Origin of the sequence: Paenibacillus plantiphilus (assembly GCF_927798095.1) — a bacterium.
Taxonomy (GTDB): domain Bacteria; phylum Bacillota; class Bacilli; order Paenibacillales; family Paenibacillaceae; genus Paenibacillus_Z; species Paenibacillus_Z plantiphilus.
In genome coordinates this window covers 1-57671 of sequence record NZ_CAKMMF010000007.1, presented here as the reverse complement: position 1 = coordinate 57671, position 57671 = coordinate 1, and the positions used below count along the sequence as shown (strand labels likewise).

Below are 57671 nucleotides of genomic sequence, written 5' to 3'. Positions count from 1 at the left end.
GAAAGCTAATATTCAATACATGTAGGATCTTTCCAAGCAGATAATCTTTGACCACTTCCATCAAGGAGTTAAGGCCATACGGACAGCCGGGTCAAATGCCGATTGGCAACTTTCGTTGCCTTATTGATTGAGTTAAAAGCTCAAATTTTATAAGTTGGTTACTTTACAACCAGTGCATCAGCACACAACTTGTGAAACGGTCAATAAGAGTGGTAAAAGTAATTATTTGCTATATAGACTCTGATCCTAACATGATAGATTTGAATATGAAGAGCCTTTCCATGAAGCGATTGCGTTTTATGGCTGACTGACGATGTTGTCTGGTCATGCTTATTGGGAATGTTTTAATATTTGATCATATCAAGCAAGTGTGATGCGCCATGATGCGTGTTTCGCTTGCTTTTTTTGTTGCTTTTTTACACTAAAAAAATAAATTTTGGTTAGGAGAACAAATAATGGGAAAAGCTCTTGTCATTGGCGCCGGCGGCGTAGCATCAGTAGCCATTCATAAATGTGTTCAAAACAGCGAAGTTTTCGAAGAAATCTGCATCGCGAGCCGTACAAAATCCAAATGCGACGAACTTAAAGCGAAATTGGACGGTGGCAAAACCAAAATTACGACAGCACAGGTCGATGCTGATAATGTCGATGAGCTAATCGCTCTTATTAACGAAGTCAAGCCGGATATCGTTATGAACCTGGCTTTGCCTTACCAGGATTTGACAATCATGGATGCTTGCCTGGCCACAAAAACGCACTATATGGATACAGCAAATTACGAGCCGGAAGATACGGCCAAATTCGAATATAGCTGGCAGTGGGAATACCGCGAGCGCTTTGAGAAAGCTGGGATCACGGCTCTTCTGGGCAGTGGATTCGATCCGGGCGTAACCGGCGTATTTTCCGCTTATGCGCTGAAGCATTATTTTGATGAAATTGAATATATCGACATTCTGGATTGCAACGGCGGCGATCACGGCTATCCTTTCGCAACCAACTTCAACCCTGAGATCAACATCCGTGAAGTGTCTGCCAACGGACGCTACTGGGAGAACGGGGAATGGATCGAAACGAAGCCGATGGAAATCAAGCGTGTGTATAACTTTGCTGAAGTTGGCGAAAAGGACATGTACCTGCTGTACCATGAGGAGCTGGAGTCCCTTGCGCAAAATATGCCTGGACTGAAGCGTATTCGCTTCTTCATGACCTTCGGCCCAAGCTATCTCATGCACCTGAAGGCTCTTGAGAATGTAGGAATGACTTCCATCGAACCGATCGAATATGAAGGAAAACAAATCATTCCGCTTCAATTTCTGAAGGCCATGCTCCCGGACCCGGCATCCCTTGGACCTCGCACGGTGGGCAAGACAAACATTGGCTGTATCTTCAAAGGAAAAAAAGACGGACAAGACAAGACTTACTATGTCTACAATATTTGTGACCACCAAGAGTGCTATAGGGAAGTGGGCTCCCAGGCTATCTCTTATACGACAGGCGTTCCTGCCATGATCGGCGCGGCCATGGTCTTGACCGGCAAATGGAATAAACCGGGCGTATTCAATATCGAGGAGTTCGATCCGGATCCATTCATGGAAGAGCTGAACAAATGGGGACTTCCATGGGTAGAGAACTTTAATCCGGTGCTTGTTGACGCTTTGCCAGAGGAAGCTAGGAAGCCGGAGCTCGTTCGCTAATATGCGGTTCGAGGAATTGCCGACGCCCTGCTTTGTAGTCGATGAAGCACTTATCGAGAAGAACCTGAACATCCTAAGCGGCATCATGCAGCGTACCGGAGCCAAGATCGTGCTGGCACAAAAAGCTTTTTCCATGACTGCCATGTATCCTCTTATTGGACAATACTTAAGCGGCACTACCGCGAGCGGTTTATTCGAAGCACGGTTGGGTTATGAGGAAATGGGCAAAGAAAACCACGTCTTTGCCCCTGCCTATCGTGAGGATGAAATCGACGATATTATATCTATTTGCGATCATATTATATTCAACTCCTTCTCCCAGCTGGAGAAGTATAAAGCTAAAGCTCTTGCAGCCGGTAGAAAAGTGGGGCTGCGCATCAATCCGGAATGCTCGACACAAGAGGGACATGAAATCTATGATCCATGTTCAACGGGATCACGATTCGGCGTGAGACGCGACGAGTTCCGTCCGGAACTGCTTGAAGGCGTCTCGGGACTGCACTTCCATACCCTGTGTCAGCAGAACTCGGACGATCTGGAGACAACGCTGAATGCGGTCGAAGACAAGTTCGGGCCATGGCTGGCTCAAATGGAATGGATCAACTTTGGCGGCGGTCACCATATTACAAGAGATGACTATGATATTCCGAGACTCGAAGCTTGCATTCAACGCATGCAGCATAACTATGGCTTGGAAGTCTATCTTGAACCCGGAGAAGCCATCGCGCTCAATGCGGGCTATATGGTCACCTCCGTACTGGATATCCATAGGAACGGCATCGAGATTGCTATCGTTGACACGTCGGCGACATGTCATATGCCGGATGTTCTGGAAATGCCGTATCGTCCGCCGCTCTTCGGTTCGGGCGAAGCCGGTGAGAAGCCATACACCTATCGGCTTGGCGGTCCAACCTGCCTTACGGGCGATGTAATCGGCGACTATTCCTTTGATCAGCCCTTGAAGAACGGCGACCGATTAGTGTTTGGGGATATGGCGATCTACTCCATGGTCAAGACCAACACCTTCAACGGCATGCCGCTGCCGGCCATCGCCGTGCAGGACAAAGACGGCAATTGCCGCGTCGTTCGCGAGTTCGGCTATCAGGATTTTAAGATGAGACTAGCTTAATGAATGAATAGAGCCTTAACCCTGCTTCACGAAGGGTTAAGGCTTTTTCAATTACCGTTGTCGCTTTCCCAATTCCCCGTAATTAACCGTCCTATCGGGACGGGCGAGACACTTCGAAAGCCGGCCTTTTTAATGATTTAGCTTGTTGAGTTAACCGGCACGTTATCATACTCCCGAAATCCCATCTCGTCAAGAGATAATGTGCGAATGAGCGGCAAAGCGGGGAAGCCCCCTAATTCTTTCGAAATCGGAATGAATGTCCGAGAATAAAGAGCGTTATCGCTTTTTCCAATTCATCCGGTTTCACGTAAAATTTTTACGAAAGACAGAAAAGGAGGGTCTGCATGCACAGAGTAATCAAAATCAGATTTACACTCTTTTACGGTGAAGCGATTGAAGCACAATGTTACGGGTACATGGAGTTGAATCAGGATGGCAATATGATCGCGCTCTTCAATAGACACGGCGAGGAAATAGACATGTATGGCGGACATGAATTTGTTAGAGTACGGACAGTTGGCAAATTCGATAACGAAGACCGTGATAATTTCTACTCCTTGTTAGAAAGCGATGGTGTAGGATAATCTGCACGCGAAAATTATTGTTTGTTGGAAATAACGCTATCAAGAAACTTATCAGCGTCGCGATTAAATTTCCAACCGACACCAAGTTTATCAACCAACATTCCGAAGCAGGAAGACCAAGGCATTTCCGATAAAGGCATGATAACATAACCGCCTACAGACAAATTAGAAAAGTAATTTTCCATTGTCTGTTTATCTTCAATAACGATACTAATCAGCATATTGTTGCCTTGAACCAACTCGCCTGTTACCTTCTTCATCGAAGGCAGAATATCCGACATCATTATTTTTCCACCGGCGAATTCTAACGATGACTCCATAATCATATTCAACTCATTTTCGGGCAAAGGGTAGTTTGGATCTTGTGGAAAATCCTTGAACTTGACTTGCTTTACTTTACTTGAATTCAGTGCTTCTGAATAAAACGCAATGACCTGCTCTGTATTCCCATCAAAGTTTAAATATGCAATAACGGACATGAAAAAACCTCCTTATTGTTATACATGAAGTATAAGCTATAATAGGTGACAGCTAGGCTGTCACCTATTATAGCTTTGTCGCCATTTATTTTTTATGCCTGAATCCGTTGGTTTGATCTTGCACCGAATCCTCCTCCCGTCAATCGCATCTCCGTGAGCTTTGCGCGCGGGATCGTCTCGTCTAGCCCCATCGCTCCAATATTTTTTCAATATACCGCATCACTTCCGAGGTCATCCCGTACACTCGGGGCGACTGTCCATCCTCTGGAACAATGTATTCCCAATACTTCTCAGCAAGTTGTTCATCGCCGTTAAATAACAATAAAGCATACTCGGTAATTCGCTTAGCCAGCTTTTGAGAGGCATTGGAATCCGGAGCTTCATGAATGTGATTGTGGATTTCTCTAAGGATGTCCGCCCACTCCATTTCGACAGGCCCCGTTTTGTTTATCGGCATAACCTCCAACTCTTCCGGTGAAAAAACTTCTCTTAGAAGGGCACCCCTGGAACGGTCCTTAGGTTGATCCAGTTCTTTAATAAAGTGCAGCATCTCTTCGAGATTAACCTGACCGGTAACCCGTATAGAATAGAGGGTAGAGAACAGCAGCTGTTCTACCTTTCTCAGATCTTCCTGTTGCTTTCTTACAATTGAGAGTTGTCCTTCCAACGATTGCGTCCATGCCGACACAGCATGATGAGAGGATTCATCAACCAAAGTTTCATTCTGATCAAGAATCACCGCGATCTCGCTCAGCTTAAATTTCATTTTTTTTAGAATTGCGATTTGTTGAAGTCTCAAAATATCCCGATCACCGTACAGCCTATATTGGTTATTCTCGTCCCGAATCGGATTAAGCAGCCCAAGCTTCTCATAATAATGCAATGTGCGAATTGATACTTTCGTCAGGTTCGATAACTGTCCGACGGTATACAACTTAACATCCATCCTTTTCACGGCTCGGCTATCTTCCGACCAGCCCTCTGCCAGAGGTAGAGGGCTCCTACGGTGAAGATTCCGCCCAATATCACCATCGTAAATAATATAAAAAGGTTACCCGTACCCTCATGCAGCTCAGAATACGTCAACAAACGCAGATCGTTCTGCGCAACCACAAATCTTGATATCTCCAAGTAACTAAGATGAAATCCTATAGATGCCCAAAGAGAACCTGTAAAGCGCAACAGCTGCAGTACCGTTCCGAAGGCCAGCAGCAGAACAACATAGTCTGCATTGATGTCAACTCCGGGCTCCATACCTACAAGCTGTTGCAGGAAATTTACCGTGACAGGCACCAGCACGAACAGAAGGATTTGCCCAACAAAAGCCAAGAAAGCAGAGAATTTCGCCCGCAAGCCACTATAGACCAAGCCGCGCATAGTCAATTCCTCAGGCAGCGCTTCGTATAAAAAAGCGAAACATATATTAAAAAGGATGCTGGAAAATAGCTCAAAGGATAGATGCCACTCCACAATGTCAATCCAGCCCAATTGACTGGCTATAATAAAACCGCAGACTACTAACAATAAAGGAAGCACCGCGCCACCCAACAAATGGAGCAGGCCGACTCTGGACAATGGCAGTATCTGCCTAAGTTGAATGCGGTAACGTCTTCGTATCCAGAATACCACAAGAACAACTATTGATGAGACAACTACGCCCCGGGTTATTGCTGAAGCCCAAATTGGGCCGCCTGCTTGCTCGACCTGTTGTCCTATCAAGGTCGCCGTAAAAAGGCCAATGACCATGGACACCCAGCCTAGAAATACGACGGTTAGCCCTTTACTAAATTGCACGTCCTTCATCTACAATCCCTCCTCCCCTCTGATTATAGACCCTCCAGTATACGTCAGGGTCAAGTCATGGACGAGAGATTCTTCGTGCATCTCGGGCGACAGATGTGCATACAGCATTTCTATCTCAACAAAAAAGCGAACTCGTCGCAATGCTCCCGAGTCCGCCTTTTTTTCAACTTAATTATGGATTATCTGATGACGACGTATTCCAAGTTAACCAGCTTGGCGTAGGTCACGATTTGGTCTGTCGTTAGGTTCAAGGAAACGACGGTATGATGGCCGCCGCCATTCTCGATCCAAGCCTTCACTCCATCCTGGAAGTTCGGCTTCACCGTCCACAGGACGCGAGCGACAGGAAGGTTAGGAGCCGGAACCGTCGGCTCGAATGCGGAAACCTCATTGATCAGCAATTTATAATGCGTGCCGAAGTCAGCCATGGATACGACGACGCCTTCACCGGCTTTGCCGTCGAACACCAGACGCGCCGGATCTTCGCGATCGCCGATTCCGAGCGGGGAAACAATGATTTTGGGCTTATTGCTTGCCAAGGACGGATCTACCTCTAGCATATGGGACTGCAGGATCGCTTCCTGACCGGCCGCCATCTCGTAGGTGTAATCCTCCATGAAGCCCGTGTTTTGATTGCGGCTCATCACTTTCAGCAAACGATCAAGCGCGGCCGTCTTCCAGTCGCCCTCGCCGGCAAAGCCGTAGCCCTGCGCCATCAGACGTTGGACGGCAAGACCAGGGAGCTGCTTCATTCCATGCAAATCCTCGAAGTTCGTCGTGAAAGCATTATAACCCCTCTCATCGAAGAAACGTTTGAGGGCGATCTCATAGCTTGCTTGAACTCTGACGCTGGCTTCCCAGGCTTCTTTGCTGTTCGTACCGTAATCGAATTCGTAGAGCTCCGCATACTGGCCCATCAGATCATCGATTTCTTGCTCTGCAACAGCATTCACGTATTGCACGAGGTCGCCGATGCCGTAATAGTCCACGGTCCATCCGAACTGAATTTGGGCCTCGACCTTGTCCCCTTCCGTTACGCCAACGTTGCGCATGTTGTCGCCGAAACGAGCCACTTTGATGTTGAAGCTTTCGTTATAGGCAACCGCTACGTCCATCCAATCCGCAATCTGCTGCTGCACGTCCGGACGTTCCCAGTAGCCTGCGACGATTTTATTTTGTTTCTTCAGACGGGCATTGATGAAGCCGTATTCGCGATCGCCGTGAGCAGCCTGATTCAGGTTCATGAAGTCCATGTCGATCGTTGCCCACGGAATGCTTTCATTGAACTGGGTCGCCAAGTGGAGCAGAGGCTTCTGCAGCAATTTCGTACCGCGAATCCACATTTTTGCAGGCGAGAACGTATGCATCCATGTGATGACACCCGCCACTTCGTCGCGATAGTTGACCTCTTTCATAATGCTTGTAATTTTATCCGCGCTGACAGCCAAGTCCTGCAAGACAAGCGGGTAAGGGAGCACGCCGCTAGTATTCAAGGCATCCGTCATCGTCTGCGCGTGAGCCTTTACCTCAGCCAGCGCTTCTTCCCCGTACAGATGCTGCGAACCTACGACGAACCAAAACTGTTTAGCTGCAGTTGTTGACATCTTGATCATCCTCTTTGCTGTATTTTTATAGGGCTGAGGCAATTACTTTTGCCCATAGTAGGCATCTTTTCCATGCTTTCGAAGATAGTGCTTATCCAGAATGCCCTGAGGCAGCTCTTTGGCAAAATGGTTCAATTGCCGCGCGTACAGATTCGTTTTGCACACTTCCTCTAGCACGACGCTGTTCTCGACCGCCGACTTCACGTCTTTCCCCCAAGTGAACGGCGCATGTCCCTGGAGCAGAATGGCCGGGATCGCCATGACATCCAATCCACGCTTCTCCAGCGTTTCGATAATAACGTGACCCGTCTCTGCTTCGTAACCGCGGTCAACCTCCTCTTGATTCAAGAACCGTGCGCAAGGCACGGAGCCATAGAAGGTGTCCGCATGCGTCGTTCCCATGACGGGTACATCCAGTCCCGCCTGCGCCCAGATGGTTGCCCAGGTCGAGTGAGTATGCACGATGCCGCCGATTTGCGGATAATGCTTGTACAACACAGCGTGAGTCGCGGTATCGGAGGAAGGTCTCATCTCTCCCTCGACCACCTTGCCGTCGAGATCGACAACGACCATGTCGCTCGGTTTCATCTTCTCATAGCTGACTCCGCTCGGCTTAATCACGAACAGGCCGCTTTCCCGATCGACGGCGCTCGCATTGCCCCAAGTGAATTTCACGAGTCCGTGCTTCGGCAAATCCAGATTCGCTTGGCACACCTCTTCTTTCAGTTGTTCTAACAATGTTAGTCCCTCCCGGTCTCTAGCAGATGGTCTACAGCGGCCTGTTCGATGGCAAGCCCTGCTTGGTATCGTTTGATGAATGCTTGGAACCCTTGGACATCCGCAGCATCTGGAGCAATCTCCTGTCCTTCGGCATCCTTGAATACTTTATGCTCTAGGAAGTCCTCCAGGCTCTCCCCTTGATCCTTGTTGGTCATGTATGAGGCCAGAAGCGCCATGCCCCATGCCCCGCCTTCGCCGGCCGTCGACATGACCGAGATCGGTACATTCAGCGCAGCGGCTAAAGCCCGTTGTCCGACGACAGGGGTTTTGAAGAGGCCGCCATGAGCCAAGATGCTGTCAATCGTCACCTGTTCATTTTCGGTCAAAATGTCCATGCCCAGCTTCAATGCTCCGAATGCAGTGAACAAGTGAGTACGCATGAAATTAGCCAGATTAAAGCTGCTTTCAGGCGAGCGAACGAACAACGGCCTGCCTTTGTCGATTCCCGTAATATTCTCGCCCGATAGATAGCCGTAGCTAAGCAAACCGCCGCCATCCGGGTCTGCCTCCAACGACTTATTCAACAGCACGCTGAACAATTTGCCGGAATCCACATGGAATCCCATCGCTTCAGAGAATTCCCGGAACAATCCTATCCAGGCGTTCAGATCACTGGAGCAGTTGTTGGCATGCACCATGCCGACCGGACTGCCGTCCGGCGTCGTGACCATATCGATCTCCGGATAAACGCTGGATAATTCTCTCTCCAATACAATCATTGCAAAAATTGAAGTGCCCACGGAGATGTTCCCCGTTCGCTTCCTAACGCTATTCGTCGCAACCATGCCTGTGCCGGCATCGCCTTCCGGAGGACATAGCGGAATGCCGCACTGCAGATTCCCGGCCGGGTCCAGAATGGCGGCTCCCGCCGCCGTTAGCTCGCCAGCCTGCTCGCCGGAGAGATACACTTCGGGAAGAAGCTCCTCCAGCTTCCACGGATAGCCTTTGGCCGCGATCAATGCATCGAATTGCTTGATCATCGTTGGATGATAATTATGGGTTGATTCATCTATAGGGAAGATGCCGGAAGCATCTCCGATGCCGATCACTTTATTGCCGGTCAGCAGCCAGTGGATATATCCAGCCAGCGTCGTTACGAAATCAATGCGAGGCACATGCTCCTCTTCGTTTAATATCGCTTGGTACAAATGGGCGATACTCCAGCGCTCGGGAATATTAAATTGGAATAGGTCTGTTAGTTCCCTTGCTGCCGCGCCGGTCGTTGCATTGCGCCATGTCCGAAACGGAACTAGCAGGTCGCCCGTACTGTCGAATGCCAGATAGCCGTGCATCATACCGGAGAATCCAATCGAACCGACAGTCCGGAGGGTGACTCCGTAATTCCGTTCCACCTCTTGCTTCATTTCACGATAAGCGGTTTGAAGACCTGTAATAATATCCTCCTGGTTGTACGTCCAACTTCCGTCCCTCAACAGATTCTCCCACTCAAAGCTTCCCGATGCGATGGTCTCGAAACGACGATCGATCAACACCGCTTTAATCCGCGTAGATCCGAATTCGATACCCAGCGAAGTTTCTCCCTTGGTTATCGCTTCTTTCAAGTCTACATGATCCATGATCACATATATCCCCTCTCCATTCGCGATCTCTTACTGACAGCCTTAGTATATTTTTTTGTACGTACATTTGTCAATATGTATTAATAGTTATACTTACATATTTAGCTATGCTGTCTTTGTTTGACTGTGCATTTTATTTTCCAGATAACAAGTGTGCAACTTGTATCTTTCAGATCACGAGCGATGTCATTATGTTTGCATTTCATGCAAATCATGCTAAAATGTGTACGTACAACTTTATCGAACAACGATGAAAGAAGTGGATTGCATGAAGCCAAAGTACCAGCTCATTATTGAAGATATCAAAAGCCATATCCTCTCTGGAACGTACAAAGCAGGCGAGAAAATCCCTTCGGAGTACGTTCTGCAGGAAAGCTATAACGTTAGCCGACAGACGGTTCGAAAGGCTATTCTGGAGTTATCAAATGAGGGGTTCCTGCGCAGCGAGCGGGGTTCCGGCACGTATGTCAGCAGCCACTATCGGTCCAAGTCGGGTGCAAAGACGATGAATAAAACGATCGGCGTCATCACAACCTATATCTCGGATTACATCTTTCCTTCCATCATCCGCGGCATTGAAAGCCGATTAAATGAAGATAACTATTCCTTGCTGTTAGCCAGTACAAATAATGATATCTCCCAGGAAAAAAAGGCGTTGGAAATGATGCTGTCCTACGGTGTGGATGGACTGATTATAGAGCCTACCAGAAGCAATGAATATAACCCCAATATCGCGTACTACCTGTCTTTTAAGGAGCAGGAGGTTCCGTTCGTGATGATCAATGCCTATTATGAAGAGTTGGAGGTTCCTTTCTTCTGTCTGGATGACGTGCAGTCCAGCTATATTGCCACCCGTGAGCTGATTGCCAAAGGACATACCCAGATCGGCATCATTGCGAAGATGGATGATTTGCAAGGGAAGTATAGAATGAAGGGGTTTATCAAGGCTCTGGGGGAAGCCAAATTACGGTTCCAGCAAGAGCATGTGCTTTCTTTCGATACATCGACCAAGCCGGACCTGTCCACTAACCTGGAAGTGTATCTGAACGACAATCGGGATGAATTGACTGCGCTTGTGTGCTACAACGACGAGGTAGGCTTGGAAATCGTACATGTGTGCAGAAAGCTGGGGATTTCCATTCCAGACGAGCTATCCATCATTGGTCAGGACAATTCACATATCGCCAAAAACGCGAATATCAGACTAACGACGCTAACGCACCCCCAAGAGCAAATGGGACGCGACGCAGCGGACTGGGTCATTAAAAATTTACAAGGCAAAAAAGACTTGCCCACCCACACCTACTATCAGCCCGTATTAATCGAGGGTGAAACAGTTAAAGCGCTCGAAGCGGAATAGTATAGGGTAAACTAAGCAGCGAAGGAGAGGCTATTGCAGCCTCTCCTCCAACTACTTTCTGGCGACTTTATAGCATTTGGTTTGCTGACTCTCCGTCATAAAGCCGCCACTTCTATTTAAGTTTGCTTAGCGTGGCTTACGTTCGCTTTGCGTGCTACATTGCAGAAGTACCTTATCAGCTTCCGGTGAACGGCAGGGAACAGGATAAAGAAAATATCCATTGTCCGCCGCAGCGGCATCGGACACACAATCGTTTGATTTCGCTCAAGCCCCTTTAACGCAATGCGCGCAAACTGCTCGGGGCTCATCATTTTCTTCTGCTGCAATTGTGCGGATATCATCTCTTTGTCCATGTTAATCCCTTCGCCGTTGGAGAAGATCGGCGTATTCACGAACGTAGGGCATAGCGCGCTTACCTTGACTCCGAACGCTTCCGCTTCGTAATGGAGAGAGGTCGTTAACCCGACAATGGCGTGTTTGGTTGTCGCGTAAGCTGCCGCCGTAGGCGATGGGCCCAGCCCTGCTACAGATGCCGTATTGGCAATAGAACCGAAACCTTGCTTTTTCATTAACGGATAAGCCGCCTGAGTGCCGTGGATGACACCCCAAAGATTGATGTTGACGATTCTCTCCCAATGCTCTATCGACATATCGTATAGCTCGCCATACATCGCGATCCCCGCATTGTTAAACATATAGTCCAATCGGCCATGTTCTTTATATACACTGTTGACCACAGCGTCTACCTGAGCGGCATGCGTAACATCCAATCTGACAAATTGCGCTCTGCCACCGTTTTCTTCAATATTGCTAACCGTCTGTTTACCGCCCGATTCATCGATATCAGCAACTACGACAAATACATGCTTGCCCGCCAACTGGCTGCAAATCGCTCTGCCAATCCCCGAAGCGCCGCCCGTTACTATCGCTACCTGGCACGAAGTTCCCATGATATACACGTCCCTATCGATTGTTATGTTGTACAATTAGAATAATTAGTACGATCGTTCTAATCTGATCAAATTAAAATTTGTGCTATTTAACAATTCCTCCAAGAAAGATCGTCACGCTTTGTTGAAACATACGGTGCAGCGTTTCGTAGTCCATTGTAAACAAATGTAAACATAACGCTCCCAACCAATTTCCGAAGAGAAATGTCGTAGCCTGCAAATCCTCAATCGCAAATTCACCGGTACTGATTCCATGTTGGAAAATGGCCATGTAGGCTTGCATAGGCGTTTCCACAAGGTTATACAATTGCTTAACAGTTACCGGATCGGTCGCCGGGTTCGTCACCAATTCTTGCATGACCTTGAGCAGCGGCGTTCTATAATTATCCATCACAAACGTCGCCACTGCATATAATTTTGCTGCTGCCGTCGCATAGTTCGGTGAAAGCGCGTCCCATTTCTCAGCCCATACCCGCATCGCATCCTGAGCTATACTTATGAATAGCTTTTCCTTGTTCTCAAAATGATAATAGACATGACCTTTACTGAAACCGGATTCCTTGGATATATTTGAAACCGACGTTCCTGCAAAGCCTTTTTGCGAAAAAAGTTGCGCCGCTTTCTCCGCGATGATCTTTCTCGTTTGATCGCTATCGTAGTGTCGCTTCATAGGGCTTCATCCTTCTTATTGAACGATCGTTCTATTCCCAGAATAAAGGATTGGAGGCTCATTTACAATGAAATATACCGCTGTTCACATATTATCCAAATTCTAAGAGTCGCCATCCTCAACGTACCTCGTCAATGACCTAAAGTTATTTTTTCAGGTTTGCTCGCATAAGAGAAGCGATCTTTGGTTCGTCCCCGTTCTGAATCCGTTCCAGTTGTTTAATGACAAGCTCTTGCCTTTGTATGGAATGGTTTTGACTTAGCTTCACTTTCCCCTCAATCTTATTTATTCTTATTTTGAATCCTTGAATCCCTTTATTCATTCCAGCAATAAAGTCAGCGTCTACATCTTGCAATCTATATGAACTGTCAGGGCTTTCATACTTCAATACCATTTCATGCAAGGAATCCACTAACTCCTTTCCATCATCAATAAGTTCGACTTCTCCGTATACATGAACAGTCACATAATTCCATGTTGGTACTGCTTTATTTGTTTCATACCATGAAGGAGAGATGTAGCAATGCGGACCATGAAAAATGGCTAAGACAACTTGATTGCTAATATCCTTCCACTGAGGATTCGGACGTGCAAAATGCCCATATAAATATTGGTTCTCCTTATCCAAAATTAAAGGTAAATGAGTGGCAACGGGCACTTCATCTTGTTGTGAAATCAGTGTTGCGAAGCTATGTTCTTTGATAATGTCGTACGCGACTTTTATTTCTTCAATATGAAAATGTGATGGGATATACATCTGTTTCTCCTCCTCGTTTGCTCTTACTGAGAAATGTTACATAAGTGTTTTGGTCATTATAAAGTCTATTTGTTCTTCATCACCCATATAAAAAGAGTGAACTCCTGTTTGAACAAATTCCTTTTTCTTATAAAAAGCAATCGCATTTTCGTTTTTTTCCCAAACGCCTAGCCAGATTTTCTTTTTATTGCGTTCCAAAGCTATTTCCATAGCTTGATTGAGCAGATATTTACCAAGTCCGTGCTTTTGAAATTGTTTCTTGATATAAATTCTCTCGATTTCAAGTGACTCCTCACCCATGTCCTCAGACTGAGCATCACTGGTGTTCACCTTTAAATATCCAGCAATTTCACTATTATAATAAACAAAAAAGAATTGCGAAGCAGTACTGAATAATTCTTCCTCTAATTGTTTTAAGCTAAATGCTCTTTCCAAGTAGGCTTTCATATTTTCAGGTGAATTATTATGCTTAAATGTCTCATTAAAGGTTTCAATACTAATTTCTTGGAGTAAGCCTAGATCTTCAAATGTGCACTTTTTTATATTTTTAGTCATTTTATTTGTCCTCCTTTTACAAATGAGTACCAAGGTAAATGAGTCTTGCCGGTTTCAACTTTAATACTGTTGCGTTAGCTAACTAGCTTCAAGCCCACTGCAGATCCGAGCACCATAGCAATAAACAAAATTCTCAACATATTTCTTGGTTCCCCATAAAAGATCATTCCAAGAATTGCTCCACCGGATGCACCTATACCTGTCCAAACTGCATATGCTGTTCCCATCGGGAGAGTTTTCATTGCCAGTGACAAGAATACAAAGCTTAATCCGAATCCTGCAAATAATAAGAGAAATGATGTAACGTTACGGTCTTTGTTCAACTTATTTATCATGAGAACACCGAACATTTCAAATATACCGGCTAAAATAAGATATACCCAATCCATTAGTTACGCCACCTCCTTTGTTTTCTCTTTGCTTAACATTTTCAGCCCAATAACACCCAATAACAGCGTTCCGATGAGCACCATCTTGCCTATTTGAACAGGAGCGCCGAACAAAATGATTTCTGCTAATACTGTACCAGCTGTACCTAAGCCAACAAAAACAGCATAAACAGTCCCTACAGGAAGTGAACGAGAAGCCATAATCATTAATGTGAAACTTACAATAATAGCAATTGCTGTAGCTCCCCATTCCAAAAACCCATTTGCATGCTTTAATCCAATGACCCATCCCACCTCAAATAAAGCGGCAACAATGACTGATAACCATGTTTTGTTCATTTCTTTTCACACTCCTTTAAGATTACGCTGCACTCAGTATCTCCAAATACAGCAAAAATAAAAAAGCCTGGGAAACAAACTGTCGTTAACAGTTTATCTCCCGGGCTTTTATCCCTCCGTGACACAACCTACTTACCCGTTGTGAGTTATCTCTCGGACCAGCCGATTCATCAATCGCGGAACCCTAGATAACATTTTTATTTCGAATTTCATTATTATATTTCATTAATATTATACACACCTCTTTTTATTTATCAACCCTTATCCCGCCTGACGCTATATAAAAGACTCCCTTGTGCAGATTTAGCATCGTAGCTTTCACTTTCAATTCAATTTTCCGCTTCATTACTACTTGTGAACTTGGCGGAGTCAAATAACTCACGAAGATAATCTCTGCGCCCGTGCAAAATCCGATGGATAATCACAGTTTCTTTGATCACACGATAGAATACAAGATATGGATTCACTACAATGAAGCGATAACCTCTTTGTATAAGCGAATAATCATCCTCTGCTAAAACCGCACCCATTTCGGGAAAGTCTGCCAAGCTCGAAATCTGACGATCTAGCTTTTGCAGCAAATGTCCCGCAGCAGAAAGATCATCCTTGGATATGACTTTATTCTGACAATATTATTTCATTAAACTAACCGATACTGCCAGCCTTCGCTAAACACCCGATACACCTGCACGACGAGCACCCATCTCAGCAGCTGATGCGGATACGTAATCCGCTCAAACGACAGCTTCTTGTCGGCGGACTATGACCCTCATGAAGAAGCCGAAAAAGACGCTGGACCGACAGCGTCATCCATCCTTTTCCACAAAATTCCGCCCCACGGAGTAATATTCATCCTTATTCACGGCATCGTCCAGCCACTTCATCAGCTTCACCCCGCCCTGTTCGGCTTTGTAGAAATGATTTACTGGGGAGAGTGTATGTGGGGTCCTGCCCGTCTTCTCGTTAAGACCGTAATCAGTGATGTAATAATAGTAGCCTGGCAATTGTTCAGTTAGCTCTCCGGCAGATTGCAGCATGCGGGCCGACCAGCGATGCACATACTCGCCATCGTCCGAAACATCATCATTCAGATCCTTTTCAAAATCGAACAACAGCTCATCATAAAGCGTATTGGACTGCAAAAGCACCGCATTGTCCGGGAGCAGCTTGCGGTTCGCCGCGAATACGGACGAAATCAAATCGCCGTGGATTTCATAACCAAAGGTTGCTGCAACGTTGGCCTTCCATTCGTTATCGATAATAGCCGGCCAGCGGTCGGCATTTAAGTAGGAGCCGTCCGAATATTGATAAATGCGGGCATCCGGGTAGCGTTTCGCAATCTCAGGCGCCCAGAAAGCAGCTCCGAATCCTCCGGCGCTTTCTCCCGCAATGAGGATCTTGTCCGGCGCAGCGAAATGGGTTGCAATCCATTCCAATGCTGCGCTCGTATTGGCTTGACCGTTGTAACGCATTGTAAACGGCTTGCCTTTGGCGTCCGTATATTCCTTGTATGCATTCCCGATATGCAGATCACCAGTAGTGTAAGGGATATATACAATATTCCAATCCTTGAACGGATTGTCAGGATTATTGTTTTTCAACAGGCCGCCAAGCGTACTTACTTTAAAGAATGGAATGTTCGGAAAGTAATATTTGATCTCACCGTTCTTCATTACATTACTCAGACTGATCGGCTGGGCGGCAGTCATCGCATTCCAGGCCACACCGCCCCCCGAAAAATAAATGATCAATTTATTTTCAGCAGCTGCTCCCTTATTGGCAAGCAAATAGTATTCTGAACCGTCGGATGAAATGACTTGTGCATCCTGGTCAAGCTTGATTTTATTCCAGACATAGCGCTCCGCAGCAGCCCAATTATCCGGTTCAGCAGGCTTTTCAAGAATGAAGAAATAAACATAACCCACTAAAACACCCAAAACAAGTACAATTCCGCCTACCGCAGTCAGGAGAATCTTGTTGATTCTTTTCATTATTTTCTTATTTGCCACAGAAAGACCGTCCTTCCAATGCGGTTTTAAGTTGTACGTACTTGCCTTATGATTTCAATATATTGCAGGTCCCCATATCCAAGTGTCGAGAATACAGCCATCAGCTGATGTACCAATTCAGACTCTGATAGATGGGCGTGATTTTTAATATATTTCTTTACGCTGTTTTCCTCAGCTAACATACTTAAATGCAGCTCAATTGCTTGATACATGACGGGTAACAATTCCATAGTTGGTTTCTGCTGGTTTAGTAATACTTCTTCATATATTTTTTGATAATTACCTAACAAAAGTTCCGTCTGACTCACTTTAAATTCATCATCTCGAAAGCTATTTAAAAACACTCTACCCTTGTATGTAATCTGCTCCAAATAAGCTAATAGTGTTAATAGATTCATTTGGCAAAATACATCTTCTCCAAACCATAACACCATGTAATTATATTGATTTTGAAATAGGGGTTCTAACGGCTTTATGACTATTTGTATATAACTTTCTACTGCATTCTGATGTCCTTCTGCACGCAACCGAATAAAATGATCATCAAATATTTGTTTTGAAGTTGGATGCACACACATCGCTTCATTAAATGGGACATAATCCGAGTTGCCCATCATTTTATTGGAATGAAACTCATCATACATCATTTGCCCATTAAAAATATTTAAAACATCCTCATCAAATAACTCACCATTTCTATTTTGCAATTGTTCTACTTCTTTTATAAAACTCACTCTATTCACATCCCTATTGTGCTCAAGTGTAAGCTTAGCAAATGATTGAACGGGCCCTTGATTAATTTGAAATTCACCCGGACTGACTCCAAATACGGATTTAAAAGCTCTACTATATGCTTCTTGTGAGGAATAACCATATTCAAAAGCAATATCAATCACCTTTTGACCAATTACTAAATCCTCAGTCGATAAATATAGTTTTCTAAGTAAAACATATCTCCGAATACTTATTCCTGTTGCTTGATGAAATTTAAATGAACAATAATAAGGAGAATACCCCATATATTTTGCTAATTCATCTAATAAAAATGTTTTACTTAAATGCTCTTCTATCCATTCAATCATGGACTGTATATAATCATTCATTTCCTTCACCCCACTCACATTATAGATTGAAAAATTTACATTCGTTTGATAGTTGTTGTGATTTCTCTACCCAATCATTCTGTATCATAAAAATACGTGAAGTAACAAAACCACCAAGAACATTGTTACTCCAATGCTCCTGGTGGTTTCCTGTTTTCGGACACTTCCGTTCAGCCCAGCGGAGTAGAGCGGGGCAACCGGATTCACGCTATTAGAAATCCAGGTCAGCTATCCAGCAAACGCTATTTAGAATGAGCCGTTGGATAGCTTCCGGCTTGAAAGAATCTGCCGTGTGACCCGGATGCAAATAGACGACCTTACCTAAACCATACTTGTGTTCCCACGCAGATGGCCATCTCTTTCCGTTATATTCGTATTCGAGAAATACGGTACGGGGTGTGAACGTATCGAATTCAAACTGATACGGCTCCTCCTCGACCGTAAAATCCTCCACTCCTTCTAGTAATGGATGCACATTCATTGCTCGATAAAAATGAACCGTTTGAAAAGGTGGATGTGCAACAAATTTGGCTCCGATTACCTGCAGCAATTCATAACTGCGCGCCAATGAAATGCCGTTATGAATGGCAAGCAGTCCACCTCCGTCTGCAATGAATTTCAGCAAACCGGCAGTTTGCTCGGATGTAAGCGTAATATCGCGAGTCCCGATATCCGCATAAGAGATACAGGCCGCATAATTACTGGTACTAAGCGTCGATAAGTCATCATAATTTTGTGTCACGGTCAATTGAAATTTTCCTTCTAGGATCTTTTCCAGCTCTTCCCGAACTGGTTGGAGTGGATGCCAACCTCCTGAATGATCATCACCAATTAACAAAATTTGTGTTCCAGACATTGCATTCAGCTCCTCACAGATACTCGCCCCAAAGTTTAGTAATTATCAATTATGCAGCAGTTTATGAGAGGAAGTAGCCGCATCGCATCGAAAAGCAGAGCACATTCAAACAGATTTTCACAAATGGTTACCGGTGCCCATTCCCGCCGATACGGAAAAATAATTCATCTGAACTGTCGAGATCGATTTGGATTTGGGTTCTTCCATCCTGTTGTCGGACACGTCGTCCTGAATTTCATCCGAGCAGTCCCGCCGGTACTTTCCCTTCTCCAATTTCATGTCGATAAAATCGACAACCTGCTGCAGAGAGGCGATTTGGCTGACGATATTTTCCCGGTGGCTCCTGAGGAGCTCCACCAGTTCGGGATATTCCGCGGGATCAGCATCAGTGGAGACCGCCAAGAAAGGCCGCATTTCATCCAGCGGCATCCCCGTTTTTTTCATACAAGACAGCAGTTGGATTGTATCGATGTCCTCCTGCCGGTAAATGCGGTGCCCGTTATCCTTCCGTTCAGCCCGGGGGAGTAGAGCGATCTTTTCGTAATAACGAATCGTATCTTCAGAAATTCCGGTTTCCTTGGCGGTTTGCTTTATCGTAAACGTTTGCTCTTCCTTCATCCTGTTCCCTCCCAGAGACTATTTTTTATGCATTATACATCTTGGTGCTGGCTCCAAGTCAAGTCCCTTACCCTTTGGACAGAACTTGGTTTTTCAGTATTGACTTGGAGTCGACTCCAAGTTATAGAGTGAGCATTATCAGGAGAAATTTTCGTTATTAGGAGGAGACATGCAATGAATAAGGGACAACGTGACAATATCGCCGCGATTACGGGCGCAAGCGCAGGGATCGGGTTGGCATTAACCCGGAAATTGCTGTCGGAAAACTGGCAAGTGGTTGCTTTGAACCGTTCCGACTTTCCGCCGGACGATAGTATAATCCAGGAAGCAGTCCAGAGGGGATGGCTTCGCATTTATAAAACGGATGATCTTGCCGATTATGCCGCCTTGAGACGGGCTTTGGAAGAAATCAAACATAAGGAGCAGCGGATCGATATTTTGTTCAACAACGCCGGAGGATCCTTTTCCAAGCTAAGCTATTCGAAACAAGAACGCGAGTATCATTATGAGCTGATGACAGTCGTTCCGTATATCATTCTGATGGAATTGAAGGAGCTCATAAAAAGCGGTCGCTTAAAAACGGTGATCAACACCTCATCTTCAGCTCTAAAATTTACGAAAGAGTTTACTATCGCAAACCTGGAGCGCCCCAAAACCTTTCGCAAGCTGCTTGGCCCTTATGCCGCCTCCAAGTTAGCGCTCTCGCTGTGGACTCAGTCCATCGCGCCGCAGCTTGCCAAGGATGATATCAAGATCCGCAGCGTTGACCCGGGTGGCAACAACACGCTAAGAAAAGGGGGGAAATCCGGACTGCCCCTAGTGGTTACCCTGTTGATGAAGCTGTTTTTCTCTCCGCCAACCCACGGCGCCAGCAGGCTATATGAAGGTGCTCTCGGGCAACACCGGAATGAAACCGGCGTGTTTTTGCTGAAAGATCAGGTTGCGGAATTAAAATTCAAAGATCAAGCGCGGAACGTTTTGGAAAGGATTCATGCGATTTACGAACACGAATTTTGTTTGTCACCCTAAAGCTCTGTACTTGATGTTCGCCGTTCAGCTTATCGGGGCTATCGGCGTTACACGAATAGTCTCCCGCCTGTATTTCTCAACTTTATAACAGAGTCGGGGGATATTCAATGTTTACTTTCCGCGCCCCAGCAAGCGTTTAATGCGAAAAAGTTAGCCGTTGCTTATGATCAGGTTCACCGCGCTGTCTATAACGGCAAGTTTATTATTTCACCTGTTTGGAGAAACTAAAAGACAGCAATCCGAAAACTTGTTCAGGATTTTTTTGGAAACTTCCCTTGCGCGGGCTAAAATGATTCGCTATAATCGTTGTAATCAAGTGTTGAAGGTGAATGAACCCATGAAAAGAAACCAACTGAGTCAACTTCATCATCACAAACAGCGTTAGCACACCTGTAAAAATTCAGGGTGGGCTAACGCTTCTCGCGTTGGCCTCCCTGCGGCATATGAAGCGCGCAGGACCAAGAGGTCCGGCGCGTTTTTTATTTTACCAAAAAGAAGGGAATGATTGTTGTGCAAAATGTAAAAGGTACCTATGATTTCTTTGGAACGGAACAAGCGCTTAGAAAAAAAGTTCAAACCACACTTCAGGAAATCTTTGAACTGTATGATTTTGATTCAATGGATTGCACTATATTGAACGAACTTGACCTTTTGACATCTAAGTATGCTGGTGGCGATGATATACTTAAGGAAATGTATCAACTAACGGACCAAGGTTCGCGGAAACTTGGACTTCGATATGATCTGACTATTCCTTTTGCAAAGGTGATCGCTTTAAATCCCGGTATTGAATTTCCTTACAAAAGATATGAGATGGGGAAGGTTTTTCGGGATGGACCTGTTAAACGAGGTCGTCTGCGTGAATTTTTACAGTGTGATGTTGATGTGGTTGGAATTGCGGGCCCTGAAGCAGAAGCTGAGTTAATGCAGTTGGCAGTTGAGGTTTTCAAGAGGCTGGAGATTCCGATTACACTTAGGTGGAACAACAGACGTTTTTTGAGTGAAGTACTTGAATCAATTGGCGTTCCATCGGCTGAGTTCCTTTCAGTCATGTTGACTCTAGACAAAATTGAGAAAATCGGAAATGTCGGGGTAATAAAAGAACTCGTTAGTAAAGGGCTAGATCCTCAAGTAACCGATGCAATAAATGAGCTAATTCAATTGGATAACCCAACATTCGAGAACGTAGCTAGAAAATATGCAATCCAAGAAAGCCTCGGTGCACAAGAAGCTCAGTCCCTTCAGGATATCATACAGAAATTAGGATTGGAGCAGGTATGTCAGTTTGACCCCTTTCTGTCGCGTGGGTTATCGTTCTATACAGGAACAGTTTATGAGATCTTTGATGCTTCCAAATCGTTTAGTTCTAGCTTAGGCGGCGGCGGACGATACGATGCCATAATTGGACAGTTAGTCGGTAGAGATGATATTCAATTTCCAACAGTGGGAATTTCTTTTGGAATGGAATCCATAATGGAGATGCTTGAGAATCGCCCAATTCAAACACAAGGCACTCTAGTTACTGTCATCCCTATCGGAGATACTAATACAGAAGTCCTTAAATCAGCAGCAATGCTAAGGGCTAGTGGTATTCGTACAAGTATAGATACAAGTAAAAGGAAATTAAAAAAATCACTTGCAACAGCCTCTACTAAAGGAATTCGATACGTCATGCTAATAGGAGAAAATGAAGAAAGTCTTGGAAAGGTACGGCTGAAAGATATGATCGAGATGACTGAAATGGTGTTAACCATTCAGGAAGCCATTAGCGTAATATCTTCCACAAGACCGCAAAGTTCCAATTATTGAATATATATTATATTGATAATTTCATTTGAGGCCGAAGATAGTAACGATTTTCACTTGGACGGGTGCGGCTACATCGTCGTTCTCGAAGTGGGAGACAACGTCCGCGACCTTGGCAACGTCGGGCTGAACCGCGAAAACAGCGGCATGTTGGGAAGTTGCCCCGAGTACGTCGAACTGCTCAACGTAGACGGAGGACTCCAGGTGTACAAAATGGCGGTGCTGTACGACAACGACTACCTGATGACGTTCTTCACGCAGGCCGGAGCGCACGACGAGAAGGTGGAACAATGGCTGAACGACCAAGCGGAATCCATGCCCCGCAAGGAGCTCCGCAAAAAAACTTGCCCTTACTTATGGTACGGTTCACCGTATCACTGTAACGGCGAAATTTAAGGGCACCGATTCCGATGCCCTTTTTGCAAATTATTGTGATGCGGACTTAAGTCATTTATTGCGCAGTCCAACCTCCGTCAACCATCAAAGTAGTGCCCGTTACCATATCGCTTGCTGGTGAAGCAAGATAAATGACAGCACCTGCGACATCACTAATCTCAGCTAAACGTCGATTGGGTATTCTTCCTAATACCCCTTCTAAATAAGCGGGATCATCCAGACGCTCTGAATTGCCTGGCGTGTAGGTAAAGGTTGGCCCGACTGCGTTCACATTTACGCCCCTTGAAGACCATTCCAATGCCAGAACTCGCGTCAGCTGATTTACCCCGCCCTTGGAGGTACAATATACAGCGTGATCTACAATGCCAACAACACTAGCCTGTGAGCTCATATTTATGATCTTGCCATATCCTTGAGCAAGCATGATCTTTCCTGCCGATTGACAACAGAAAAACAAACCTTTGAGATTAACATTCATCATATTGTCCCAATCTTCTTCTGTCACATCGACTGCTGGATGATTATCGCCGAGGCCGGCATTGTTAACCAGGATATCCAATCTTCCAAAATGCATCTTCACCCCATTAATGACCGAATCAATCTCCTTCACATTCCGAACATCCAGTATAAAAGCAACCGCATCGCCTCCGTCAGCCCGGATTTCCGATACTAATTGATCTAGTTCTTCCCCGTTTCTTGCTGCAACAGCAACCTTCGCACCCGCGTGAGCCATTGCTTTTGCAAGCCCGAACCCGATCCCTTTACTAGCTCCTGTTATCATGGCAACCCGGCCAGTCAAATCAAATTGCGGGTACATCTCAGAGAGCACCCTCTTCCTTGCATTCATCTATTTTATATATGATCGTTTCACAGCTATCCATCCATAATGCTGAGCAATCTTTCTCGGCGTGGGGACCGCCCTCTCCGGTGCGATAAAGTATATTTCCCCTATCTTTGATAAATTCGTCTACTAAGGTTTCCTGATCAAACTGAACGCGCACAGGTTCCTCTGACAAATTAACGACAATCAGAAATTGGATGCCTTCGTGCTGCCTAATATAGGATAACACCATGTCATCCGAGTTACGTATGAACGCTAATTCGCCCGCCCAAAGTGCCGGCTCATTTGTTCGAAGGTGGATCAGGAATTTATAGTGCTCGAACATCCCTGTATCAAACGAATCCCAGTTGAGCTTATACTCATCGAATAAGGACGTCCATGTTTCCATCGTATTCTCATTAAATTCCTGTCCCATCATGACGAGGGGAACGCCTTCGAGCGTCAGTAAGATCGAAGCAGCAGGTCCGGCATGCTCCACGCCTAAATACTCGCAGATTCTGGACTGTTCTTTCTCCTCAAGCCAATTCATCCTCAGAGCATTCTTGGGAAAGCTGTACTTGTAAGAGTTATAAATCGTTATAAAATCAGTCTGTGTAATCGTTCTGTCGATCATCTGACGAATAAGAATTCGCGGATTTCCGTTGTAGGTCAAATCACACGATTCAATATGATGATATTCATCGTAGGACTGAGAGATCAGGATGAGATCCGCTTTTACTTCCTGCAGAGCCTGCTTGATCTCAGTGAGGAAATCGTAGGGAGTAATGTCCGAATCATCCAATCGGATGCCGTCAAAATCAAACTCAGTAATCCAGTATTTCATAGCATCAATGACATATTGCCTCATGTCGCGGCTGCTAAATTGCAAACCGGCAAAATATTCGCGAAGAGGCACATCATAATAGATCTGATTTTGTTCATTATGTGTAAAATATTCCGGATGACTTCCTGTCATAATATGATCCACGCTGGTGCGGTTCAAGACCCAATCCAGAATGACCCTGATCCCGTTGTCATGAGCTTTGCGCATAAATAACAATACATCATCTTTGGTTCCGAATTGTGGATCGATCGAATAAAAATCCTTTACCGCGTAGGGATCACCGTATTTGCCAATCCTGCGTTCATGTCCCACTTCGTTAAACGGCATCAGCCAAAGCGTGTTGATTCCCATTTCTTTAAAATAGTCTAGTTTATCAGCCAGTCCTCGAAAACCGGTGTCCGTGTACGCACGGAGATGAAGCTCATAAATGACCGATTTTTTAAGCCATTCCGGACTAGGAAGAGCTGTGAAGTTCTCATACATATATCCCGGATTACTTTCCGAAATCTCATTTGTTCTGATTAGCACATCACCATGTTCAGTTACCGTAATTGCGGAGTTGTTCTGCGCATCTTCCGAAATACTCGGATTGAGCGGGTCCACAATCCACGCTTCCCCATTCACCACAAATTTGTAGAGATGTCTCCCCTTAAGAATAGGCAATTCAATCTCCCAACCTGTCCCATCTTCCATTCTGCTCATGTAGTTTCTATCGCCATTCCAATTATTGAAGGTCCCTGCCAGAGCAACACTATCAACGGGAGTATCCGTATAATATACAAATCGCACACCGTTAGAGCCCTTTGTTGGAAATTTAGTCAGCATGGTATGACCACCTTTGAATAGATTCTTGACTCATAGGGCTGAAGACGACCCTCAGCTAATGTTTCAGCCGTATCTGACTCTACATTGGATAGCAGCAATTCAAAAGATTTGTCTGCTAGCGCCTCGGGGATTTCCAGGTGAGCCAGTGTGGCGGAGAAATTCATAACCACGAACAATTGTTCATTTCCTAAAGTCCTGGTAAAGGCTAGAATGGACGAATGATCCGGGAGAATGGGCTCATATTTTCCATAAACTGCAACGAGATGCTCTTTGCGAACAGAAATTAATTTCTTGTAGTAGTTCAATATGGAATTGGGCTCTTTCTCAGCAGATTCCACATTAATCCAGCTCGCATTAGGGTTAACTTGCATCCATGGCGTTCCGGTTGTGAACCCGCCATGAGAATGATCATTCCATTGCATTGGCGTTCGGGCGTTGTCTCTGCTTGATTGGTGAATGGCCCTCATGATCCGATCCTCCGCCCAACCTTCTTGCTGTGCTTGACGATAAAAATATTGGGTAACGCTATCTCTATAATCATCAATCGAATCAAACTTTATATTGGTCATGCCGATTTCTTCCCCTTGATAGATATAGGGGGTGCCTTCCAGCATAAACATCAGTGTTGCCAACAGCTTCGCCGACTCTATACGGAACTCTTGGTCATTACCGAAACGAGAAATTGCCCGCGGTTGATCATGATTACTCCAGAAGTTAGCGTTCCATCCTTTATTGTGAAGCTTAATTTGCCATTGGTTTATGATTTCTTTTAGCTGAGATAATTGCCAAGGCGTCTTCTCCCAGCCCTCAAGACCCTCATTTCCGAAGTCCATGCCCAAATGCTCAAAGTGAAAGACCATATTAAGCTCGTCCCGATCTTCACCTACATACAACAAAGCTTCTTCTGGCCCCGTGTTAGCAGCTTCCCCGACGGTCATGATGTCATAGTGGCTGAGCACTTCTCGATTGAGATTTTGAATATGGTCGTGTACTTTAGGCAGATTGGAGAAAAAATGATGTGCGGACACGATTTTCTCATGAGCAGGCGCTTCTGCATCCGGATAATTTTCCATCTTGACGATATGATTGATAGCATCGATACGAAATCCATCCAAGCCTTTATCAAGCCACCATCGTACCATTCGATGAAGCTCCTCTATTAAAAGCGGATTTTCCCAATTCAGATCCGGTTGCTTTCGATTGAAAATATGCAAATAATACTCCTTGGACTGTTCATCAAATTCCCATGCAGAACCGCCGAAGAATGATCCCCAGTTCGATGGAGGCTCATTATTTTCTTTCGCTTTCCTCCATATATAATAATCTCGTTTAGGGCTGTCTTTGGATTGACGGGATTCAACGAACCATGGATGCTCGTCAGAAGTATGGTTTAAGACGAGATCGGCGATAACTTTAATTCCCTTGCGATGAGCTTCCGCCAATAACTGTTCAAAATCTTCCATTGTTCCGAATTCCTCAGATACAGCATAATAATCACTAATATCATACCCGTTATCGTCGTTTGGAGATTTGTAGAAAGGACAGATCCAAATCACGTCAACGCCTAAATCATGCAAATAATCGAGCTTCGAAGTAATCCCTTTAAGATCTCCAATGCCGTCCCCGTTGGTATCCATGAAACTTCTCGGGTAAATTTGATACACGACACTTTCTTTCCACCATTTTCTTTTATAAGCTGCTTCTTGCACCATATGGAGTCACCTCGAAGATGTATTATTTATTCTCATCTCCTATCGTATCTGTATTGAAACAGGCTTCCAATATCCGATACCACTCTATAATGATGCTATTCTGTTGTGATCATCCGCCCCTGCCATGAATGGTTTCGTTAGCTCTGGCTATGATGGTGTCTTTAAAGCTTTTGGGGGAACAATGATGGACTCGTTTAAACAACTTGTAGAAATGTGACAGGTTCGGCAAGCCGACCTGCTCAGCAATCTGGGCAATGCTGAGATCTTCGGTCAGAAGCAGGCGTTCTGCGTATTTGATTCTGCGATGAATGACATAGTCAGTGAACGTAATGCCCAGGGTTTGTTTGAAATATTTAAGGAAATAGGTATAGCTGAAATTGACGAGAAGACAGGCCTGTTCAACCGTTATTTTATCCGATAAATGAGCTTCTACATAATCAAAAACTAACTTTAGCTTGGCATAATTCATCGATCGGTTATGCTCTAATAACCCCTCCGTGTCATGACGTATCAATAGAAAAAGACACTTCTTGACCAAATAGTTAATGGCCATCTCATAGCCTCTTTGCTCCTGTTCATGTTCCCGCTGCAACTCTATTACTGTTGTGTAGAATTGTTTCCGCAACTCCGAATAATCTCTAAACAATGCGTTTAACTTTACCAAAGGCAGCAATGATTCCTGAAACAAATAAAGGAAAGGAAGCATGTTGGAATCTAAGAATGCCTCCAGCTCGAATTGGATCACAACATAATCAACCACTTGGTTTTGTTTTCTCAGATCGAGATGGGGTTGGCAAGAACCCAAAATTAACACATCCCCCGCTCGTAAGTGATAAACTTCAGCTGGTGTGTGAATTTCCATTGTTCCAGATCGTACAGCAATAATCTCTAACTCCGGATGGAAATGCCACCCATGCTGGCATATTATCGTACTGTGAAAGCTGCGCACTTGAATACGAAGCAGCGGGTCGTTATAAAGAATAGGCTCTTCATGTAATTCCATAAGATAGATACCTCCGGAGCGGGATTAATTCATAGATTATTAAATCATAATAAAGTTTGTTCCTAGTCCACTATCAAGCTTTCGCAACATACTCAAAAGGCCGGCGAAATAATCGGCGGCCTGGATTCTAGCGATTCAACTATCGCGCCTATTAAGTTAGCACTTCACCTGATGATTAGTCTAATGGCAGCTGCATCTTCTCAATCGGGTATGTATTCAATAAGATCGGATAAATTGCATTTGAACGTATCGCATAATTTAAATAAGGTTTCCATTTTGACTGTTTCTATATTTTCTTCCCTATACAACTTATTAATTGCATTACGACTCAGTCCAGATAACTTCATAAGTTGCGTAATATCATCAATTTTCTGGTCAGCCATTAGTCTTCTCAAATGACACTTTACCATGCTTCCCACTCTCCTACCTCTGATACACAAAAAACGCTTTACATTAACTCTATAAGGTTATATAATGACCTCATAAGGTTAATTTTAGGAGTGAATATATGAAATCTCTTGAAAATACTTTCCAAATACTCACTGATGAACGAGCAAATCACGTTAGCTCCCACCTACGTGCGCATCATGATCAGTTTAAATTATTGTCCCATAAATGTACGGATTATTTCAATACCTTGAAAACCAATTTGCCGGATGATTTTCATGATTTATTATTTCAATATGAAGAGCATATGAACTATCTTCACTCGATTTCTCAAGACCTTATCTATAAACAAGGCTTGAAAGACGGGGCTGGCCTCATTAAGTATTTGTTTTTTGAGCAGTTCAATGATTTTTCTAAGTTAACTTAACGTATATTAATGAACTCTATGAGTACCTCCGGTATAACTGTGGGAATCGCGCCGAAGAACGTGCCAAGGTTAAAGCCACGTTGGAGAAGGAACTGACAGATCAAGACAGCCCGAACCGCATCCGACACGACATGGAGTTGTTGGACGAAGTAATTCAAAAGGGCTTCGAGACGTTGAGCAAGATGGACGTAATCAGCCCTGTCACCGCCATTAAGGCGATGGAGATGAAACATAAGCTCACCAATGGCAGCACTGGGGGTTATACGCACTATGGGTTGGAAGAAATCAAGCTACGTGAGGCTGCGCGAGAAAAGGCAATCACAGCGGCGATTCTACAGTTTGTCCCAGTGGAGCAGCACGATGCTGTGATCCAACGCATGGAAACGGTGACGCGGGAGTATTACGAATCCATCGGCCTTGGCGAAGCCTATGCGCAGCAAGTGGCAAGAGAGGCAATGGAAGATCATGCGTAACGAAAAGGAGAACGCCTGTGAGGGATGTTCTCCTTTGTGTTGGCTTGGTGAAGCGTGTGGGGGCTATGTTGAACGTTTAACTCCACTTTCCGCTTGTTATGCGAAATGTGGGGTTAACGCTAAAAAAACTATATGTAGCCGTCCGGCTTCCAAGAACCGGTTGCATCCACTAGCTTGAACGCCCTTGCCCGGCCCCATTACTCAAAAGCTTAACAGACCTTAAAACTCAATAAGACGGTATTCCGTTTTTCTTTATTACTTATTCTGTTTCTTCACTGTCTTTATCAACCTGCAGATTGGAGTGCTCCCACCGAATATCGTTTGACCCCTCATTCACCGAGCGTATATCTGAATCCGAATTACTCTGGATGTCATCATCATCATATGGATTAATTTTATCCGTCATTTTTTCACCCCCTATATTGCGAATGTAATAATATAAAGTAGAATAATTAGTACTGCTGCAACGGCTGTGCACAAGACTCCTGTATTGAAATACTTAGTCTTTGTATCGTTTTTTTCTGTATTAGTTGAGACAACCTTTACATACGCTTTCATATTTCTAACAGCTGACTCTTCTTCTGTCAATTTTGCCCTTGTATCATTAAAGTCTTTCAGCTCTAGTCTAGTATACTTTTTCGTAATAATAACATGAACAAAGCAATATAAAGATACTAGCAGCAAGAGTATGGGGATGAGAAGAAAGAGACCATAAATTGTTGCATATAGAACAAAATGATTTCCTTGGAATGAACTAAACATAGAAGTATCAATACTTCTAGATATCAAAGTAAAGAGGACACCAATAAAAGCTAAAAAAATACCTGCTCTGGTTTCCAAAGTCTTCTTTCGGTCAACTTCATATTCATACTCTTTTTGTGCTATACCTAGCATAAGTTTGCTGATGGATAACTATTAGAATGCTCCTTCTCTTTTTCAACTCCATCTCCCATAAACGTTATCCCCTTTATTTGTTATACCATATTTTACAACTTATTATAAGGTTTCTCAAGATAGACTTTCGAGATATAAACTAAGCTCAGATACATCTGAAATTTATTGATACGGTTTCCTTCAGCACAATAATTGCTTAGTTCTTCGCCGTCACTTATGGCACTATTCCCCCGATTAATCTAATCACCCGATACACCTGCTCGATCAGGATCAGCCGCACACAGTTAGTGCAGATTGAGGCGCTTGTCGGCTAATGGACAGCGCAAGAAGGTTATGGGGTGTGGATGTGTCCGGCTGCTATTGCTTCCCCGAAACTGAAATGCCTCCCAAATCACATCTAACTCTTGCCGGACCGAGGGCTGAATAGTCCGATGCGTGAACATGGTGTTATCAGATGCCATATGTCCTCTTCGATCGTACTTGCAATAAATATTCATTAATAGCATTTTCTAATTGTTTATTTCTCCTGTTCCCTAAAATTTTATAGTAATTAAATAATTGTTCACCATTTGAAGACTGCAAATCATGTAAAATTTTCGATCTATTCATTTTTTGTATATTAACATTAGTAGATAGCTTATTATTATTTTCAACTCGACGGTTTAAGATAGCTAACATCTTATTTATACCTACATTTGAAGCTCTCTTACCATTTATCTGTATAAGCGTTTCTTTATTTTTAACTTTTGAACCGAAATAATCCAAATAATTTTGAATTGCTTTAATAGTTATTTCATCCAACTGAATAACGTCACCTGCTAAAGAATCATCTTTTGCTCTAAAATTCCTTATTAATCGTCCTTCAAGATATATATCATTCCATTTTAGAGATTGAATATGTTTCTGTTCAAATAAAGCATGGTAAGCTAACGACCAAATTAATGGTGCAGTAATACGCGCCTCAGAATCACGATCATGAAATCTATATTCAACATTCTTACTAAAAATAAACTTGATATCTTCAACTGATAAAAAGTCCAAATCATCATTTCCTGTACTAACAAAAACCTTTATTTCTTTTTTTATATTCAGATAGTCTTGAGGAAAAAGCCTGTTAGTATGTAAATAATATTCTAACAAATTAGATAACGCAGCCTTTGCTGTCGCCCCAGTACGTTTACTTAAGTAATTAGAGATCTTTAACCCGTCAAATAAATCATTATAATTTTCGAACATTGTAGAGTTTTCAAAGTAGTTAGTAAGATAATATTTCAGATCACTTAAATAATGTTTTTGAGTTTCTTCTGAGATCCCCTTATTTCTTAGTTGCAGGAAAACAATAAAATCACTTGTAATTGTCGACCAAACCTTAACAATAAAACTCAAGATTCTCATCCCCCATGAAATATATGTTTTATTCACTTGTTTCATTTTGGTAACTTACTCGGGATTATATCATACTCTGGTCTTTTTTACCAGCCTATATATAATGATTTCTGATACCATCTTATTCACGAACGAATACCCCGTTATACTCTTGTTTTTCGAACCCCTTGCCTAATCTTCTTATACCACAAGAGTGAAGAATTGTTGACAAATTCCAGTTAAAAGAACTGAAAAACCCCTGAACCAAATATTCTCATGAGTTTCCAATCACTTCCCGCCAATCGACTGCGAAAAATTTCTCCGTCACTTATGATACGGTTCCCGCACAATCCTAAACACCCGATATTCCTGCTCGACGAGCACTAGTCTTAGCAGTTGATGCGGATACGTAATCCGGTCAAACGACAGCTTCTTGTCGGCGCGAGAGAGGACGACGTGCCCACTCTCTGGACGACAGGACACGAGTCGGCAACGTTGAGCTAGCCTTCAACGAGGAAAACGAGAAGCATTTTTTAAGCGTAGCCCCCTCTGCTGAACAACAAGCGGAAGGGGCTCTTCCTTTGCCCGGAAAAGCCCCTCTTCTACATCAGAAGCTGTTTATAACAATTTGAACTGGTCATATATTTACTTTCTCGTTTCCAGATCCTTCAGCGCAAGTAGATTTATTTTTTCGTGTTTTTTCTGCCAGACAACGATTTTCACCTTAGAAGGATACGCAAATTTTATACGACTCACTTTAAATGTCCATATAATGAGTTCAAGCAATTCTTGATCCAGTATATTTTCGTATCCTCTGAAGCGAGTGATCCCAGATCCCAGTACGGGCAAGGCAATCGTTCTCCCCGCATAGACTCTGTCTGCCTCATTCCAGAAATTCAACAAGCAGTTTATATAGTCGTTCATCTCGAGATATGCTTTGTTGTTATCATCGAAACGCGAGAACGCCGTAAGGAGATAGTCGTCTACAGTGCATATTGTTCCAAGCCTATATTTGGTCTTCTTCCCGGCAGTCCTACCCACATTTTCACTGGCAATCATTTCTGGCAAGTGGGTGTCAGAAGAGATAATGTTGTCTAAAGCAGCGACATTTCCCTGATAAAACTTCTTGATATATATTCCGTTGAGTGAACTACTTGAGATGACTTTTTCGTCTACCAGTGTGTCGAAGTATTCATTAAAAGCGATTGCTCTCAGATCAGCCTCCTCAGTAAATATATCACCGAACTTTACCTCAATCTCTGAGGTGTTAATCGTTAGTTTGATGCTTCGACGCATATTGGCATGGATCCAAATTCCGATGTAAGCAAGGACCAGCAATACTAGTGCTCCTCCACCAATGACTGCCTTGCTTTTGGGGTCTATTTGAACAAAAAGGAAGACAATAGAGGTGATGACGCTTATCACGCTTAGAAAGCCGTAGAAGGTATGCAGTATCTTTTTATTGAAAAACGTGACTTTCATTCGCATCTTCTCCTTTATCGAATCAGGCCCCATTCTACTTGCGTTTCACGGCTGTAATAATCCTTCCCACTGCTAAGATGCTCACCATTTACATGAAAACGTGTGATAGCATCCAAAATGCAATCTTTAGCAAAAGGGATATGGATTGCCTCTACTCCAGTCTTATTTATACGGTCGGCGAGCGCCTTTGGCCAAATGCGACTGTGGCTCTCCACATTCAAAATGGATGAGAATTCCGGGTAGGCGATAATAAGCGGGATTTTGTATGTGTCTATGGCCTGCTCGATCTCAAAAGATAGAACGCTTCCTGTATTACGAGTCTTACTCGTAATGATGACGAGCATGTTTTTTGATGCTCTAAGCCGTTCCTGAATACGTGCATACAATGTTGCCCGTTTACTTGTATCACGTACTGCATCCGTTTTCTCGTGGCTGTTAGTCAGCGAAAACTGGATGTTTTTGTTCGCACTCCAAGCTTGTAGAGTGGCATAGTATTTGAAGTCAGACTTTGTAGGGTCTGTTTCTCCTAAACCATCAAAGGCGACATAGGTTCCTGTCCGGTTTGCCATAGTCTATCCCCCCGTTATATTTGCTTCTTCATGTATGGAAATATCTTACCATAAATATGCCTTCAGTTGCTCCCACCAAAAATTTCGCCGTCACTTATGATACGGCCCCCCCCGCACAATCCTAAACACCCGATACACCTGCTCCACCAGCACCAGTCTCAGCAGCTGATGCGGATAAGTAATCCGCCCGAACGACAGCTGCATATTCGCACGGCGCAGCACCTCGTCGGAGAGCCCGAGGCTCCCGCCGATCACAAACGCTATCTGGCTGCGTCCATAAGTGCCCAGCTCATCCACATGCTTGGCCAGACGCTCCGAAGTCCACATCTCGCCCTCTATAGCCATAGCGATGACATACGTATCCTGCTTGATATGGCCTAGTATGCGTTCGCCCTCGCGCGCCTTCACCTGCAGCTCCTCGCTTGCGCTTAGCTGTTCCGGAGCTTTCTCATCGGCTACTTCTATTAGAGACAGCTTGGCGTAAGGCCCCAGCCGCTTCGCATATTCCGCAATACCTTGTATTAAATACTTCTCCTTAAGCTTGCCCACCGCTATAATTTGTATCTGCAATGAAGCTCCTCCTGCATCGACATCATTTAAGCAATCCCGCCCAAAGCGCAGATCACCACACTAATAAGTGTAACCTGTTTCCCCCCGCAGTCAATCCTTCCCTATCACTGGAGGAATTGCCTTAATCGGAGTTCCATACTTCGCCTACCTTCTTCTTAGAAAATAAACCAAACCCAGCAGCGAACTGCTGCAGCTATGGGCAGCTAACACAAAAGGGAGCCGCTAGTCAATAAACTAGCGACTCCCCTTTCCTCTGTTTATACTACCAGATACAGCGCAATATTATCGCACATATCGCAGGTAGCCGGCGCTTCCCATTCCGAGAATTTCGTCTCGATCAGGTCCACAATATCCGGCGCATCCTCATAGTCATCCACAAACTTGTCTATCGCGAGCTCGATATGCTCTTTGCATACACAATACATGTGCTTGATGTCCCCCGTATCTTCATCTGTTCTATGTATTATCATCGACCAAATTGCCCGCTCTTAGCCATCCTGATCGCCTTGCCTGTCCACACACTCGTATGCGAAAGGACCAGTTCTACCTGATCAGCCCCATGAACAGAGCCGCAAGCAAGGTGGAACTGATCCCCAACCATCTCCGTCCGAGGAAGGCTTACTCCTCCTCTTTCTCACCCAGCGTCAGATGAAGCGTCTGCTTCTCGCCATCGCGGTACAGCGTCACTTCAATCTCATCGCCGATCTGCTTCTTCGCGTACAGATATTTCCGAAGCTCCATCGTGCTGCCGATCGTCTGCTTGTCGAGCTTCACGATAACATCGTTAAACATCAGACCCGCATCCTTCGCCGGACCGACGGCTTCAAGCACAATAACACCTTCACGCACATCCTTAGGCAGATCCAGCTCGATTGGCGGCAGCTCCGTGCCATCACCCTCGGCTCCATCGTCCTCCAGCCAATCCTCTTCATCCAGCTCCGAATCCTCAGCGTCATCAGCGCCCTTCCGGCTGGCCTGCTGTGCCCAGTACTGTTCCAAATCCATCGAGTACACGCCCAGGTATGGCCGCTTCACCTTGCCGAATTCCATCAGACTCTCGACGATTGGCATCGCATAATTGGAAGGAATCGCGAATCCGACGCCTTCAACTCCGAAATCGGCTACCTTCATGCTGTTAATGCCCACCACTTTTCCGTTCAGATCGATGAGTGGACCGCCGCTGTTGCCTTGATTGATTGAAGCGTCTATCTGAACCACTTCCTGCTCCCAATCGTACACGCCGTCTTGACCGAGCGATATAGGAATAATACGATGCGTCTTGCTTACAATCCCCATCGTCAGCGAATCGCTAAGGCCAAGCGGATTGCCAATAGCCATCACCCATTGACCTGCACGCAGACCATTGGAATCACCGACCTCGGCCACCACATCAATGCCTTTCGCGTCAATCTCCAGCACCGCAAGATCCGTTATCGCATCCAGCCCGACCACACTAGCCTCACGAATCTCCCCGTTGCTTAGCACCGCCTTGACCGCAATCGCATCCTCCACAACATGGTTGTTCGTAATAATGTATGCCTTGCCCTTCTCCTTCTGGAAAATAACGCCCGAACCAAGCGCCGCCTCCTCCAATCCCGAATGCTCATCATCGGAACCTTCAGAGCCAGCAGCCCCGCCTCTCATAGAGGAGAGAGACTGCTCATTAATAATACTGACCACCGCCGGCCGCACCTTCTCCGCAGCCTGAATCGTCCGCTCAAGCGGATCGCCCGTCTGCACTGCAGCGACCGTAGGAGTTGCCCGGTGCGAGCTGCCGCCATCGAAGCCAACGGTCAGACCGAACACCGTCACCGCCGCCAGCGCGCTTACAAGCGACGAAGTCAACGCTATACGGACATTAGACCAGCCGCCATCACTCCGGGGCCTGCCGAATGAGAAGGACTTGCCATCCCGTTCCGAAGAGCGGACCTTGCGGGAGACTCGGGTCGAGTAGAAATCGTCGTCGAATAAGCTCATCTATAATCGCTCCTCTCGATGCGCCAGGCATCAAGAATGTTTTTTACGTTATCTAGGAATGATATCGGAAGAATCGTCTACAATAGTTAATAGAAACCCATTACATAGAAAGAAGGAGCGAACGCCATATGACACGCAAGCTCTCCACCGCAATGGAAAGCGTCAATCTCGCAGCCAAGCTAGCAGATCTCAAAGAGGATCACTACCGCATCCTGCTTACCGTCAGTGCCGTTACCGAGCTTCTGATTGACAAGGGGCTGTTCACTCGCGATGAGCTGGAGCTCAAAGCCGCAGCGCTCGATCTGGAGCTCGACAGCCTTATCTCTTCATCACTTCATCCCATGGCGTAGGCCGGTCATGATAAGTCTCTCTTAAAGGATACTCATCCTTTCGGAAAAAGTGTCCATTGCTTTCCAAAATATTATTTACCGTCAGCTTGGCCAAGTCCATCTGGTTATGATCCAGACTCAAATGCGCGAGATAAACCCGCTTCGTCCTGTCCGTAAACAGCTGGCATAACGCTTCGCCCGCCGCTTCATTGGACAAATGTCCAATGTCGCTTAGAATTCGCCGCTTAATATTCCACGGATATCTGCCCATGCGCAGCAGCTCCACATCATGATTGGACTCCAGCACAAGCACATCAGAATCCTCAATCATGCGCTGCACCTTGTCACTGACATACCCAAGATCAGTAGCCAGACTTAACTTCACACCGTTGTCATCGAACACATAACCGACCGGCTCAGCCGCATCATGCGAGATCGCATACGATGTCGTCCGCATAGAGCCGAAGCTTATCGTCTCACCGGTCTCCATAATGACCCGTTTATCCGTCGCAATCTGACCAACATGGCGTTCCAAGGCTCCCCATGTCTGCTCGTTGGCGTAGATCGGTAGATTGAATTTGCGCGCGAACGCACCCAATCCCTTAATATGATCAGAATGCTCATGCGTAACAACAATGGCATCCACATGATGTCCCGCAACACCGCGCTCCCGCATGAGCTCCTCAAGCTTCTTGGCGCTTAATCCCGCATCCACCAGCACCGTCGCATCATCACACTGTACAATTGTTGCATTCCCCGTCGATCCGCTCGCCAGTACTGTAAACCGTAGTCCCATGTCCCGTCTAACCTGCCCTTTCCCCTGCTCCCGCTGCTGCCATCCAGGCCATGCAGCATTACGAACTCAGCTCATCCTCCGTAACAACTTCCCCGCTCACCGCATGAATATAATACACATTGCCATCCTCAAGCATCACACGCCATGAAGGTGCGGAAACCTGAATATCCGACTTCGCGAACGTCTGTCCATGATAGCCGAGCTTAATCTCCTTAATCACAGCGCCGGAAGCCAGAAACTTCTCGATCAACGGCGCCATCGCAATCGTTGCAGGCAGCACCGGATTCTCAACCGCCTTCTCTGTCGAGACCAGCTCAATGACATCCTGCCGATAAGCGATAATTCGCTGATCCTCAGAATACAGCTCCAGCTTCACATCGAACATCGGACGCATCTGCTCCATGCGATATAAGATCAACTTCTTGTCATCACTTGTTGTCACGTCAAAAACATATTGATCGATATCCGGGATAATATCTCCGAGCCCTTCAATCAGCTGCTTCTCATTAAATACAATCCTGCTCTCCACCGGCTCCTTCAGCACATGCTTCTCGCCATCGCTCAGCTTCGTTCTAACCCGATAGGTCAAATCCTGAAGCTCAGGGGTTTCAGCGGGAATATAAATATTCTCTACCAGCTTAATACCCTTTTCCTCCATAATACGAAGCGTCTCCGGCGACAAATCACCCGCTTTCGCACTCGTGCTCAGCCCTTCCCGAATATTGGACCAGAGCTGATATCCGAGCACCAGATTCAGCATCAAGAATGCGAGTATAAGGACGCTCTTCGCCCTGCGCCAGTCCATCCGTTCATCACCTCCGCACGAGTACGCACATCATGATTAATAACTGGCATCGCCCGTTATCGTCCAAACAAACAGAATAGCGGCCACTCTCTATGGCCCCGCTTAAGCTTATCAGCCGTCAAGCCACTATCCGCCTCGCTCCTGCCCTTCGCACCGCGCTCAGCTCCCAGCGCACGGTGTTTCGCTGCATGACGGCAGCAGGTCGACCAAGCGCTATTTCGGAATATCACCCGCGCTAGCGTTGCCCTTGTCCGAATCCATGAGCGGTCCGCCGCCAGGCTCCCCCGGAAGCGGCTTCTTATGGCCCTTCAGTGCCATCATCAGCACCTCTTGGGTCCCATCTGTCAGCCGCACCACCCATGCCGGCTCGAACTGTATCCGACCATCCCCCTGCGGAGAAGCAATAAGAGCCGGATACAGCGCCGTAGCTTCACCTCTTCGTGCATAGTCCGCGAGCGCCTTCTCCAGCATCTCACCGCCTGGCAGCCACCGTACAGCCTTATGCTCCGCCCTATCCTCAAGCGTCAATAAGGAACGCTCGTATTCCGATACCGCTCCTTGCTGCAGGCGAAGCCTCATATCGCCGAATAAGAACGGCTCCTTGGGCACGATGGGATAATTCCCATAGTATTGCTGGTAGCGAATCATCTGCGCCTGCGTACTATCGATCGGACCCGGATACACAAATCGGTGCAGACCGTCCCAACCGCCATGCTGGTTGATGAACCCAATCGAAGCATAGACATTCTCGCTAATATTGTCCTCTACTTCCTGCCTGGCCACAGGGTCCGTATAACTGATCCATTTGCCGTTCTGATCCACCTGCAGTCCGCGCTTGCCATCCGTGTAGATCTGAGACCCGCTTCGATTGCTGATCGCTCGCGTCACAGCAGGATCGAAGAACAGATTTCCCTGCATTTGCTCTGCCGAATAGGATCTGTATCCTACTACAGCCTCCACAGATTGCACCGGTTCCAGCGGGATATAGATCTCATCCTCAACCGGAGCATACAGCGTCTGGTATTCACCAAACCCGACATAAGTCCCGATGTCCTGCGCAGTCAAATCCGCGCGCACCGATTCATATACCGTATTGCTGTCCGCACTGAAGAAATACGTTCTAACCTCGTTGCTCTCATTCTTCTTGAAGATCCATATGCGGTCAATGACATCGTTCAGGAACAGCAGGTCCCCTTCCAGCTTGATCACCTTGCTCAGCAGCTCCACCGGAACGCCGCGGCCGAATCTCAGCTCAACCCCTTGATCGAGATCCCGCACTTCATCCCAATTCACTGCACTGATCGAACTCCGCTGGAACCCCTTGAACTCGCGCCCGCGAATCCGCTCATAGATGCGGTCATAGAAATTCATTGCCGGATACAGAACCGTATGCCTGCCCTCGCCCATATGGAGGACCAAATCCTCGGGAAAAATCAGATTCTCGACATTCTCCTCCGAGCCCATCAGCACCGTATTCACATAATCCTGTGTAGTCGAAATTGTCGCCCCAATTCCCGGCATGCTGTAAGCAAGCAGATAGCTCTGCAGCAGGCTCAGTACGACAAGAATAGTAAGCATCCATGTCTTTAACTTCTCCATCAGCCCAGCTCACCCCCGCTCTGCAGCGCAGGCAGCGTGACCGTAACCGTTGTGCCTTCATTCAGCTCTGAATCAAGCGCAATCGAGCCGCCATGCGCCTTGACAATTTCCCGGGCAATAGATAGGCCAAGCCCTGTGCCGCCCATATTGCGCGATCTGGCTTTATCAACACGGTAGAATCGGTCGAAAATCCGGCTCAAATCCTTCTTCGGAATACCTATTCCCGTATCCTTCACAGAAATCGCAATGGAGGCCGGGTCTGGCCGATGTGCCGACAACTCAATTCGTCCGCCATCAAGCGTATACTTGATCGCATTGGATACAAGATTGTCCAGAACCTGATCAATCTGATCGCGATCCAGCCAGATCGCCTCAATACCGTCCTCAACACGAACCGCCGCGCGTATCGATTTCTTACGCAGCTGGAAGGAAAAGCGATCAGCCACTTCCTCCAGCATCTCCGGCACATTCATAGCTTGACGCCGCAGCGGCGACTGTTTGGAATCCAGCCGAGAGAGATGCAGCAGATCCGTCACAAGGCGAATCATCCGTTCCGTCTCGTTCCGGATAACACCGATGAATCGCTGTCCAAGCTCCTGCTCCACCATCGCCCCATCGTCAAGCGCCTCTGCATAGCTCTTGATCGTCGTCAGCGGCGTACGCAGCTCATGCGATACATTCGCCACGAATTCCCGCCGGGACTGCTCAAGGCGTTCCTGCTCCGTTACATCCTGAAGCACAGCAATCGTACCGGAGATACCCTTGTCCCGCCTGTGGATAGGCGTCAGCGTCACACGCATCAGCTCTTCCTCATCGCCATCGAACTGCGTATGATAGATGACTGCTGATTTCTCCGCGCCTTTCATAAGCGATGAGAGCTGCCCTTCATCCATACTGAACAGCTCCGTCAATCGAAGTCCTTCGCATGCATTCTCACGCAGCATCTCACAAGCGCGACGGTTCGTAATAATGACCATTCCATGTTCATCAGCGGCAACAACGCCGTCACTCATATTAGCGAGAATAGAGGATATCTTCTCCTTCTCCTCCTCGTTCGCCGACAGCGCGTCGCGAAGACGCATCGTCATGTCATTGAACACCTCGCTAAGCCGCCCGATCTCATCATCTCCAAGCACGGGAACCTGCTGGTCGAAATCTCCTTCCGCAACAGCAGCTGCCTGGCGGGTCAATCCTTTGATCGGATTCGTAATCGTATGCGCCAGCAGAATGCCAAGCACACCTGTGAGACCGAGCGCAATGAGCATGCCGGACATGAAGATCCGGTTAATTCGGTCAACCGTCTGGTACAGCTCATTCATCGAGGCGACGATATAAACCGCCCCAACAATTTTCACCCCATAATATACCGGCTTCGCAATAATCTTCTTCCGGTTATTATTCTCATCGATGACCTCTTCTTCATTGTCCCGTATTCCCTGAAGCGCACGGCTGACAGCAAGCGCCGTATTCTTCTTCCCGACATTCGACTGCTGAGACTCCAGCGAGGTTGCCAGCACCTTCCCGCTCGCATCCAGAATTTGAACCTCCGCCTCATTAATCGTAAAGAGGCCGCGCGCGAGCATACTCAGGAATTCCTCCGTCATCTCTTCGCCTTCAGCGCTTGTTGTCTCCGACTTCTTCGACAGCGTCTGTGCCGTTATCTTGGAGAGCAGGTTTGCCTGCTCGTTTATATTGTTCGCGAACGACGTCGTCAGCGATGTCTTCATCGTACTAATGAAATAGACACCAATCAGCTGCATCCCGATAAGAATGAGAAGCACATAAATAATGATAAGCTTGAACTGGATGGAGCGGAAGAACCGTATACCGTTCATCCGTAGCCGAATCCTCCCGATTTAGGATTGCGCATAAGATAGCCCAGACCCCGACGAGTCAGAATATATTCCGGCCTGCTGGGGTCATCCTCGATCTTCTCACGCAGTCGTCGAATCGTTACATCCACAGTCCGCACATCGCCAAAATATTCAAAGCCCCACACCGCCTGCAGCAGATGCTCGCGCGTCATGACCTTCCCGCTATTGCGCGCAAGATAATAGACCAGCTCATATTCGCGATGAGTCAGATCAAGCGGCGCATTGTCTTTATACACAACATACATATCTGTATCAATGAATAGATTGAAGATTGCCAAGCCCTGCTTCTCTTCGACAGTCCCCCCCGAAGATCCGCTGCTCTGACCGGACCCGGATGATTGGGAAACATCTGCCTTCTGTCGGCGCAAATGCGCTTTGACCCTGGCGAGCAGCTCACGCGTACTGAACGGTTTCGTGACATAATCATCCGCGCCAAGCTCCAGTCCAAGCACCTTATCCAGCTCTGTATCCTTGGCCGTCAGCATAATAATCGGCGTTTGCAGCTTGCTCCGAACCTCGCGGCATACATCCATGCCATCCTTCACCGGCAGCATCAGATCAAGCAGAATCAAGTCCGGCTTCTCGGCAAAAGCAAGCTGAACGGCCTCACCGCCATCGAAAGCACAAATAACCTGATAGCCTTCCTTCTCCAAATTAAACTTTAAAATATCCGCAATCGGCTGTTCATCATCAACAACCAGAATTTTACCGTGCATGCCATCACCGCCCATCGCTTCTGCGTACAATTCGCATGACCAGCGAGGCCATACGTCGTGATAAGTTCGCTGTGCACAATCTTCTACCATTCTACCATAGGTTTTGTTTTTGTTCACAATGAAAGTTCACTCATCTTAGGGACGAATTAGGCCATGCAAACAAAAAAAGCACCGCTTCGGCTCAGTCGACCGCAGCGATGCTTCATTCGTTTCTTACAAATATTTCATCGGATTCTGAATCGAACCGTCCTTGTGAATTTCAAAGTGCAAGTGCGTGCCGAAAGAATGACCGGTATTGCCCATAACGCCGATCGATTCGCCCCGCTCAACGATTTGCCCTTCCTTCACATTTATTTTGCTTAAATGCGCATACGTGGTTTTAAATCCGTTCTTATGGTTAATAATGATACAACGGCCTAATCCGTTCTTCGTTCCCGCGAATTCGATCACGCCGTTATCTGCTGCTAGAATGTTCTTGTTGCCAACCATGTCAATGCCTTTGTGCTGACGGCCCCAACGCTTGCCGAAGGTGCTTGTCAGCCGGGCGCCCATGACAGGCCAAGAGAACTTCCCTGTCCCTTCGCCGAGCACAACCTTCGTGCCCTTCATAATGATGGACGATACAGAATTAGCCAATACTTCCTCACTGACGAATTCTTCACTCATGAGATAACCATTCTGCTTCACGAGCTTATACGTAACCCGCTTCTTCCCGCTTTTACCTTCCCGAATGACCTTTGACTGGCCAGCACGCATATTCTCGTTCTTCTCTACCTGAACAGTAGGCTCAATCGTTTCAAACTCAGTCACATTCTCGACCGTCTCAACCGTCACCTGCGGCTTAAGCACCGTGAGATCCAGCACTTCGCCAACCTTGATCTCATCATCCTTAATCCACTTATTCCGCTCATAGATCAGCTGAGGTGAAATGTCGAATTTCTGGGCGATGCATCCGATGCAGTCACCTGCTTGAACCGTGTATTTAGTTTCTTTGATCGTGCCCTTAACGAGCATAAGATAGACTTGATCAGGTGTGGCAATCTCATCAGGCTGCACATCTGTCGAATCCATGCTGACATCCTCAACAAACTTAACGGATCTTACCGTCGTTGTCGGCTTATCAGATTGCGCTGGTGCTGCCGTATTCTTGTAGGAGAGCGCAGTAACTTCTGCCTTCTTCGCAGCAACCGGCTGCGGAGCGTATTTCGACTGTACCCGCTGCAGAATCGTATCTGCCGTCTCCTGATCCTTCACGATACCGACCAGCTTGCCGTTTACTTTCACTTCGACTCCTGTTGCATGGGAGAGGAATTGCTGCTCCAGCGCTTGTAGTGTAGCTTCGCTGTCTGGATTCGCTTTGTAAGCGCTTTTAAGCTGGTAGCTGATTTCGCCGGTATCCAGTACCATATTCACATTCGGATTGGATTGCTTAACTTCCTCTTGCTTGCGACTAACGAGCTGCTCTACTTGCTCCTGTGAGCTTACTCCGCCGACCAGCTTGCCATCTCTATATACTTCATAGTAATCGACTGTATGTGCTTTTACGTATTGGCTTCCGCTGAATCCGACAATCACGAGTATAGCAAGCGCTGTTCCTGCAAGAATGTATGCTCTCTTGCGGTTCATTCTCTTCATCTTGCCCATACCTTGCTGTTTCTCTAAGCTGACTTGATCGTGCTGGAATCGGACGCGTCGAAAAGTCTTCAGAAACGAGTTCCAAGACTTCCGAATCCGACCCTTGTCCTTAAAAACGGTCATGATCGTCTCCTCTTCGCGTTCTGGTTCATGGATTTGCCCTTTTCCGACAACGAAAATTCTCCATTGTTTGGCTCCAAGTACTACTTTAACATAAGCAAAATGTGCAATTCAACCAAACCACCTACATAAAACATTAATATTTCTTCATTATTTCCATCATTCGATCATATTCATCCCTGTCCAAATGCTGCGCAATCAGCTGTTGGACCTCTGTAAGCTCCTCATTCGTCAGCCCTCCCTCCATTAAACCAGATATACGCTGCCAGGCCTCCTGAGGCAATTTCTTCATCATAACATTGAAAAGCTGCTCCTTATCCTCTTGGCTCATACCATTTTTCGTTTCGTTCAGCTCATCCGTCGTAATCGCCACGCCATCCCGCAGCGCCTCACCAGCTTCCGAACTCCCGCCAGTATTTAAATCAGCGCCTCCTTGCATCTCCGATAAAATACCGCTGTCCCCGCCATGCGCCTTGGAGCCCGCGCCACTATTCCCCTTCGGACCCCTCCCGCCGCCAATATCAGTTAGCGCGCCTGAAGTCTCATCCCCATAAGCATCCACCACAAGCGGCGTTTCCTTCTCATCCATTTCCGATCCTTCGTTTTCTCCCACTTCGTTCTGTTCGTTCTTTTCCGCACTCGATCCTTCGTTCTTGTCGACTCCCAGTCCTTCGTTCTTGTCAACTCCTAGTCTTTCGTTCTCTCCGACTCCGGGTCCTTCATTCTTTCTCGTCCCTGTCTCTTCGCGCTTGTCCTTTTCCGATGCCGCTTCCTCTTTCTTATTCGCATCCTCTCTCTGTTCCGTTATACCTTCTGTTTCCTTCGCAGCTCCTCCGTCACTGGTCCCCTTGGTGTCACTCCCATTACGTTCGGCTGTATCCTGATCAGATTTCAGCAGCGGATCTGCGCCCCATAATCCGCCCCACACGCTGCTCAGTGCAAAAGGCTTCTGATCCAGCGGAATATTGAATTGCTTCAATAAAGTTTCCACATAGCTGTTCACAATATATCCAGTCGTCCATATCGACAAGAAGCTAATGATCAACCCTGCTGCCACCGTCTTCGCCAGCCAGCCAGTCATTTTCCACATTCTCAGAACCTCCGCTCTCATATACCGCCAAGGCTGCTTATAGCAACAACAGCGGAATATACTCCTATCATCTACTTCTTAGTATGGGCATTGGGCGATAGAACCATTCATTTCCATATGAAGAAAGTCGAATTTATCGAAGCATCACTATTCATCCGCTCACCAAGCTGTAAGACGGTTTTACACGCTTTCACGACCAATCACGCATCCTTCAGCACGCCGTAAGCCGGTTTTTCATGCTTAACATCATCATCTACATCACTATTCATCCGCTCGCCAAGCTGTAAGACGGTTTTACATGCTTTCACGACCGATCACGCATCCTTCAGCACGCCGTAAGCCGGTTTTTCACGCTTAACATCGTCATCTACATCACTATTCATCCGCTCGCCAAGCTGTAAGGCGGTTTTTCACGCTTTCACGACCGATCACGCATCCTTCAGCACGCCGTAAGCCGGTTTTTCACGCTTAACATCGTCACCGACATCACCTTTCATCCGACGGTTTTGCACTCGTATGATTCCCCACACGAAATTGCGCAGCAAGTAAGTGTGTTTTTCTCTTCCTAGTACTTAATAAACGGACAAGGGAGCGGAGCGGGAAGGAGGAACCTGTAGAAGCGTAAGCGTTCGCCTTTGTTCTCGGATTTCAACCCTGCCCTTATGATCAGGAAATCCGGGAACAACAGCGATCGGAAGGTCCTCCTGCCTGCGCAGCGGCTCTCCTGTCCTTATCGCTCGCAACAAAAAAACGGCGATCGCCCCCTGTTCCACAGGAGACGACCACCGTTATCCTATTCTTTATCCAATCAGCTTCAACTATTCGTAGATCGGACGCACTTGATTCGTTTGCTCGCGATTGCGGCCTACAGAGAAGATTGAGATTGGAATCCCTGTCAGTTCCGACACACGCTCCACATACCGGCGCGTATTGACCGGCAGCTCATCCAGCGTCTTCACATTCGTAATATCCTCGCTCCAGCCTGGCAGCTCCTCATATACAGCTTCACACTGCGAGATCAGCTTCAGGCTAGCCGGGTAATGCTCGATAATCTCGCCGTTAAGCTTATAGCCTGTGCATATCTTGACAGTGTCCAGACCAGATAGCACATCAAGCGAATTCAGCGACAATCCTGTAATACCGCTAACACGACGAGCATGGCGAACAACGACACTGTCGAACCAGCCCACACGGCGCGGACGTCCAGTAACCGTTCCATACTCATGACCGCGCTCGCGAATCCAATCGCCCGTCTCATTATTGAGCTCCGTTGGGAAAGGACCGTCTCCCACACGAGTCGTATAAGCCTTGGCAACACCAATGACCTGTTCGATCTTCGAAGGACCTACGCCTGAGCCGATACATACACCGCCAGCAGACGGATTGGACGATGTTACGAACGGATACGTACCTTGATCGATATCCAGCATAACACCTTGAGCGCCTTCGAACAGAATCCGCTTGCCGCTATCAATGGCATCGTTCAGAACTACGGACGTATCCGTTACATAGGGACGCAGAATTTCAGCAAAGCCAAGGTATTCCTTAAGAATCGTCTCGACATCAAGCGGCTCTCCGCCATATACCTGCTCGATGACTTGATTCTTCTCCACGATAACACGACGAAGACGTTCCTCGAACTCCACCGCATCCATCAAGTCAGCGATACGAATGCCGTTGCGAGCCGCTTTGTCCATATAACAAGGGCCGATCCCTTTGCGGGTCGTACCGATCTTATTATCGCCTTTGCGCTCTTCCTCAAGTCCATCCAGCACAAGATGATACGGCATAATAATATGCGCGCGATCACTGATTGTCAGGTTATCCGTTGAAAAACCATTCTCATGTATATAATTGATTTCATCAATAAGAGCAGACGGATTGATGACCATTCCGTTGCCAATGACGCAAACTTTGTTTTGATTAAAAATGCCCGATGGAATCATCGTTAGCTTATATTTTTTATTGCCAATGAGAATCGTGTGACCTGCGTTGTTACCTCCCTGATAACGGGCAACGACATCTGCACCCTCTGCCAGAAAGTCGGTAATCTTACCTTTACCTTCGTCTCCCCATTGCGTTCCGACAACAACTACCGTTGACATGGCTATACCCCCATTACATGCTTTAAGCGCACGAAAATCGCTGCCAGTCGCAGGCAGCACTATTAGTGTAGCAGTCCGATCCATCAAAGTCAATTCAAAAACGAACAATCACACGGTTGCCCATATGATTGTTCGGAAATGTCTTGTACCACAGCCTCAAGCAACAAGTCAGGACGCCTGTCCAGGTTCCTGATGCGAACGGTCCAAGCTGACAAATTTATTAAAATTCTTCAAAAACACCAGCTCAACCGTGCCCACTGGGCCATTCCGCTGCTTGGCGATAATAATTTCAATGATGTTCTTCTTCTCGGTTTCCTTGTCATAATAATCGTCCCGATACAGAAACGCAACAATGTCGGCATCCTGCTCAATCGAGCCTGATTCCCTAAGGTCAGACATCATTGGACGCTTATCCTGCCGCTGCTCCACACCCCGGCTAAGCTGCGACAGGGCGATGACCGGCACTTCCAGCTCACGCGCAATCTGCTTGAGTGTACGGGAAATCTCCGATACCTCCTGCTGCCGATTCTCGCCTGACTTGCCGCGGCCTTGAATGAGCTGCAGGTAGTCAATCAGAATCATGCCCAGGCCGCGTTCCTTCTTCAGCCTCCGGCACTTGGCGCGAATATCAGCAACCGTAATGCCCGGCGTATCATCAATGAAAATTTGCGCTTCCGACAAAGAACCAATCGCCATCGTCAGCTTCTCCCAATCGTCGCCCTCCAGATACCCTGTACGCATCCGTCCGGCATCGACATTCGACTCTGCACAGATCATCCGCTGCACAAGCTGAGCAGCGGACATCTCCAGACTGAATATCGCCACAGTCTCGCGTGAACGCACGCCGACATTCTGCGCAATATTAAGAGCGAATGCCGTCTTACCTACAGAAGGACGGGCAGCAACAATAATGAGATCATTCCGTTGAAACCCGGACGTCATTTTGTCCAGATCAATGAAGCCCGATGGAATGCCTGTCGTTCCGCCCTTATTCGTGTACAGATGCTCTACTCGCTCGAATACGTCCATAAGAACATCGCGAATAGAGATGAATCCACTGCTGGAGCGGCGATTGGAAATTTCAAGAATCTGCTTCTCAGCCTCGCCCAGCATAATGCCGACATCATCAGCAGCCGCATAGCCTTCCGAGACGATATTCGTCGCTGTCCGAATCAATCGGCGCAGCATCGACTTCTCTTCGACAATCTGAGCATAATACTCAACATTGGCCGCGGTTGGAACGGCATTGGCCAGCCTCGACAGATAGCTGACCCCGCCGATCTCCTCCAGATGCTGCCCATCCTGCAGATGAGCGGTCAGCGTAATCAGATCGATCGGCTGATTATCTTCCCCTAGTTCAACCATCGCCTCGTAGATTAACTGATGAGACGGGTCGTAGAAATCTTCACTGCGAAGCCGCTCCATCGACGTAATCAGCGCTTCGGCCTGCAGCAGAACGGCGCCAAGCACCGCTTGTTCCGCCTCGACATTTTGCGGGGGCACACGGTCAAACATCAGTTCATTGCTCATCGGCTAGTAGTACTCCTTTACTTGCGATTATTCCTCTGCAGTCTGCACCTTCAGCGATGCCTTCACTTGCGGATGCAGCTTCACCGGCACCTGAGTGACACCCAGCGTACGAATCGGCTCCTCCAGCTCAATCTTCCGTTTATCAACACGAACGCCCTGCGCTTCCAGCGCCTCGGCAATTTGCTTGGATGTTACAGCGCCGAATAAACGGCCGCCTTCGCCGGCCTTCGTCTTCACGATTACCGTCATCTTCTCAATGTGAGCAGCAAGCGCCTCGGCGTCTTCCTTCTCTTTATCCTTCTTCTTCTGCTCAGCGGCGTTCTGCACTTCAAGCGTCTTGAGGTTGCCGTCAGACGCCAGCTTCGCCAGTCCTTGAGGCAGCAGGAAGTTCCGCACATAACCCTCGGACAGCTCCTTCACATCGCCCTTCTTGCCTTGACCCTTTACATCTTTCAGAAAAATCACCTTCATTCGAATAACCCCTCTTCCTCTTCAATGTCTTGCAGCACCTGCTTGAGACGCTGCGCTACTTCTGCGACTGTTCCTTCCATCTGCGAAGCGGCATTCGTCAGATGTCCGCCGCCGCCCATACGTTCCATCACAACCTGGACATTCATATGTCCAAGCGAGCGGGCGCTTATGCCGATCAGTCCATCCTGCCGCTCCCCAATAACGAAGGAAGCCAGCACATCGGTCATATTAAGCAGCGTATCGGCGGATTGCGCTATGAGCAGCTGCGAATATTGCCGCCCCTGCTCCGTAACTGCAATCGCAATATGCTCATATACAATTTCCGCCTGCTTGATCATCTCGGCTTTCTTGATATACTCCGCCAGATCCTCCTTCAGCATCCGCTGAATCAGCATCGAGTCAGCTCCGTTGCGGCGCAGGAATGATGCAGCCTCGAACGTACGGGAGCCTGTTCGGAGCGAGAAGCTCTTCGTATCCATCGTAATGCCTGCGAGCAGTGCCGTGGATTCTCTTACATCAAGCATGACACGATCATGAATGTATTGGAGAAGCTCCGTTACAAGCTCACAGGTCGATGACGCATAGGGCTCCATATAGACGAGAATGGAATTCGCGATGAATTCCTCTCCCCGTCTGTGATGATCCACAACGACGATACGTTCCGTTTGCGTCAGCAGCTTCGGTTCTTTCACCATCGAGGCCTTGTGCGTATCCACAACGACGATAAGCGAGCCGGAATCCGTAAGCCCCATCGCTTGGTCCGGAGTAATAAACCGTTTCACGAGGCGCTCGTCTTCCTTGAGCATCTCCATCATTTTCTGGATAGCAGGGTTGATCCCCTCCAGCACGATGTAAGCTTCCTTGTTGAACAGCTGAGCCGCCTTGAGCACTCCGACAGCAGCGCCGATGGCATCCATATCCGGCATCTTATGTCCCATTATAATAATATTATCGCTTTCGCGTATAAGATCGCGAAGCGCATGTGCAACGACGCGCGCACGAACTCTGGTGCGCTTCTCCACCGCATTGGACTTGCCGCCATAGAACGACTGCCGCTGCCCGCACTTGACCGCTGCCTGATCGCCGCCGCGGCCAAGCGCAATGTCCAGGCTCATCTGCGCCCACTGACCAAGCTCCCCAATGCTTTCCGCTCCTGCCGCGAATCCGATGCTGAGCGTCATTGGAATTTTGTTCTCTGTTGTCATCTCCCGCACTTCATCCAGAATGACGAATCGCGACAGCTCCAGCTGCTTGAGCGTTTTCTGATCGGTAATGATCAGGTAGCGATCCGAATTCAGCCGTTTCAGGTAGACGTGGAACTTATTGGCCCACTCCGTAATTTCTGTCGTTGCCTTCGATAGCAGCGTGCTGCGCTGCTGATCATCCATACCCTGCGTCACTTCCTCCAGATTGTCCATCATGACAATGCCCAGAGCCAGCTTCTCATCCTCATAACGCTTAGCCAGCTGCCAGCGCTGAGTGATATCACGGACATAGACAAGCCTCTCGTCGAAACGAAAGCTCAGCTCATAGACCAGATCGCCGATCGTAGCCTCGACCGTTCCTTCACGATCCTTCGCCTGCGATAGCGTCGGGAACAGCTCCATCAAGGACTCGCCTACAACAGAATCCCGCTCCAGCATGTTCGTTACAAACGCGTTATGCCACTCCACCATCTTATCTTCGTTATACAAAATAATACCGAACGGCAGATCGCTAATAACCTCGCTGCCTGCCTTCTTGACCCGATAGGACAACGTCCCCAGATACATCTTCAGATCACGGCGAAAAGCGCGTTCAGCCAGCACAGAATACACCCCAACCGCTCCAGTCAGTACAAGACCGAGCAGACCAAGCAGCCATTCATACCAAGCCAACGTTACCGTGAAACTAATCATAAGCACGAAGCCCCACAAATGGTGCATTCCGTGCCAACGCTTTACTAAAAACTTCGGCATTTCCTCATTCGCCCCTGTTATCAAGGTTTCTTAAACGCCTTACGGATTGGAAATCCGGCATCCAGCACACCAATCAAGCTAAGCGGCGGGAAAATAAATATAAGCACAGACAGCATAATCGGCACCACATGATGCCAGCCTCTCTCATGCGCAAGGTAGAAGAAGAAGCCCACCGCCTGAATGGAAAATACAAGCTGCAATAAAGGAACCAGATTCAGCAGTGCAACCGTCATGAAGGAATCGCCATGATTTGGAGTTACCATATCGGCTATTAGCACGATCAAATAATAGAACACAACGATACGCGGCAGCATCCATTCCCTTGCCGGCTGCAATCCAGGGACCGCAGCTCCTGACCTTCTGAGAAGGGGTCTTGCAATCGCATGCGCAACAACAGCAAGCAGGAACGAAATCGTAATGAGCATCCTTGGGATCGAATGGACAATCCACTGCACATAAGCATTAACCAGCTCAGCGCTCATAGGGGTTAACAAAATTTTGTTCATATACTCGAACGTCTCGCTGATGAACAATCTGACTTCCGGTATAAGCTTGAAGTTCAGTAATAAATCGAACAGCACAAGCTCCAGAAGCAGCTGGCCCAGCAGAACCAATATCGTGGCTGTTAATACCTTGCGAGCCGGAGCCATCTTCTTATACAGATGTCCCATCACGACAGATGGAGCAAGGAAGAACAGACCGACAATTATCGCTGAAGGACCAAGCAGCACCGTGGCTATGCCATAGACAACAATCATGTGGATGATGAAGTCTCGCTTGGATAAGCTGACATACAGAATGACCATTGGAACCATCATTACAACGAGTGAGAGCGCATTTAGCAGCGGTACTGCAATACTTAACAGCAGCAATAGCACCGCGCCGCTCCATAGAACAGACTTTAAATCGGTTTTCAACACATTCACCTCTTACCAAGCTTGACGAAACACTAAAGCTTTACTCCCCATTATAACATAAAACAGCGGACAACATCGATATCGTTGTGTAGCTGCGGGCCACACTGCAATTACGAGCGACATCAATACTATTGCTGAAATTGACAACGATTAAAGCAACATTTTCAGAATAATTCCGTCTATGGTTATTGATGGTTAATCTCATAATTAATAAGGAGCGGCGCTGATGATGAAAGACTTACGTTTATGGATTGCTGCTATTGCTTTGGTCGTATGTCTTGTTTTTTCAAGTACCACATTGATTTTCGCAGGCACAGTAGGACCTGATGAAGATGGTGCATATCGTCCAACGATATACATCAACGATGAGAAGTATAGTTTGGGAGGAATTATTCCGCCTAGCGGCTCCACTCTCGTTCCCTTCAGAGCACTTTTCGATGCTTTGAAGATCGAAGCTAGTTTTGATAACACAACAAAAACACTTACAGCAGTTAACGATGATTTAACCCTCTCATTAACCGCTGGCCAAATGTATGGCTTCATCAATGATGAGAAGATCGCTCTTACACAGGGCCCTGCTCTCACAGATGAAGGTGTGCTGTACGTAAACCTCCGCTTTATTGCAGAAGCATATGGTGCTGTTGTTGCTTTCGACAAAGAGGCATTATCAATCGCGATCCATTTCCCTGAGAATAGTTGATTTATAAGCCCGTACGAGCTCGAAGCTAAAAGAAAAGCAGAATCCCTCCCGTTTCGGGTACGGGGATTCTGCTTTTTCACTTTATCCTTCAATGGTTAGCTAAGATTCGATCGTCCACGTATCGCCGTCGTTTGTCGCGTTTAACCCTAGCGAATTGAAATGCGAGAGCGGTACAAATGCCCGCTTGCCGATCGATAGAAGCTCGATGGATGCATCTTCAGATACAGCACGGTAACCCCGCTCCAGCATAAGCTCGCCCTTGCCAGGCGCAGCCAGAGGATTGCCGGTTGCTTCTGTCTGTCCACCCTTTTCAAGCTTGAATGTTTTGGTGATATCGTCCCAGATGAGGCCATAGCCCTGCTCGCTCAGAGCGAACAGATCGACATAAGCTTCCTTCTTGTAGCTGACCAGCGGATAGCTCTTGCCATCCCATTGCAGTGTACCTGCCGACTCGCTCACACGTTCAAATTGGCTTCTAAGCGGCTCGCCCAGACGAATTTTCTTATTCATCTCGCCATTATCCAGTGCAACCTGGCCGCCAACAAGCACATATTTAATCCCTGCGGACATAAGATCAGGCTGTTCCACTGTGGAACGGTCACGAATCGTCTCGTAATCGAACATCACGATATCCGCGTCCATCCCTTTCGCAATTCTGCCCTTCTTCTGCAATGCAGGGGATTGCTTCTCCAATCGCTGAGCAGGAAGAAGGCTGAGCTTCGCGATGCCATCCATAAGCGACATCACCCCTTGCTCCCGTACATACATGCCAATTGTCCGCGCGAAGGTTCCCGATGCCCGGGGATGATTATTAAAGCCCGGCTCCAGAATCGCATCGCTGCCGATCATAACATACGGCGCCTTGAACGCATCGACAATCGCCTGCGATGGTATTGCATACGCGACAGCAAGCTTGCCCTGCTTCTGATACTTCGCGAAGCTTTCCTTGGTCAGTCGTTCCGTCGTGCCTGCAATCTGCAGATCGTTGTACGAAATTCGGAACCGCTCCTGCCAGCCCTGATCGAAGCGTGCAGAGTTCAGATACGTTCCCCAGAAATCATAAGGATACGTACAGGCCGTAATATCGTAGCCCTTTGCCCGAGCCTCATCAATCATCGCCAGCGCTTCAGTCATCGTGAACGTACCGCCCGTGCTGTTGATATGATCAATATGTACTGCGGCCCCCGTCTTCTCCGCATAGCCAATTAACTCCTTCGTTCCTTCCAGCTCTGTGCCTGGCTCCTCCATATCGGAATACCGGCCATGGAAGTAAACAGGCACATTGTATTCATTCGCCAGCTCCATCAGCGGGAGGATCTCTTCCGCTGATATCCCAGGCACATACTCCAAGCTGATAGAGATGCCGAGCGCACCGCCATTAAGCGCCTTCTCCGCATCCTGCACCAGCTTCTCGCTCTGTGCCGGACTAGCTTCGGCATAACGGCTCAGCTTGAACTGATTGCGCGCCTGCGTATAGAAGAACGATGCGCCGAAGTGAACCGGCGTTTGATTGCGTTCATAGTAGCTGTACCACTGCTTCGGCGTTGACGTGCCGCCATGCATCGCAATGTTCGAAGTAACGCCGTCTCCGATCTTCTGCCAGACTCCGATCGGATTAGGATCATAGGACAGATTATCGATAAAGCCTGGGGATACGACCAGCCCTGCTGCGTCAATGACACGCTTGCCCTTGAGCGGCTTGGAAGTCACAACTCCGATCGTCCCGTCACTGATTCCGACGTTCAAGCCTTCCTTATCCAGCTTCGTCTCGGGATTAATAACCCTTCCGCCGGAAATAACAATATCATACTCTCTGGCAAGCTCCTCATCCGTCACATTCGCATCCAGCTGCGCTGAAGGATCAAGCTCGCCCTCGTCTTCCTTCTCGCCGGAATTGTTCGTGCCCTCATCGGCTTGTCCATTAGAAGAATTCCCCTTGCCGCTGCCATTATCAGCAACCGAATCCGGCCCCTTGCCAGCTTCCCCATCATTGGATTGGAAGAGCGAATAGGCCAAATAACCAGCGAATAATACAACCAGTATAGCTGCAACCGCCATAAATGCCCGCATCGGCCCTCTCCCGCGCTTCCTTCTAGCTCCGTTTCTATTCATCCAACTGCTCCTCCTGCCGCTCATACATGTAGCGCCGTCCCCCTAAGGAGACGGCGCCATTAATCCAGCCTTCAGTTAACAACGTTACCATTATCCTACTATGCTTCCGGCTGCAGCGCAAACTCCCTCAACCGGCGACCATTTCATTATCAGCAGGCGCCACACCGCTAGCAATAACCTTCTCGCAATAGTCCATAATATCGCTCCGCCTTACAATGCCGATAAAACGGTTCATGTCATCGATAACAGGTACGAAGTTTTGCATTTTGGCTAGTTGAATCAGATCCTCCATATTCGCATCAATTCGTACTGGTCGATTAGACAGCCGCATATGCACATCCGACAGCTTCACCTTATGCGTCTGCTCGAAGGTTACGCCTGGGTTGTTCTTCATGAACCAGAGCAGATCACCCTCTGTCACCGTTCCTGCATAACCGCCATCGTGGTCCAGTATCGGCACAGCCGTATATCGATGATGCTCCATTCGTTCAAGTGTTTGACGCAGCGTTGCATCTAACGTCATACAAACTACTTCTTGCTTTGGTAATAAGAAGAATGCAATATTCACGTACATACCGCCCACTTTCTTCATTCTTAGGTCAGAATAGCGATTGAGCGCCTGCAGGCCGCCTTAACTTGGCGGTCACTTGCCGTAAGTCGCCTTCACTGCATTCGTAGTAGTAGAAGACAAGGAATGTACCGGTTTACTCGGTTTATTCGATTTATCCGCCGGTTTATTCGTATTTTGCTTCTTCAAAAACTGCTCAGGAATCGGCAGCTGCGCTTTCGTAAGCGTCGGATCAAGCCACAACTCAATCAGGTCCTTTACATTCTCCAAATCCTCTTCATCGGCAAAATAATACCACGCCCCATGATCAGACTTCCGATGTCCGTTGCCCTTGAGCGTATGGCTGTAGATCGTACGGGTCTCAGCCTGCAGCATGCTCTTCGCAAGATCAATCATATGCTCGGGTGTCAAATCCGTGTTGAAATTCTCACCCATAATTTCGATAAACTCAGGAATATTGCTCCATTGCTCCACTTGTGCCGCCTTATTCATAATCGCATTCAGGAATACCTGATGACGGCCTGTTCGGCTCGTATCTCCGCCGGCATCCTCACGGAACCGCACATAATTCAATGCGTCTTGTCCCATGTAAACCTCTTGGCCTGCCTTAACAACGAACTTCTCATGATCGGCATCGTCATTAACCAGGTCCTCCGTTATAGGGAGAGCTACGCCATCCATCGCATCGATGACTTCACGGAAGCCGCTGAAATTAATGGATGCATAGTGGTCAAGAGGGTGGCCGAACAGCTTCTCGACCGTTTCCACTGCCATTTTGGCCCCGCCAAACGCATAGGCATGTGTGATTTTATCATAAAATTCATTGCCTGCCTTCGACTTCTTGCCTACAATCTCGGTATACGTATCTCTCGGGATCGACACCATCAGAACAGAGCCATCCGTAGGTCTGACAACCGTATAGATCATTGTGTCCGAGCGTCCTACCTCCTTGCCCCGTTGATCGACGCCCAGCAGCAGCATCGAGAATGGCGCTTCCTTCTTATAAGCAATCTGCTGCGTGTTCCGCCCTTCCAGCGGCTTATAGGAGTTTTCCAGCTTCTTCTCTACGTCGTCCGCCAGAAACATATCAAATCCCCACATACCAAGCGCTACTCGATTATAATAGCCAACACTGCCGACCAATATGACAAATGCGATTATGCCAATTAACCATTTCCATCGCCGCGATTTACGATTTGTTGAATTTATCATTTCTATTGAACTCTCCTATTCTCCCTTTTCTATATAAACGGTTCCTCTTCATTCTAAACGATGGAGCAACTGTGAATGTTACAAAACCTTTAAGATTTAATGATAACAAATTAGGGCATTGTCCCCATTACATTTTTTCACTTTAACCGGTATAGTTTTGCTATATTGCGATATAGATAAAACTAGAATATGAAGGGAAAGGGGGGCTTTCATGCAATCGCCATCCATGACGCCAGATCCATCATCCACTGGCATGGATCCCAAGATTGTCGGATTGCTCTGTTACTTAGGCTGGTTTATTACAGGAATTATTTTCCTGGTACTGGAGAAGAACAGCCGGTTTGTTAGATTTCATGCCATGCAGTCCATCATTACATTTGGCGCAATTACAGTCTTTTTGATTGTAATTAATATCATCCCAATTATCGGATTACTCATTAGCTTCCTGGTTCCGCCGCTTGCCTTCGTATTGACAATCGTACTTATGCTCTTCGCTTATCAAGGTCGCTGGTTCAAGCTTCCCGTTATCGGCGATATCGCCGAGCAACAGGCCAACCGCTTCTAAAGATTCATCGTACAGGTGAAGAAGCCGTCTCATTGCGAGGCGGCTTCTTCACTATATCATGGATCATGCGGTTACGCATAATATACGCCAAGGGTTGCCTTATCATACCATCATAAGTGTCCCTGGCATGAAGGAAAATCGAGATGGCGATTCCTCCGATTACTTGGAGAGCCTAATAATTTCGCCAGCTATCATCTGTGGTGGGCTAGACAGCATAACATAGCCATAATCGCCTTCTTCATTGGTCAAAGAATTCTTCCCCTTTACAACGACCTGCTCGCCAACCTCAAGCTCCTTGTACAGCTTATAATCCTCCACATGATACCACATGAGGTCCGCTTCCGAATCTCTCCAGATACCGCTGCGTATTCTATCATTCACATCCTCTTCCAGTACATTTCGAACAACCAATATCCTGTGTCTGCCGTCATCACTATCCTTGGAGATGATATAATTGCCAGGATCATATTGCTTGTCGCTGTAACGGACTATTCCTGCCGCAGCGATGACAAGCAGCATGACGATCATCACTTTTTTCATCTCGGCCAACCTCTTCCTTATTAAAAAACCTTTTCCTCATATAACGCATCTTTCCTGTAAAATGTTGCTCTCATGACTTATGCAGTTCATGAGATTAATCGGTAATGATGAGAATCTATGCTTGAATAAACCGGCCACCAGGTCATTCCGAGATTCCTTGGCCAGTAGGCTGAAATAAGACTTGAAAAGCG

General features: G+C 46.9%; 59 protein-coding genes, 1 pseudogene and 1 riboswitch. Of the genes and pseudogenes, 12 read left to right on the top strand and 48 right to left on the bottom strand.

All coding sequences use genetic code 11. From position 1 onward, the window contains the following. Positions 1-455: 455 nt before the first annotated feature. The 3 genes from L6H65_RS07960 to L6H65_RS07950 all read left to right on the top strand — a co-directional run bounded on the left by L6H65_RS07960 (position 456) and on the right by L6H65_RS07950 (position 3407). Positions 456-1694 (top strand): saccharopine dehydrogenase family protein, encoded by a 1239-nt coding sequence (locus L6H65_RS07960; protein WP_236339966.1) that lies wholly within the window; start codon positions 456-458, stop codon positions 1692-1694. Position 1695: 1 nt separating this feature from the next. Then, positions 1696-2823 (top strand): carboxynorspermidine decarboxylase, encoded by a 1128-nt coding sequence (nspC, locus tag L6H65_RS07955; RefSeq protein WP_236339965.1) that lies wholly within the window; start codon positions 1696-1698, stop codon positions 2821-2823. A gap of 344 nt (positions 2824-3167) precedes the next feature. After that, a complete protein-coding gene (locus L6H65_RS07950) occupies positions 3168-3407 on the top strand; it encodes a hypothetical protein (RefSeq protein ID WP_236339964.1) in 240 nt (79 codons plus the stop codon). Between the two features lie 14 nt (positions 3408-3421). Here L6H65_RS07950 and L6H65_RS07945 read toward each other — a convergent pair whose 3' ends face one another. The 6 genes from L6H65_RS07945 to L6H65_RS07920 form a co-directional block, all read right to left on the bottom strand. Further along, positions 3422-3886 (bottom strand): VOC family protein, encoded by a 465-nt coding sequence (locus L6H65_RS07945; RefSeq protein ID WP_236339963.1) that lies wholly within the window; start codon positions 3884-3886, stop codon positions 3422-3424. 181 nt (positions 3887-4067) lie between these two features. Continuing rightward, on the bottom strand, positions 4068-4832 hold the full coding sequence (locus L6H65_RS07940; protein WP_236339962.1) for a MerR family transcriptional regulator: 765 nt from the start codon (positions 4830-4832) through the stop codon (positions 4068-4070). A 5-nt stretch (positions 4833-4837) separates the two neighbouring features. Further along, the gene (locus L6H65_RS07935; protein ID WP_236339961.1) at positions 4838-5689 is read right to left on the bottom strand and encodes a CPBP family glutamic-type intramembrane protease; all 852 of its coding nucleotides are present in this window, start codon (positions 5687-5689) and stop codon (positions 4838-4840) included. 179 nt (positions 5690-5868) lie between these two features. Beyond that, positions 5869-7293, bottom strand: a complete 1425-nt coding sequence (gene araA, locus L6H65_RS07930) for an L-arabinose isomerase (RefSeq protein ID WP_236339960.1) — start codon at positions 7291-7293, stop codon at positions 5869-5871. A 42-nt stretch (positions 7294-7335) separates the two neighbouring features. Beyond that, a complete protein-coding gene (locus tag L6H65_RS07925) occupies positions 7336-8031 on the bottom strand; it encodes an L-ribulose-5-phosphate 4-epimerase (RefSeq protein ID WP_236339959.1) in 696 nt (231 codons plus the stop codon). A gap of 2 nt (positions 8032-8033) precedes the next feature. Beyond that, positions 8034-9650 (bottom strand): xylulokinase, encoded by a 1617-nt coding sequence (locus L6H65_RS07920; RefSeq protein WP_236339958.1) that lies wholly within the window; start codon positions 9648-9650, stop codon positions 8034-8036. A 271-nt stretch (positions 9651-9921) separates the two neighbouring features. On the opposite strand from L6H65_RS07920, the gene L6H65_RS07915 reads away from it, so the two are divergent. Further along, positions 9922-11013: a GntR family transcriptional regulator gene (locus L6H65_RS07915; RefSeq protein ID WP_236339957.1), complete on the top strand. Its 1092-nt coding sequence runs from the start codon at positions 9922-9924 to the stop codon at positions 11011-11013. Between the two features lie 116 nt (positions 11014-11129). Here the strand turns inward: L6H65_RS07915 and L6H65_RS07910 are convergent, their stop codons facing one another. The 12 genes from L6H65_RS07910 to L6H65_RS07855 form a co-directional block, all read right to left on the bottom strand. Continuing rightward, positions 11130-11963: an SDR family NAD(P)-dependent oxidoreductase gene (locus tag L6H65_RS07910; protein ID WP_236339956.1), complete on the bottom strand. Its 834-nt coding sequence runs from the start codon at positions 11961-11963 to the stop codon at positions 11130-11132. An 85-nt stretch (positions 11964-12048) separates the two neighbouring features. Beyond that, positions 12049-12633, bottom strand: a complete 585-nt coding sequence (locus L6H65_RS07905) for a TetR/AcrR family transcriptional regulator (RefSeq protein ID WP_236339955.1) — start codon at positions 12631-12633, stop codon at positions 12049-12051. A 145-nt stretch (positions 12634-12778) separates the two neighbouring features. Further along, positions 12779-13390, bottom strand: a complete 612-nt coding sequence (locus L6H65_RS07900) for an FMN-binding negative transcriptional regulator (protein WP_236339954.1) — start codon at positions 13388-13390, stop codon at positions 12779-12781. Positions 13391-13426: 36 nt separating this feature from the next. Next, positions 13427-13945, bottom strand: coding sequence for a spermidine/spermine N(1)-acetyltransferase (gene paiA / locus L6H65_RS07895; RefSeq protein WP_236339953.1), 519 nt, complete (start codon positions 13943-13945; stop codon positions 13427-13429). A 74-nt stretch (positions 13946-14019) separates the two neighbouring features. Then, entirely contained in the window at positions 14020-14334 is a 315-nt protein-coding gene (locus tag L6H65_RS07890; protein ID WP_236339952.1) for a DMT family transporter, read from the bottom strand. Positions 14335-14337: 3 nt separating this feature from the next. Further along, the gene (locus L6H65_RS07885; protein ID WP_236339951.1) at positions 14338-14673 is read right to left on the bottom strand and encodes a DMT family transporter; all 336 of its coding nucleotides are present in this window, start codon (positions 14671-14673) and stop codon (positions 14338-14340) included. A 95-nt stretch (positions 14674-14768) separates the two neighbouring features. Continuing rightward, a riboswitch (guanidine-I (ykkC/yxkD leader) is annotated at positions 14769-14872 on the bottom strand. 130 nt (positions 14873-15002) lie between these two features. Next, the gene (locus L6H65_RS07880; protein WP_290370342.1) at positions 15003-15287 is read right to left on the bottom strand and encodes a type II toxin-antitoxin system RelE/ParE family toxin; all 285 of its coding nucleotides are present in this window, start codon (positions 15285-15287) and stop codon (positions 15003-15005) included. A 26-nt stretch (positions 15288-15313) separates the two neighbouring features. Continuing rightward, a complete protein-coding gene (locus L6H65_RS07875; protein ID WP_290370341.1) occupies positions 15314-15418 on the bottom strand; it encodes a 23S rRNA (pseudouridine(1915)-N(3))-methyltransferase RlmH in 105 nt (34 codons plus the stop codon). Positions 15419-15479: 61 nt separating this feature from the next. Continuing rightward, a complete protein-coding gene (locus tag L6H65_RS07870) occupies positions 15480-16682 on the bottom strand; it encodes a pectin acetylesterase-family hydrolase (RefSeq protein WP_236339950.1) in 1203 nt (400 codons plus the stop codon). 26 nt (positions 16683-16708) lie between these two features. Beyond that, positions 16709-17785, bottom strand: coding sequence for a helix-turn-helix transcriptional regulator (locus L6H65_RS07865; RefSeq protein WP_236339949.1), 1077 nt, complete (start codon positions 17783-17785; stop codon positions 16709-16711). A gap of 211 nt (positions 17786-17996) precedes the next feature. Beyond that, the gene (locus L6H65_RS07860; protein ID WP_236339948.1) at positions 17997-18641 is read right to left on the bottom strand and encodes a ThuA domain-containing protein; all 645 of its coding nucleotides are present in this window, start codon (positions 18639-18641) and stop codon (positions 17997-17999) included. A gap of 117 nt (positions 18642-18758) precedes the next feature. Then, entirely contained in the window at positions 18759-19259 is a 501-nt protein-coding gene (locus tag L6H65_RS07855; protein WP_236339947.1) for a MerR family transcriptional regulator, read from the bottom strand. Positions 19260-19433: 174 nt separating this feature from the next. On the opposite strand from L6H65_RS07855, the gene L6H65_RS07850 reads away from it, so the two are divergent. From L6H65_RS07850 to L6H65_RS07840, 3 genes are all read left to right on the top strand, one after another. After that, positions 19434-20288 (top strand): SDR family NAD(P)-dependent oxidoreductase, encoded by an 855-nt coding sequence (locus L6H65_RS07850; protein WP_236339946.1) that lies wholly within the window; start codon positions 19434-19436, stop codon positions 20286-20288. A gap of 510 nt (positions 20289-20798) precedes the next feature. After that, positions 20799-22097, top strand: a complete 1299-nt coding sequence (locus tag L6H65_RS07845; RefSeq protein WP_236339945.1) for a histidine--tRNA ligase — start codon at positions 20799-20801, stop codon at positions 22095-22097. 12 nt (positions 22098-22109) lie between these two features. Further along, positions 22110-22490, top strand: a complete 381-nt coding sequence (locus tag L6H65_RS07840) for a hypothetical protein (RefSeq protein WP_236339944.1) — start codon at positions 22110-22112, stop codon at positions 22488-22490. A 55-nt stretch (positions 22491-22545) separates the two neighbouring features. Here L6H65_RS07840 and L6H65_RS07835 read toward each other — a convergent pair whose 3' ends face one another. The 5 genes from L6H65_RS07835 to L6H65_RS07815 all read right to left on the bottom strand — a co-directional run bounded on the left by L6H65_RS07835 (position 22546) and on the right by L6H65_RS07815 (position 28104). Continuing rightward, positions 22546-23307, bottom strand: coding sequence for an SDR family NAD(P)-dependent oxidoreductase (locus L6H65_RS07835; protein ID WP_236339943.1), 762 nt, complete (start codon positions 23305-23307; stop codon positions 22546-22548). 1 nt (position 23308) lies between these two features. Beyond that, complete coding sequence (locus L6H65_RS07830) at positions 23309-24979, bottom strand: alpha-amylase family glycosyl hydrolase (protein WP_236339942.1); 1671 nt, start codon at positions 24977-24979, stop codon at positions 23309-23311. After that, positions 24973-26691, bottom strand: a complete 1719-nt coding sequence (locus L6H65_RS07825) for a glycoside hydrolase family 13 protein (protein ID WP_236339941.1) — start codon at positions 26689-26691, stop codon at positions 24973-24975. Before L6H65_RS07825 ends, L6H65_RS07830 begins: the two co-directional genes overlap by 7 nt. Before the next feature lie 109 nt (positions 26692-26800). Further along, the gene (locus L6H65_RS07820) at positions 26801-27694 is read right to left on the bottom strand and encodes a helix-turn-helix transcriptional regulator (RefSeq protein WP_236339940.1); all 894 of its coding nucleotides are present in this window, start codon (positions 27692-27694) and stop codon (positions 26801-26803) included. 200 nt (positions 27695-27894) lie between these two features. After that, positions 27895-28104, bottom strand: coding sequence for a helix-turn-helix domain-containing protein (locus tag L6H65_RS07815; RefSeq protein WP_219872925.1), 210 nt, complete (start codon positions 28102-28104; stop codon positions 27895-27897). A gap of 98 nt (positions 28105-28202) precedes the next feature. Here L6H65_RS07815 and L6H65_RS07810 point away from each other — a divergent pair, with 98 nt between their 5' ends. Both L6H65_RS07810 and L6H65_RS07805 read left to right on the top strand, forming a co-directional pair. Beyond that, positions 28203-28508: a hypothetical protein gene (locus L6H65_RS07810; protein WP_236339939.1), complete on the top strand. Its 306-nt coding sequence runs from the start codon at positions 28203-28205 to the stop codon at positions 28506-28508. Between the two features lie 80 nt (positions 28509-28588). Further along, complete coding sequence (locus L6H65_RS07805; protein WP_236339938.1) at positions 28589-28981, top strand: hypothetical protein; 393 nt, start codon at positions 28589-28591, stop codon at positions 28979-28981. Between the two features lie 259 nt (positions 28982-29240). Here L6H65_RS07805 and L6H65_RS07800 read toward each other — a convergent pair whose 3' ends face one another. The 9 genes and pseudogenes from L6H65_RS07800 to L6H65_RS07760 all read right to left on the bottom strand — a co-directional run bounded on the left by L6H65_RS07800 (position 29241) and on the right by L6H65_RS07760 (position 35838). Further along, complete coding sequence (locus L6H65_RS07800; protein ID WP_236339937.1) at positions 29241-29387, bottom strand: hypothetical protein; 147 nt, start codon at positions 29385-29387, stop codon at positions 29241-29243. 11 nt (positions 29388-29398) lie between these two features. Then, positions 29399-29875 carry a hypothetical protein gene (locus L6H65_RS07795; RefSeq protein ID WP_236339936.1) on the bottom strand — a complete coding sequence of 159 codons (477 nt, stop codon included), beginning with the start codon at positions 29873-29875 and terminating at the stop codon, positions 29399-29401. A 450-nt stretch (positions 29876-30325) separates the two neighbouring features. Further along, positions 30326-31261, bottom strand: a complete 936-nt coding sequence (locus tag L6H65_RS07790; protein WP_236339935.1) for a site-specific integrase — start codon at positions 31259-31261, stop codon at positions 30326-30328. A 303-nt stretch (positions 31262-31564) separates the two neighbouring features. Further along, positions 31565-31693 (bottom strand): annotated as a pseudogene (locus L6H65_RS07785) (23S rRNA (pseudouridine(1915)-N(3))-methyltransferase RlmH); the annotation flags it as partial. A 192-nt stretch (positions 31694-31885) separates the two neighbouring features. After that, on the bottom strand, positions 31886-32722 hold the full coding sequence (locus L6H65_RS07780; RefSeq protein ID WP_236339934.1) for a macro domain-containing protein: 837 nt from the start codon (positions 32720-32722) through the stop codon (positions 31886-31888). Between the two features lie 14 nt (positions 32723-32736). Next, positions 32737-33291 carry a TIR domain-containing protein gene (locus tag L6H65_RS07775; RefSeq protein ID WP_236339933.1) on the bottom strand — a complete coding sequence of 185 codons (555 nt, stop codon included), beginning with the start codon at positions 33289-33291 and terminating at the stop codon, positions 32737-32739. A gap of 90 nt (positions 33292-33381) precedes the next feature. Next, complete coding sequence (gene rlmH / locus L6H65_RS07770) at positions 33382-33861, bottom strand: 23S rRNA (pseudouridine(1915)-N(3))-methyltransferase RlmH (RefSeq protein WP_236339932.1); 480 nt, start codon at positions 33859-33861, stop codon at positions 33382-33384. A gap of 257 nt (positions 33862-34118) precedes the next feature. Further along, entirely contained in the window at positions 34119-34286 is a 168-nt protein-coding gene (locus L6H65_RS07765; RefSeq protein ID WP_236340130.1) for a CxxH/CxxC protein, read from the bottom strand. 193 nt (positions 34287-34479) lie between these two features. Beyond that, the gene (locus L6H65_RS07760; RefSeq protein WP_236339931.1) at positions 34480-35838 is read right to left on the bottom strand and encodes a S1C family serine protease; all 1359 of its coding nucleotides are present in this window, start codon (positions 35836-35838) and stop codon (positions 34480-34482) included. Between the two features lie 128 nt (positions 35839-35966). Between L6H65_RS07760 and L6H65_RS07755 the strand changes: the two genes are divergently transcribed. Continuing rightward, positions 35967-36188 (top strand): hypothetical protein, encoded by a 222-nt coding sequence (locus tag L6H65_RS07755; protein ID WP_236339930.1) that lies wholly within the window; start codon positions 35967-35969, stop codon positions 36186-36188. On the opposite strand, the gene L6H65_RS07750 is transcribed toward L6H65_RS07755, so the two are convergent. From L6H65_RS07750 to L6H65_RS07690, 12 genes are all read right to left on the bottom strand, one after another. Then, positions 36157-36963: an MBL fold metallo-hydrolase gene (locus tag L6H65_RS07750; protein WP_236339929.1), complete on the bottom strand. Its 807-nt coding sequence runs from the start codon at positions 36961-36963 to the stop codon at positions 36157-36159. The two genes, L6H65_RS07755 and L6H65_RS07750, sit on opposite strands and share 32 nt — an antisense overlap. 58 nt (positions 36964-37021) lie before the next feature. Further along, positions 37022-37768 (bottom strand): two-component system regulatory protein YycI, encoded by a 747-nt coding sequence (gene yycI / locus L6H65_RS07745; RefSeq protein ID WP_236339928.1) that lies wholly within the window; start codon positions 37766-37768, stop codon positions 37022-37024. A 213-nt stretch (positions 37769-37981) separates the two neighbouring features. Further along, on the bottom strand, positions 37982-39367 hold the full coding sequence (locus L6H65_RS07740) for a YycH family regulatory protein (protein ID WP_236339927.1): 1386 nt from the start codon (positions 39365-39367) through the stop codon (positions 37982-37984). Next, positions 39367-41202 carry a cell wall metabolism sensor histidine kinase WalK gene (walK, locus tag L6H65_RS07735; protein WP_236339926.1) on the bottom strand — a complete coding sequence of 612 codons (1836 nt, stop codon included), beginning with the start codon at positions 41200-41202 and terminating at the stop codon, positions 39367-39369. The genes L6H65_RS07740 and walK overlap by 1 nt, the downstream gene beginning before the upstream one ends. Then, positions 41199-41957: a response regulator YycF gene (gene yycF, locus L6H65_RS07730; RefSeq protein ID WP_236340129.1), complete on the bottom strand. Its 759-nt coding sequence runs from the start codon at positions 41955-41957 to the stop codon at positions 41199-41201. Before yycF ends, walK begins: the two co-directional genes overlap by 4 nt. Positions 41958-42170: 213 nt before the next feature. Continuing rightward, the gene (locus L6H65_RS26555) at positions 42171-43715 is read right to left on the bottom strand and encodes a M23 family metallopeptidase (RefSeq protein ID WP_290370330.1); all 1545 of its coding nucleotides are present in this window, start codon (positions 43713-43715) and stop codon (positions 42171-42173) included. A gap of 133 nt (positions 43716-43848) precedes the next feature. Next, positions 43849-44802 carry a hypothetical protein gene (locus L6H65_RS07715; RefSeq protein ID WP_236339925.1) on the bottom strand — a complete coding sequence of 318 codons (954 nt, stop codon included), beginning with the start codon at positions 44800-44802 and terminating at the stop codon, positions 43849-43851. Positions 44803-45620: 818 nt separating this feature from the next. Further along, positions 45621-46907: an adenylosuccinate synthase gene (locus L6H65_RS07710; protein ID WP_236339924.1), complete on the bottom strand. Its 1287-nt coding sequence runs from the start codon at positions 46905-46907 to the stop codon at positions 45621-45623. 168 nt (positions 46908-47075) lie between these two features. Next, a complete protein-coding gene (gene dnaB, locus L6H65_RS07705) occupies positions 47076-48437 on the bottom strand; it encodes a replicative DNA helicase (RefSeq protein ID WP_236339923.1) in 1362 nt (453 codons plus the stop codon). Positions 48438-48464: 27 nt separating this feature from the next. Continuing rightward, a complete protein-coding gene (gene rplI / locus L6H65_RS07700; RefSeq protein ID WP_236339922.1) occupies positions 48465-48908 on the bottom strand; it encodes a 50S ribosomal protein L9 in 444 nt (147 codons plus the stop codon). Continuing rightward, positions 48905-50866, bottom strand: a complete 1962-nt coding sequence (locus L6H65_RS07695; protein ID WP_236339921.1) for a DHH family phosphoesterase — start codon at positions 50864-50866, stop codon at positions 48905-48907. The genes rplI and L6H65_RS07695 overlap by 4 nt, the downstream gene beginning before the upstream one ends. A gap of 20 nt (positions 50867-50886) precedes the next feature. Next, positions 50887-51783 (bottom strand): DUF2232 domain-containing protein, encoded by an 897-nt coding sequence (locus tag L6H65_RS07690; protein ID WP_236339920.1) that lies wholly within the window; start codon positions 51781-51783, stop codon positions 50887-50889. Positions 51784-52009: 226 nt separating this feature from the next. Between L6H65_RS07690 and L6H65_RS07685 the strand changes: the two genes are divergently transcribed. Next, positions 52010-52483 (top strand): copper amine oxidase N-terminal domain-containing protein, encoded by a 474-nt coding sequence (locus L6H65_RS07685; RefSeq protein WP_236339919.1) that lies wholly within the window; start codon positions 52010-52012, stop codon positions 52481-52483. A gap of 99 nt (positions 52484-52582) precedes the next feature. Here L6H65_RS07685 and L6H65_RS07680 read toward each other — a convergent pair whose 3' ends face one another. The 3 genes from L6H65_RS07680 to L6H65_RS07670 all read right to left on the bottom strand — a co-directional run bounded on the left by L6H65_RS07680 (position 52583) and on the right by L6H65_RS07670 (position 56375). Continuing rightward, positions 52583-54595, bottom strand: coding sequence for an amidohydrolase family protein (locus tag L6H65_RS07680; protein WP_236339918.1), 2013 nt, complete (start codon positions 54593-54595; stop codon positions 52583-52585). Positions 54596-54722: 127 nt separating this feature from the next. Beyond that, positions 54723-55163, bottom strand: a complete 441-nt coding sequence (locus tag L6H65_RS07675) for a CBS domain-containing protein (protein ID WP_236339917.1) — start codon at positions 55161-55163, stop codon at positions 54723-54725. A gap of 75 nt (positions 55164-55238) precedes the next feature. Continuing rightward, a complete protein-coding gene (locus tag L6H65_RS07670; protein ID WP_236339916.1) occupies positions 55239-56375 on the bottom strand; it encodes an LCP family protein in 1137 nt (378 codons plus the stop codon). A 211-nt stretch (positions 56376-56586) separates the two neighbouring features. On the opposite strand from L6H65_RS07670, the gene L6H65_RS07665 reads away from it, so the two are divergent. Next, on the top strand, positions 56587-56940 hold the full coding sequence (locus L6H65_RS07665; protein ID WP_236339915.1) for a DUF4870 domain-containing protein: 354 nt from the start codon (positions 56587-56589) through the stop codon (positions 56938-56940). Between the two features lie 159 nt (positions 56941-57099). Here the strand turns inward: L6H65_RS07665 and L6H65_RS07660 are convergent, their stop codons facing one another. After that, positions 57100-57480, bottom strand: a complete 381-nt coding sequence (locus L6H65_RS07660; RefSeq protein ID WP_236339914.1) for a YobA family protein — start codon at positions 57478-57480, stop codon at positions 57100-57102. Positions 57481-57671 lie beyond the last annotated feature (191 nt).

What these genes read in the sequence shown, in the direction of transcription:
- L6H65_RS07775 (WP_236339933.1), bottom strand. Translation starts at nt 33,291, where the DNA reads ATGGCAAACCGGACAGGAACCTATGTCGCCTTTGATGGTTTAGGAGAA.
- L6H65_RS07915 (WP_236339957.1), top strand. Translation starts at nt 9,922, where the DNA reads ATGAAGCCAAAGTACCAGCTCATTATTGAAGATATCAAAAGCCATATC.
- L6H65_RS07760 (WP_236339931.1), bottom strand. Translation starts at nt 35,838, where the DNA reads ATGAGCTTATTCGACGACGATTTCTACTCGACCCGAGTCTCCCGCAAG.
- L6H65_RS07860 (WP_236339948.1), bottom strand. Translation starts at nt 18,641, where the DNA reads ATGTCTGGAACACAAATTTTGTTAATTGGTGATGATCATTCAGGAGGT.
- nspC (WP_236339965.1), top strand. Translation starts at nt 1,696, where the DNA reads ATGCGGTTCGAGGAATTGCCGACGCCCTGCTTTGTAGTCGATGAAGCA.
- L6H65_RS07940 (WP_236339962.1), bottom strand. Translation starts at nt 4,832, where the DNA reads ATGGATGTTAAGTTGTATACCGTCGGACAGTTATCGAACCTGACGAAA.
- dnaB (WP_236339923.1), bottom strand. Translation starts at nt 48,437, where the DNA reads ATGAGCAATGAACTGATGTTTGACCGTGTGCCCCCGCAAAATGTCGAG.
- L6H65_RS07945 (WP_236339963.1), bottom strand. Translation starts at nt 3,886, where the DNA reads ATGTCCGTTATTGCATATTTAAACTTTGATGGGAATACAGAGCAGGTC.
- L6H65_RS07810 (WP_236339939.1), top strand. Translation starts at nt 28,203, where the DNA reads ATGAAATCTCTTGAAAATACTTTCCAAATACTCACTGATGAACGAGCA.
- L6H65_RS07905 (WP_236339955.1), bottom strand. Translation starts at nt 12,633, where the DNA reads ATGAAGCGACACTACGATAGCGATCAAACGAGAAAGATCATCGCGGAG.
- L6H65_RS07900 (WP_236339954.1), bottom strand. Translation starts at nt 13,390, where the DNA reads ATGTATATCCCATCACATTTTCATATTGAAGAAATAAAAGTCGCGTAC.
- araA (WP_236339960.1), bottom strand. Translation starts at nt 7,293, where the DNA reads ATGTCAACAACTGCAGCTAAACAGTTTTGGTTCGTCGTAGGTTCGCAG.
- L6H65_RS07820 (WP_236339940.1), bottom strand. Translation starts at nt 27,694, where the DNA reads ATGGAATTACATGAAGAGCCTATTCTTTATAACGACCCGCTGCTTCGT.
- L6H65_RS07865 (WP_236339949.1), bottom strand. Translation starts at nt 17,785, where the DNA reads ATGAATGATTATATACAGTCCATGATTGAATGGATAGAAGAGCATTTA.
- L6H65_RS07855 (WP_236339947.1), bottom strand. Translation starts at nt 19,259, where the DNA reads ATGAAGGAAGAGCAAACGTTTACGATAAAGCAAACCGCCAAGGAAACC.
- L6H65_RS07765 (WP_236340130.1), bottom strand. Translation starts at nt 34,286, where the DNA reads ATGTATTGTGTATGCAAAGAGCATATCGAGCTCGCGATAGACAAGTTT.
- L6H65_RS07755 (WP_236339930.1), top strand. Translation starts at nt 35,967, where the DNA reads ATGACACGCAAGCTCTCCACCGCAATGGAAAGCGTCAATCTCGCAGCC.
- L6H65_RS07850 (WP_236339946.1), top strand. Translation starts at nt 19,434, where the DNA reads ATGAATAAGGGACAACGTGACAATATCGCCGCGATTACGGGCGCAAGC.
- L6H65_RS26555 (WP_290370330.1), bottom strand. Translation starts at nt 43,715, where the DNA reads ATGACCGTTTTTAAGGACAAGGGTCGGATTCGGAAGTCTTGGAACTCG.
- walK (WP_236339926.1), bottom strand. Translation starts at nt 41,202, where the DNA reads ATGAACGGTATACGGTTCTTCCGCTCCATCCAGTTCAAGCTTATCATT.
- L6H65_RS07780 (WP_236339934.1), bottom strand. Translation starts at nt 32,722, where the DNA reads ATGAAAGTCACGTTTTTCAATAAAAAGATACTGCATACCTTCTACGGC.
- L6H65_RS07665 (WP_236339915.1), top strand. Translation starts at nt 56,587, where the DNA reads ATGCAATCGCCATCCATGACGCCAGATCCATCATCCACTGGCATGGAT.
- L6H65_RS07910 (WP_236339956.1), bottom strand. Translation starts at nt 11,963, where the DNA reads ATGGGAACTTCGTGCCAGGTAGCGATAGTAACGGGCGGCGCTTCGGGG.
- L6H65_RS07890 (WP_236339952.1), bottom strand. Translation starts at nt 14,334, where the DNA reads ATGGATTGGGTATATCTTATTTTAGCCGGTATATTTGAAATGTTCGGT.
- L6H65_RS07660 (WP_236339914.1), bottom strand. Translation starts at nt 57,480, where the DNA reads ATGAAAAAAGTGATGATCGTCATGCTGCTTGTCATCGCTGCGGCAGGA.
- L6H65_RS07795 (WP_236339936.1), bottom strand. Translation starts at nt 29,875, where the DNA reads ATGCTAGGTATAGCACAAAAAGAGTATGAATATGAAGTTGACCGAAAG.
- L6H65_RS07935 (WP_236339961.1), bottom strand. Translation starts at nt 5,689, where the DNA reads ATGAAGGACGTGCAATTTAGTAAAGGGCTAACCGTCGTATTTCTAGGC.
- yycF (WP_236340129.1), bottom strand. Translation starts at nt 41,957, where the DNA reads ATGCACGGTAAAATTCTGGTTGTTGATGATGAACAGCCGATTGCGGAT.
- L6H65_RS07695 (WP_236339921.1), bottom strand. Translation starts at nt 50,866, where the DNA reads ATGCCGAAGTTTTTAGTAAAGCGTTGGCACGGAATGCACCATTTGTGG.
- L6H65_RS07950 (WP_236339964.1), top strand. Translation starts at nt 3,168, where the DNA reads ATGCACAGAGTAATCAAAATCAGATTTACACTCTTTTACGGTGAAGCG.
- L6H65_RS07960 (WP_236339966.1), top strand. Translation starts at nt 456, where the DNA reads ATGGGAAAAGCTCTTGTCATTGGCGCCGGCGGCGTAGCATCAGTAGCC.
- L6H65_RS07825 (WP_236339941.1), bottom strand. Translation starts at nt 26,691, where the DNA reads ATGGTGCAAGAAGCAGCTTATAAAAGAAAATGGTGGAAAGAAAGTGTC.
- L6H65_RS07830 (WP_236339942.1), bottom strand. Translation starts at nt 24,979, where the DNA reads ATGCTGACTAAATTTCCAACAAAGGGCTCTAACGGTGTGCGATTTGTA.
- L6H65_RS07680 (WP_236339918.1), bottom strand. Translation starts at nt 54,595, where the DNA reads ATGAATAGAAACGGAGCTAGAAGGAAGCGCGGGAGAGGGCCGATGCGG.
- paiA (WP_236339953.1), bottom strand. Translation starts at nt 13,945, where the DNA reads ATGACTAAAAATATAAAAAAGTGCACATTTGAAGATCTAGGCTTACTC.
- rplI (WP_236339922.1), bottom strand. Translation starts at nt 48,908, where the DNA reads ATGAAGGTGATTTTTCTGAAAGATGTAAAGGGTCAAGGCAAGAAGGGC.
- L6H65_RS07685 (WP_236339919.1), top strand. Translation starts at nt 52,010, where the DNA reads ATGATGAAAGACTTACGTTTATGGATTGCTGCTATTGCTTTGGTCGTA.
- L6H65_RS07670 (WP_236339916.1), bottom strand. Translation starts at nt 56,375, where the DNA reads ATGATAAATTCAACAAATCGTAAATCGCGGCGATGGAAATGGTTAATT.
- L6H65_RS07710 (WP_236339924.1), bottom strand. Translation starts at nt 46,907, where the DNA reads ATGTCAACGGTAGTTGTTGTCGGAACGCAATGGGGAGACGAAGGTAAA.
- L6H65_RS07920 (WP_236339958.1), bottom strand. Translation starts at nt 9,650, where the DNA reads ATGGATCATGTAGACTTGAAAGAAGCGATAACCAAGGGAGAAACTTCG.
- L6H65_RS07800 (WP_236339937.1), bottom strand. Translation starts at nt 29,387, where the DNA reads ATGACGGATAAAATTAATCCATATGATGATGATGACATCCAGAGTAAT.
- L6H65_RS07740 (WP_236339927.1), bottom strand. Translation starts at nt 39,367, where the DNA reads ATGGAGAAGTTAAAGACATGGATGCTTACTATTCTTGTCGTACTGAGC.
- L6H65_RS07815 (WP_219872925.1), bottom strand. Translation starts at nt 28,104, where the DNA reads ATGGTAAAGTGTCATTTGAGAAGACTAATGGCTGACCAGAAAATTGAT.
- L6H65_RS07750 (WP_236339929.1), bottom strand. Translation starts at nt 36,963, where the DNA reads ATGGGACTACGGTTTACAGTACTGGCGAGCGGATCGACGGGGAATGCA.
- L6H65_RS07715 (WP_236339925.1), bottom strand. Translation starts at nt 44,802, where the DNA reads ATGTGGAAAATGACTGGCTGGCTGGCGAAGACGGTGGCAGCAGGGTTG.
- yycI (WP_236339928.1), bottom strand. Translation starts at nt 37,768, where the DNA reads ATGGACTGGCGCAGGGCGAAGAGCGTCCTTATACTCGCATTCTTGATG.
- L6H65_RS07835 (WP_236339943.1), bottom strand. Translation starts at nt 23,307, where the DNA reads ATGTACCCGCAATTTGATTTGACTGGCCGGGTTGCCATGATAACAGGA.
- L6H65_RS07885 (WP_236339951.1), bottom strand. Translation starts at nt 14,673, where the DNA reads ATGAACAAAACATGGTTATCAGTCATTGTTGCCGCTTTATTTGAGGTG.